44 protein-coding genes and 1 tRNA gene are annotated in these 47,265 nt (G+C 59.2%); 14 read left to right on the top strand and 31 right to left on the bottom strand.

Going from position 1 to position 47,265, the window contains the following annotated elements; translation table 11 throughout:
* Nucleotides 1-161 precede the first annotated feature (161 nt).
* Nucleotides 162-1,139 carry an elongation factor P--(R)-beta-lysine ligase gene (gene epmA, locus ACJ8IL_RS23190; protein WP_025305012.1) on the bottom strand — a complete coding sequence of 326 codons (978 nt, stop codon included), beginning with the start codon at nt 1,137-1,139 and terminating at the stop codon, nt 162-164.
* Nucleotides 1,140-1,524: 385 nt separating this feature from the next.
* Between epmA and frdA the strand changes: the two genes are divergently transcribed.
* From frdA to blc, 5 genes are all read left to right on the top strand, one after another.
* Entirely contained in the window at nt 1,525-3,321 is a 1,797-nt protein-coding gene (gene frdA, locus ACJ8IL_RS23185) for a fumarate reductase (quinol) flavoprotein subunit (RefSeq protein ID WP_167324740.1), read from the top strand.
* Nucleotides 3,314-4,048 carry a succinate dehydrogenase/fumarate reductase iron-sulfur subunit gene (locus tag ACJ8IL_RS23180; RefSeq protein ID WP_004929676.1) on the top strand — a complete coding sequence of 245 codons (735 nt, stop codon included), beginning with the start codon at nt 3,314-3,316 and terminating at the stop codon, nt 4,046-4,048. Before frdA ends, ACJ8IL_RS23180 begins: the two co-directional genes overlap by 8 nt.
* A gap of 14 nt (nt 4,049-4,062) precedes the next feature.
* Nucleotides 4,063-4,455 carry a fumarate reductase subunit FrdC gene (frdC, locus tag ACJ8IL_RS23175; protein ID WP_197811768.1) on the top strand — a complete coding sequence of 131 codons (393 nt, stop codon included), beginning with the start codon at nt 4,063-4,065 and terminating at the stop codon, nt 4,453-4,455.
* 12 nt (nt 4,456-4,467) lie between these two features.
* Nucleotides 4,468-4,827 (top strand): fumarate reductase subunit FrdD, encoded by a 360-nt coding sequence (gene frdD / locus ACJ8IL_RS23170; RefSeq protein WP_004929672.1) that lies wholly within the window; start codon nt 4,468-4,470, stop codon nt 4,825-4,827.
* An 84-nt stretch (nt 4,828-4,911) separates the two neighbouring features.
* On the top strand, nt 4,912-5,445 hold the full coding sequence (gene blc / locus ACJ8IL_RS23165; protein WP_142591004.1) for an outer membrane lipoprotein Blc: 534 nt from the start codon (nt 4,912-4,914) through the stop codon (nt 5,443-5,445).
* Here blc and sugE read toward each other — a convergent pair.
* From sugE to efp, 4 genes are all read right to left on the bottom strand, one after another.
* Nucleotides 5,439-5,756, bottom strand: a complete 318-nt coding sequence (sugE, locus tag ACJ8IL_RS23160; protein WP_004929669.1) for a quaternary ammonium compound efflux SMR transporter SugE — start codon at nt 5,754-5,756, stop codon at nt 5,439-5,441. The two genes, blc and sugE, sit on opposite strands and share 7 nt — an antisense overlap.
* Before the next feature lie 192 nt (nt 5,757-5,948).
* Entirely contained in the window at nt 5,949-6,080 is a 132-nt protein-coding gene (locus tag ACJ8IL_RS23155; protein WP_004929668.1) for an entericidin A/B family lipoprotein, read from the bottom strand.
* Nucleotides 6,081-6,200: 120 nt separating this feature from the next.
* Complete coding sequence (locus tag ACJ8IL_RS23150; protein WP_004929667.1) at nt 6,201-6,332, bottom strand: entericidin A/B family lipoprotein; 132 nt, start codon at nt 6,330-6,332, stop codon at nt 6,201-6,203.
* A 70-nt stretch (nt 6,333-6,402) separates the two neighbouring features.
* A complete protein-coding gene (efp, locus tag ACJ8IL_RS23145) occupies nt 6,403-6,969 on the bottom strand; it encodes an elongation factor P (protein ID WP_004929666.1) in 567 nt (188 codons plus the stop codon).
* 42 nt (nt 6,970-7,011) lie between these two features.
* On the opposite strand from efp, the gene epmB reads away from it, so the two are divergent.
* The gene (gene epmB, locus ACJ8IL_RS23140; RefSeq protein WP_049205239.1) at nt 7,012-8,040 is read left to right on the top strand and encodes an EF-P beta-lysylation protein EpmB; all 1,029 of its coding nucleotides are present in this window, start codon (nt 7,012-7,014) and stop codon (nt 8,038-8,040) included.
* A gap of 86 nt (nt 8,041-8,126) precedes the next feature.
* On the opposite strand, the gene ACJ8IL_RS23135 is transcribed toward epmB, so the two are convergent.
* The 5 genes from ACJ8IL_RS23135 to ACJ8IL_RS23115 all read right to left on the bottom strand — a co-directional run bounded on the left by ACJ8IL_RS23135 (nt 8,127) and on the right by ACJ8IL_RS23115 (nt 13,288).
* On the bottom strand, nt 8,127-8,471 hold the full coding sequence (locus ACJ8IL_RS23135) for a DUF4156 domain-containing protein (protein ID WP_025305007.1): 345 nt from the start codon (nt 8,469-8,471) through the stop codon (nt 8,127-8,129).
* A 303-nt stretch (nt 8,472-8,774) separates the two neighbouring features.
* Nucleotides 8,775-10,400: a methyl-accepting chemotaxis protein gene (locus ACJ8IL_RS23130; protein ID WP_197791155.1), complete on the bottom strand. Its 1,626-nt coding sequence runs from the start codon at nt 10,398-10,400 to the stop codon at nt 8,775-8,777.
* 225 nt (nt 10,401-10,625) lie between these two features.
* Nucleotides 10,626-12,272 (bottom strand): chaperonin GroEL, encoded by a 1,647-nt coding sequence (groL, locus tag ACJ8IL_RS23125; RefSeq protein WP_004929662.1) that lies wholly within the window; start codon nt 12,270-12,272, stop codon nt 10,626-10,628.
* A 44-nt stretch (nt 12,273-12,316) separates the two neighbouring features.
* Nucleotides 12,317-12,610, bottom strand: a complete 294-nt coding sequence (locus tag ACJ8IL_RS23120; RefSeq protein ID WP_004929661.1) for a co-chaperone GroES — start codon at nt 12,608-12,610, stop codon at nt 12,317-12,319.
* Between the two features lie 189 nt (nt 12,611-12,799).
* Entirely contained in the window at nt 12,800-13,288 is a 489-nt protein-coding gene (locus tag ACJ8IL_RS23115; RefSeq protein ID WP_004929660.1) for an FxsA family protein, read from the bottom strand.
* 370 nt (nt 13,289-13,658) lie between these two features.
* Here ACJ8IL_RS23115 and aspA point away from each other — a divergent pair, with 370 nt between their 5' ends.
* The 6 genes from aspA to ACJ8IL_RS23085 all read left to right on the top strand — a co-directional run bounded on the left by aspA (nt 13,659) and on the right by ACJ8IL_RS23085 (nt 19,494).
* Nucleotides 13,659-15,095 carry an aspartate ammonia-lyase gene (aspA, locus tag ACJ8IL_RS23110; protein WP_004929659.1) on the top strand — a complete coding sequence of 479 codons (1,437 nt, stop codon included), beginning with the start codon at nt 13,659-13,661 and terminating at the stop codon, nt 15,093-15,095.
* Between the two features lie 125 nt (nt 15,096-15,220).
* Nucleotides 15,221-16,522: an anaerobic C4-dicarboxylate transporter gene (locus ACJ8IL_RS23105; protein WP_016929379.1), complete on the top strand. Its 1,302-nt coding sequence runs from the start codon at nt 15,221-15,223 to the stop codon at nt 16,520-16,522.
* A gap of 109 nt (nt 16,523-16,631) precedes the next feature.
* A complete protein-coding gene (gene cutA / locus ACJ8IL_RS23100; RefSeq protein WP_004929657.1) occupies nt 16,632-16,955 on the top strand; it encodes a divalent cation tolerance protein CutA in 324 nt (107 codons plus the stop codon).
* Entirely contained in the window at nt 16,931-18,640 is a 1,710-nt protein-coding gene (locus tag ACJ8IL_RS23095) for a protein-disulfide reductase DsbD (RefSeq protein WP_164068746.1), read from the top strand. Before cutA ends, ACJ8IL_RS23095 begins: the two co-directional genes overlap by 25 nt.
* Nucleotides 18,641-18,682: 42 nt before the next feature.
* Nucleotides 18,683-19,258, top strand: coding sequence for a division control transcriptional repressor DicD (gene dicD / locus ACJ8IL_RS23090; protein WP_004929655.1), 576 nt, complete (start codon nt 18,683-18,685; stop codon nt 19,256-19,258).
* Nucleotides 19,259-19,418: 160 nt separating this feature from the next.
* Nucleotides 19,419-19,494 (top strand) — tRNA-Phe (locus tag ACJ8IL_RS23085).
* Nucleotides 19,495-20,359: 865 nt separating this feature from the next.
* On the opposite strand, the gene ACJ8IL_RS23080 is transcribed toward ACJ8IL_RS23085, so the two are convergent.
* From ACJ8IL_RS23080 to ACJ8IL_RS23035, 10 genes are all read right to left on the bottom strand, one after another.
* Nucleotides 20,360-20,644: a hypothetical protein gene (locus ACJ8IL_RS23080; protein WP_043143788.1), complete on the bottom strand. Its 285-nt coding sequence runs from the start codon at nt 20,642-20,644 to the stop codon at nt 20,360-20,362.
* A 136-nt stretch (nt 20,645-20,780) separates the two neighbouring features.
* The gene (locus tag ACJ8IL_RS23075; RefSeq protein WP_060433953.1) at nt 20,781-21,317 is read right to left on the bottom strand and encodes a helix-turn-helix transcriptional regulator; all 537 of its coding nucleotides are present in this window, start codon (nt 21,315-21,317) and stop codon (nt 20,781-20,783) included.
* A gap of 252 nt (nt 21,318-21,569) precedes the next feature.
* Nucleotides 21,570-22,382 (bottom strand): hypothetical protein, encoded by an 813-nt coding sequence (locus ACJ8IL_RS23070; protein ID WP_164068724.1) that lies wholly within the window; start codon nt 22,380-22,382, stop codon nt 21,570-21,572.
* Nucleotides 22,383-22,552: 170 nt separating this feature from the next.
* A complete protein-coding gene (locus ACJ8IL_RS23065) occupies nt 22,553-23,065 on the bottom strand; it encodes a fimbrial protein (RefSeq protein ID WP_197770563.1) in 513 nt (170 codons plus the stop codon).
* Nucleotides 23,066-23,075: 10 nt separating this feature from the next.
* On the bottom strand, nt 23,076-23,648 hold the full coding sequence (locus tag ACJ8IL_RS23060; RefSeq protein WP_173890585.1) for a fimbrial protein: 573 nt from the start codon (nt 23,646-23,648) through the stop codon (nt 23,076-23,078).
* 10 nt (nt 23,649-23,658) lie between these two features.
* Complete coding sequence (locus ACJ8IL_RS23055) at nt 23,659-24,273, bottom strand: fimbrial protein (protein ID WP_197811763.1); 615 nt, start codon at nt 24,271-24,273, stop codon at nt 23,659-23,661.
* A gap of 47 nt (nt 24,274-24,320) precedes the next feature.
* Nucleotides 24,321-25,070 (bottom strand): fimbria/pilus periplasmic chaperone, encoded by a 750-nt coding sequence (locus ACJ8IL_RS23050; RefSeq protein WP_147823585.1) that lies wholly within the window; start codon nt 25,068-25,070, stop codon nt 24,321-24,323.
* Between the two features lie 30 nt (nt 25,071-25,100).
* Nucleotides 25,101-27,656 carry an outer membrane usher protein gene (locus ACJ8IL_RS23045; RefSeq protein WP_173890587.1) on the bottom strand — a complete coding sequence of 852 codons (2,556 nt, stop codon included), beginning with the start codon at nt 27,654-27,656 and terminating at the stop codon, nt 25,101-25,103.
* Nucleotides 27,657-27,685: 29 nt separating this feature from the next.
* Entirely contained in the window at nt 27,686-28,231 is a 546-nt protein-coding gene (locus ACJ8IL_RS23040) for a fimbrial protein (RefSeq protein ID WP_147823587.1), read from the bottom strand.
* Between the two features lie 85 nt (nt 28,232-28,316).
* The gene (locus ACJ8IL_RS23035; protein ID WP_147823588.1) at nt 28,317-28,877 is read right to left on the bottom strand and encodes a fimbrial protein; all 561 of its coding nucleotides are present in this window, start codon (nt 28,875-28,877) and stop codon (nt 28,317-28,319) included.
* A gap of 479 nt (nt 28,878-29,356) precedes the next feature.
* On the opposite strand from ACJ8IL_RS23035, the gene ACJ8IL_RS23030 reads away from it, so the two are divergent.
* Nucleotides 29,357-30,061, top strand: a complete 705-nt coding sequence (locus tag ACJ8IL_RS23030; protein WP_442516873.1) for a winged helix-turn-helix domain-containing protein — start codon at nt 29,357-29,359, stop codon at nt 30,059-30,061.
* Between the two features lie 66 nt (nt 30,062-30,127).
* On the opposite strand, the gene ACJ8IL_RS23025 is transcribed toward ACJ8IL_RS23030, so the two are convergent.
* From ACJ8IL_RS23025 to fes, 11 genes are all read right to left on the bottom strand, one after another.
* Nucleotides 30,128-30,619, bottom strand: coding sequence for a hypothetical protein (locus tag ACJ8IL_RS23025; protein ID WP_197781681.1), 492 nt, complete (start codon nt 30,617-30,619; stop codon nt 30,128-30,130).
* The gene (locus ACJ8IL_RS23020) at nt 30,600-31,334 is read right to left on the bottom strand and encodes a winged helix-turn-helix domain-containing protein (RefSeq protein ID WP_230201419.1); all 735 of its coding nucleotides are present in this window, start codon (nt 31,332-31,334) and stop codon (nt 30,600-30,602) included. Before ACJ8IL_RS23020 ends, ACJ8IL_RS23025 begins: the two co-directional genes overlap by 20 nt.
* A 325-nt stretch (nt 31,335-31,659) precedes the next feature.
* Nucleotides 31,660-32,280: a DUF2238 domain-containing protein gene (locus ACJ8IL_RS23015; RefSeq protein WP_049204134.1), complete on the bottom strand. Its 621-nt coding sequence runs from the start codon at nt 32,278-32,280 to the stop codon at nt 31,660-31,662.
* 122 nt (nt 32,281-32,402) lie between these two features.
* The gene (gene yncE / locus ACJ8IL_RS23010) at nt 32,403-33,467 is read right to left on the bottom strand and encodes a 7-bladed beta-propeller protein YncE (RefSeq protein WP_060433936.1); all 1,065 of its coding nucleotides are present in this window, start codon (nt 33,465-33,467) and stop codon (nt 32,403-32,405) included.
* 61 nt (nt 33,468-33,528) lie between these two features.
* A complete protein-coding gene (locus ACJ8IL_RS23005; RefSeq protein WP_004930014.1) occupies nt 33,529-34,389 on the bottom strand; it encodes an isochorismatase in 861 nt (286 codons plus the stop codon).
* Nucleotides 34,390-34,392: 3 nt separating this feature from the next.
* A complete protein-coding gene (locus tag ACJ8IL_RS23000; RefSeq protein WP_442516872.1) occupies nt 34,393-36,021 on the bottom strand; it encodes a (2,3-dihydroxybenzoyl)adenylate synthase in 1,629 nt (542 codons plus the stop codon).
* 7 nt (nt 36,022-36,028) lie between these two features.
* Nucleotides 36,029-37,234, bottom strand: a complete 1,206-nt coding sequence (locus ACJ8IL_RS22995; protein WP_048325772.1) for an isochorismate synthase — start codon at nt 37,232-37,234, stop codon at nt 36,029-36,031.
* A gap of 211 nt (nt 37,235-37,445) precedes the next feature.
* Nucleotides 37,446-38,702 (bottom strand): enterobactin transporter EntS, encoded by a 1,257-nt coding sequence (gene entS, locus ACJ8IL_RS22990; RefSeq protein WP_060448269.1) that lies wholly within the window; start codon nt 38,700-38,702, stop codon nt 37,446-37,448.
* A gap of 176 nt (nt 38,703-38,878) precedes the next feature.
* Entirely contained in the window at nt 38,879-42,823 is a 3,945-nt protein-coding gene (locus ACJ8IL_RS22985; protein WP_442516871.1) for an enterobactin synthase subunit F, read from the bottom strand.
* Between the two features lie 32 nt (nt 42,824-42,855).
* The gene (locus tag ACJ8IL_RS22980) at nt 42,856-43,062 is read right to left on the bottom strand and encodes an MbtH family protein (protein WP_048325765.1); all 207 of its coding nucleotides are present in this window, start codon (nt 43,060-43,062) and stop codon (nt 42,856-42,858) included.
* A complete protein-coding gene (gene fes / locus ACJ8IL_RS22975) occupies nt 43,037-44,416 on the bottom strand; it encodes an enterochelin esterase (RefSeq protein WP_141971567.1) in 1,380 nt (459 codons plus the stop codon). The genes ACJ8IL_RS22980 and fes overlap by 26 nt, the downstream gene beginning before the upstream one ends.
* 284 nt (nt 44,417-44,700) lie before the next feature.
* Here fes and ACJ8IL_RS22970 point away from each other — a divergent pair, with 284 nt between their 5' ends.
* Nucleotides 44,701-46,974, top strand: coding sequence for a TonB-dependent siderophore receptor (locus tag ACJ8IL_RS22970; protein ID WP_197781685.1), 2,274 nt, complete (start codon nt 44,701-44,703; stop codon nt 46,972-46,974).
* Nucleotides 46,975-47,265: the final 291 nt, after the last annotated feature.

The following is a 47,265-nucleotide window of genomic DNA, read 5'->3' as shown; positions in this document are numbered from 1 at the left end:
GTATGTTTGCCGAGGTCGATACCGATGAGCGTAATGTTTTGCATGATGATCCCCTCCGGAAAGAAAAACACCCTGTCAGCGTACCGCTCACAGGGTGGGGGTGACCATCTCATTAGGGTCGGCAAATGCCGACCCTTTTTGCTTTTCTCACCGCCTGAAACTCAGGCAATCCCGACTGGGAAGGCTAATACTTCGCTCAGGCTCTCGGCGCCCAGCGCCAGCATCACCAGGCGATCCACGCCCAGCGCCACGCCGGAGCATTCAGGCATGCCGTGCTGCAACGCCGCCAACAGGTTGTAGTCGATCGGCTGCTGCGGCAGGCCGCGCTCCGCACGTTTGCGGTTGTCCTGCTCGAAGCGCTGCTGTTGTTCACGGCCGTCGGTCAGCTCGCGGAAACCGTTCGCCAGCTCAATGCCCTTGAAATACACCTCGAAACGCTCCGCCACGCGGTGGTCTTCGGTGCTGATCTCCGCCAGCGCCGCCTGGCTGGCCGGGAAGTGGTACACGAACGCCGGTTTTTCACGGCCGATATGCGGCTCCACGCCCACGGTGAACAGCAGCTGCAACAACGTATCACGGTCTTCTTCGGTATCGGCGATGTTGCTCAGATCGAGTTTGGCTGCCGCTTCACGCAGCTGCGCCTTCTCCGCCGACAGCGGATCGATGTCCAGATGGCGCAGGAACGCCTGCTGATAGGACAGGGTCTCCGCGCTCTCGCAGTCCAGCACCTGTTGCAGCAGATCGTCCACCTCGTTCATCAGGCGGTACATGTCGTAGTGCGGACGGTACCACTCCAGCATGGTGAATTCCGGGTTGTGATGCCGCCCGGCTTCTTCATTGCGGAAGCTGCGCCCCATTTGGTAGATCGGGCCGCTGCCCGCCGCCAACAGGCGCTTCATGTGATATTCCGGGCTGGTCATCATGTATAGCGTCAGGCCCTCTGCCGCCCCCGGCCCGACGAAACGCGTCTCGAACGGGAACAGGTGAACGTCGGTGACCGTCGCCTGGCTCATGGTGGGCGTCTCAACTTCCAGCACGCCACGATCGGCGAAGAAACGCCGGATCTCAGCCAGAATCGCTGCGCGTTTCAACAAATTGGCGATGGGTGCACTAGGCTGCCAGCTTGCCGTTTCGCTCATGGTAATTAACTCCGAAATCAAACAGGGGATGCAGTCTACTCGCATCCTTGCAGCCAAACAAATTCTTCACGATGCACAACCGTCCATAACGCCAATTTCCGATAAATGGGCGGCAAAAGCGCGTTAAAAAGGGTAAAGCAGGCCAAACGCGCAAAAAAACAGGCAAGCCTGTTGGTCGAGCGTTAATCGACAAAACAATCGATCACATCAAATTTCGACTACTTAACTTTAGGTATAGTTAATTCCCCATTATTGGTGGGAGATATCTATCCTTAACCTTTAAGCAACATTAATCGGTTCAATTAGTTAGCACCCGAAGAGTTCGCTAAATTTTAAGCATAGATATTTAACTTGCCGTTCTTAATAAGAACATTGGAGGAATGCAGTGCAAACCTTTAACGCCGATCTTGCCATTATTGGGGCCGGGGGCGCTGGTTTACGTGCAGCAATAGCCGCAGCGGAAGCCAATCCCCAACTGAAAATCGCGCTGATCTCTAAGGTCTACCCGATGCGCAGCCACACGGTCGCCGCCGAGGGGGGCTCCGCCGCCGTCACCCAGGATCACGATACCTTCGACTACCATTTCCACGACACCGTCGCCGGCGGCGACTGGCTGTGCGAACAGGACGTGGTCGATCACTTCGTGCATCAGTGCCCGCGCGAGATGACCCAGCTTGAGCAATGGGGCTGCCCGTGGAGCCGCAAACCGGACGGGTCGGTCAACGTGCGGCGCTTCGGCGGCATGAAGATCGAACGCACCTGGTTCGCCGCCGACAAGACCGGCTTCCACATGCTGCACACCCTGTTCCAAACCTCGCTGAAATACCCGCAGATCCAACGCTTCGACGAGCACTTCGTGCTGGATATCCTGGTGGATGACGGCCAGGCGCGCGGCCTGGTGGCGCTCAACATGATGGAAGGCACCCGCGTGCAGATCCGCGCCAACGCGGTGGTGATGGCCACCGGCGGCGCCGGGCGCGTTTATCGCTACAACACCAACGGGGGCATCGTTACCGGCGACGGCATGGGCATGGCGTTCCACCACGGCGTACCGCTGCGCGACATGGAGTTCGTGCAGTATCATCCGACCGGCCTGCCCGGTTCCGGCATCCTGATGACCGAGGGCTGTCGCGGCGAAGGTGGCATCCTGGTGAACAAAGACGGCTACCGTTACCTGCAAGACTACGGCATGGGTCCGGAAACCCCGCTGGGCGAGCCGAAGAACAAATACATGGAGCTGGGTCCGCGCGATAAAGTGTCCCAGGCCTTCTGGCATGAATGGCGCGCCGGCCGCACCATCGCCACCCCACGCGGCGACGTGGTCTACCTCGATCTGCGCCACCTGGGCGAGAAAAAGCTGCTGGAGCGGCTGCCGTTCATCTGCGAACTGGCCAAGGCCTACGTCGGCGTCGATCCGGTGAAAGATCCGATCCCGGTGCGCCCTACCGCGCACTACACTATGGGCGGCATTGAAACCGACCAGAACTGTGAAACCCGCATCAAGGGGCTGTTCGCGGTCGGCGAGTGCTCCTCCGTCGGCCTGCACGGCGCCAACCGCCTCGGCTCCAACTCGCTGGCGGAACTGGTGGTGTTCGGCCGCGTCGCCGGTGAACACGCCGCGCGCCGCGCGCTCGAGACCGCGCCGGCCAACGGCAGCGCGCTGGATGCGCAAACCCGCGACGTCGAAACCCGCCTGAGCAACCTGATGAAGCAGGAAGGCAACGAAAACTGGGCGAAGATCCGCGACGAAATGGGGCTGTCGATGGAAGAAGGCTGCGGCATTTACCGCACGCCGGAGCTGATGCAAAAAACCATCGATAAGCTGGCCGAGCTGAAAGAGCGTTTCAAGCGCGTCAACATCACCGACAACACCAGCGTCTTCAATACCGATCTGCTGTACACCATCGAGCTGGGCTATGGCCTGGACGTCGCCGAATGCATGGCGCACTCCGCGTTTAACCGCAAAGAGTCGCGCGGCGCCCACCAGCGCCTGGACGAAGGCTGCACCGAGCGTGACGACGTCAACTTCCTCAAGCATACGCTGGCGTTCCATAACCCGCAGGGCGCGCCGCGTCTCGAATACAGCGACGTGAAAATCACCAAGCTGCCGCCGGCCAAACGCGTCTACGGCGCAGAAGCCGAAGCGCAGGAGAAAAAGAATAAGGAGCAGGCAAATGGCTGAGATGCAAACCCTGAAGATCGACGTCATGCGCTATAACCCGGAAAGCGACGCCGAGCCGCATTTCGTCACTTACGCCGTGCCTTACGACGAACAGACCTCGTTGCTCGATGCACTGGGCTACATCAAGGATAACCTGGCGCCGGACCTCTCCTACCGCTGGTCTTGCCGCATGGCGATCTGCGGCTCCTGCGGCATGATGGTCAACCGCGTGCCGAAGTTGGCGTGCAAAACCTTCCTGCGCGACTACGTCGGCGGCATGAAGGTTGAAGCGCTGGGCAACTTCCCGATCGAGCGCGATCTGGTGGTCGACATGACCCACTTCATCGAAAGCCTGGAGGCGATCAAACCGTACATCATCGGCAACGATCGCAAACCGGAGGATGGCCCAAACGTGCAGACGCCGGCGCAGATGGCCAAATACCACCAGTTCTCCGGCTGCATCAACTGCGGCCTGTGCTACGCGGCATGCCCGCAGTTCGGCCTCAACCCCGAGTTTATCGGCCCGGCGGCGATCACGCTGGCGCACCGTTATAACCTGGACAACCGCGACCACGGCAAGAAACAGCGCATGCCGCAGCTCAACGGCCAAAACGGCGTCTGGAGCTGCACCTTCGTCGGCTATTGCTCCGAAGTCTGTCCGAAACACGTCGATCCCGCCGCCGCTATCCAGCAAGGCAAGGTGGAGAGCGCCAAGGACTTCATGATCGCCATGCTGAAGCCGCAATAAGGGAGAAAATTGCCATGACAACTCAACGTAAGCCCTATGTGCGCACCATGACGTCCACCTGGTGGCAAAAGCTCGGCTTCTACCGTTTCTACATGCTGCGCGAAGGCACCTCGGTGCTGGCGGTCTGGTTCAGCATCGTGCTGCTCTACGGCGTGTTCGCGCTGAAGGGCGGCGCCGAGAGCTGGGCCGGCTTCGTCGGTTTCTTGCAGAATCCGCTGGTGCTGTTAATCAACGTCGTCGCATTGCTGGCGGCGGCGCTGCACACCAAAACCTGGTTCGATCTGGCGCCGAAGGCCGCCAATATCGTGGTCAACAGCGAGAAAATGGGACCGGGCCCCATCGTGAAAGGGCTGTGGGCCGTCACGATCGTCGTCAGCGTGGTCATCCTGGCCGTGGCCCTGTTCTAATCCGGAGGAAACATGATAAATCAAGCACCTAAACGCTCCGATGAGCCGGTTTTCTGGGGATTGTTCGGCGCCGGCGGCATGTGGGGCGCGATCGTCGCGCCGGCTATCGTGCTGCTGGTCGGCATTCTGCTGCCGCTGGGGCTGTTCCCCGGTGAAGCGCTGGGTTACGAGCGCGTGCTGGCGTTCTGCCAGAGCCTGATCGGCCGCCTGTTCCTGCTGCTGATGATCATTCTGCCGCTGTGGTGCGGCCTGCACCGCATCCACCATGCGATGCACGATCTGAAGATCCACGTGCCGGCCGGCAAGTGGGTGTTCTACGGTCTGGCGGCAATCCTCAGCGTCGTCACCGTCATCGGCGTCGTCACTCTGTAAACCGCTCGGGTGGCCAACGCCCGTTGGCCGCCCTTTTCTCATCGGCTACACTGTCTACTCGCCCCCGGTAAACAGGAGTCACCGATGCGTTTATGGTCAAAGCTTTGCGTCATGCTTTCCGCCCTGCTCTCCGTCGCCTGCAGCGTCTCCCCGCCTAAAGACATCAAGGTCGTGACCCCCTTTGACAGCCAGCGCTATCTCGGTACCTGGTATGAGATCGCTCGTCTGGATCATCGTTTTGAACGCGGTTTGCAGCAGGTGACCGCCCATTACAGCCCGCGCGCCGACGGCGGGCTGAAAGTCATCAATCGCGGCTTCAATCCGCAAAAACAGCAATGGCAAGAAAGCGAAGGCAAAGCCTACTTTATCGGTTCACCGCAGGTCGCGGCGCTGAAAGTGTCGTTCTTCGGCCCCTTCTACGGCGGCTATAACGTGATTGCCCTGGACCCGGCGTATCGCTACGCGCTGGTTTGCGGCCCTAACCGCGACTATCTGTGGATCCTGTCGCGCACGCCGACGCTTGACGCCAGCGTACGCGACAGCTTATTGCAGACGGCCAAAGGCTACGGTTTCGCCACCGACAAGCTGATCTGGGTGCAACAGTCCGCCGATCAGTGACTGCTGAACTTCAGCCCGAGTATGCCGACCACGATCAGGCACAGGCTGATGATGCGCGCGATATTGGTCGATTCGCCCAACAGCACCATGCCCATGATGGCCGCGCCCACCGCGCCGATGCCGGTCCACACCGCATAGGCGGTGCCGGCGGGCAGCGTTTTCATGGCGTTGGCCAACAGCAACATGCTGACCACCATCGCGGCGATGGTGATGATGCTCGGCGTCAGCCGGGTAAAACCGTGGGTGTATTTCAGACCGATAGCCCAAACCACTTCGAGCAAACCGGCGATAAGCAGAATAATCCAGGCCATGAGACGGCCTCCCTACCACTGGGGTCGTCCCCGATAAAATGACGCGTAAACGGGTCGTCCCGTTTAGCGAGGTGACGCATGACGGGTAACCTCACCCGCACTGCGGCAGGATAGCAGCAGCGTTAACGCTCAGGCAAGGGATAGAAATGTGGCGGCTCTCCGCAGCCGGAACGCCGCCGGGTAGAGAACGGATTATTCCGCGCTGCGCTGAATAGCCTTGCCGCCGGCCTGAATGTCTTCACCCACACCGCGGGTGGTATTGCAGGCGGTCAGCGAGCTCAAAATCATCAAAGAGAAGATCGCGATAATACTTTTCTTCAGCATAAGAAAGTCCTTATTTGTCGTTGATGAAAAAGTACGGCTTTCTAAGCGTAGTCAAAATTGACGGAGGGTGTGGGATCGTGACCGGCTTTGTGGCGCAAATACATCGGGTTAAAGGCGGGATCAGCTGGCCGTGCGGGAGATGGCGCCGCCGAGATGCTGAACGTCTTCGCCGAAACCGCGAAACGTATTGCAACTGCTGAGGGAGAAAAGGAACAACAGGGAGAGCACGGCCAACAACGTTTTCTTGAACATGCGGATTTTCTGCCAACGAACGGGGATAGGATAAAACAGAGGAACCGCGGGGGTTCCTCTGTTTTGAAACTTACTTGACGCGAGAGACGTATTCGCCAGAGCGAGTGTCAACCTTGATCACTTCGCCGATCTGGACGAACAACGGCACTTTTACCACGGCGCCGGTGCTCAGGGTAGCCGGCTTGCCGCCAGTCCCTGCGGTATCGCCTTTCAGGCCAGGATCGGTATCGGTGATTTCCGCTTCGATGAAGTTCGGCGGCTGAACGGCGATTGGACGGCCATCCCACAGGGTGATGATGCACTCTGCGTTATCCTGCAGCCATTTGGCCGCGTCGCCGACGGTTTTGCCGTCAACCTGATGCTGTTCGAAAGACTCAGGGTGCATGAAGTGGTAGAACTCACCGTCGCTGTACAGGTAGTTCATGTTGGTGTCCATCACGTCTGCGCCTTCGCAAGAATCGGTAGACTTGAAGGTTTTTTCCACGCGGGTGCCGGTCAGCAGACGACGCATTTTCACGCGCGCGAACGCCTGGCCTTTGCCCGGCTTAACGAACTCACTGGCTTCGACGGCGTAAGGTTCGCCCTCGAACATGATTTTAAGACCCGGACGGAAATCGTTGCTAGAATAAGTCGCCATGATGGCCCTCTGAATATTTGAACTGGTAGCTTAGCCAAAAAAATGGCACACATTATAACCCAAAGTACGGCACATAGAGAAGATTGGTTGCATCAACTCGCCGATGTTATTACCGATCCTGATGAATTACTGCAGCTTTTGTCACTGAATACGCACCCGGAACTGCCGCAGGGGCGCGATGCCCGCCGGCTGTTTGCCCTGCGCGTGCCGCGCGCCTTCGCTGCGCGCATGCGCCCCGGCGATGCCAACGACCCGCTGCTGCGCCAGGTGCTGACCGCCAGAGAGGAGTTCATCAACGCCCCAGGGTTCACCACTGATCCGCTCGATGAGCAACGCAGCGTGGTGCCGGGCCTGCTGCACAAATACCGCAATCGTGCACTGCTGCTGGTCAAGGGCGGCTGTGCGGTCAACTGCCGTTACTGCTTCCGCCGCCACTTCCCCTATCAGGATAATCAGGGCAACAAGAACAACTGGCGGCAGGCGCTGGATTATATCCGCCAACATCCGGAACTGGACGAGATCATTTTTTCCGGCGGCGATCCGCTGATGGCCAAGGACAGCGAGCTGGAATGGCTGGTCGGCGAGCTGGAGGCCATCCCGCACCTGAAACGCCTGCGCATTCACACCCGTCTGCCGGTGGTGATCCCGGCTCGCATCACGCCGGCGCTGTGCCGCCTGCTGTCGGCCTCGCGCCTGCAGGTGCTGATGGTCACGCACATCAACCACGCCAACGAAATTGACCGCGACCTGCAAAGCGCCATGGCGCAGCTGCGCCTCGCCGGCGTCACGCTGCTCAACCAAAGCGTGCTGCTGCGCGACGTCAACGACGATGCCGATACGCTGGCGGCGCTCAGCAACGCGCTGTTCGACGCCGGCATCCTGCCCTATTACATCCACGTGCTGGACAAGGTGCAGGGCGCGGCGCACTTCATGGTCAGCGACGATGAAGCGCGCGTCATCATGCAGGCGCTGCTGAGCAAGGTGTCCGGTTATCTGGTGCCGCGCCTGACGCGTGAAGTGGGCGGCGAACCGAGCAAAACGCCGATCGACCTGCGCCTGATGCAGGAGTGACGCGCGCCACATGGCCCGATGGAACGAAAAGAGGAATGCCGTGGCATTCCTCTTTTTTATTTCTTTGCGGCTGCGGCCTCAGCGCCTTACGGGCACTTGTAAACCTGGCCGACCATTTTGCTGTCCAGCGGTGCGAAGCTGGAGAGCAGATTCTGGCTCGGGCTGTTGGCGCCGTAGATCACGTTGCCGCCCATGGCCGCCGCCTTGTTGCGCAGATCGTTGGCCGCACCGCGCATGGAGCTGCCTTCACCGCCGTTGCCGGACAGCCAGTTGCTCTGGGTGCCGGTCACTTCCCCCAGCAGCTGGCATTCCGCCGCCGGCTTGCTGTCGGTGAACTTGATCTGCTGACCCGCAGCGGTCAGTTCATGAGTGGTGCTGCAACCCGCCAGCAGCATCGCTGCCGAAAGACCCAGTAAGGCTTTAATCCGCATCTTGTTCCCCATTCGATGTTGAGAATTACGCAAAATCTTCTACCCGTCGCCTTTCAAGCTGTAGCGTTGTTGACTGCACTCGCTCACCCCAGTTACTTACTCAAGTAAGCGCCTGGGGACTCACGAGCTGGCCGCCTAGCTACAACTTGAAATTCATAGGGTATATCAGAAAGCGATGCCATCTCTTAAGCATCCGTTGCCGCGCGAGCGGGCCAACGTCTTGAGCGACAGCTGATGACTTACCAGTTTACCAGCTAAATCGCCCCGGGCGGCAAAAATATCATCAAATACAGTGCGGCGGCGTTATACCCAACCGGCAACGGTCGCCGATGCCTGCGCCTCCACGTCGCCCTGGCGCGATTCCCCCTCCGCCAGTTTGAATACCGCCACCGCCTGCGCCAGCAGGGCCGCCTGTTCCTCCACGCCGACGGCGGTGGTCGCCACCTCCTCCACCAGCGCGGCGTTCTGCTGGGTCACCTGATCCATCTGGGTCACCGCCACCCCGACCTGCTCGACGCCTTTGCTTTGCTCTTCCGACGCATAGGAGATGTTATCCATCAGCGACGTCACCTGGTTCACCGAGCCGACGATGGCATTCATCGTCTCGCCCGCCTGTTCCACCAGCCGCACGCCGGCGGCGATATCGCCGGTTACGCCGTCGACCAGACCGCTGATCTCCTTGGCCGAAGTCGCGCAGCGCTGCGCCAGATTGCGCACTTCGCCGGCTACCACCGCAAAACCCCGCCCCTGCTCCCCGGCACGTGCGGCCTCGACGGCGGCGTTCAGCGCCAGAATGTTGGTCTGGAAGGCGATGCCGTCGATCACGCTGGTAATATCCCCCACCTGACGCGCGCTGTCGTTGATCGCCCGCATCTTGTCGATCGCGCTGGCCATCAGCGTTTCGCCGTTGCGGGCAATGCCGGCGGTCTGATTGACCATGCCGGCGGCCTGAGTGGCGTTATCGGCGTTTTGCCGCACCGTGGCGGTAATCTGCTCCATGCTGGCGGCGGTTTCCGTCAGCGCGCTGGCTTGTTCTTCGGTGCGGCTGGAGAGATCGGCGTTGCCGACGGCGATCTCGTGCGTACCGTGGTTGATCGACTCCACACCGTCACGCACCTGCTGCACGGTCGCACTCAGCTCCTGCTGCATCGTCCGTAGGCTGGCGAACAGCATGCCGATCTCATTGTTGTTGCGTACCGCGATCTCGCTGCGTAGATCGCCGCGCCCAACCTTTTGCAAGTGTTCGGCGATCTGGCGCAGCGGCAGAATCAAGCGCCGGCGGAAATCACGCTGCACGGCGACCAGCAGCAGCAGGATCGCCGCCAGGGTGCCACTCAGCAGGCGGGCGAAGACTTTTTGGGTCTGCTCCGCCTCTTCCACTGCCAGACGGTGGGCGGCCACCGTGGCCCGCATGTAGTCGGCAAACTGGTTATCCAACCGCTGGCGCACCTGGCGCTTCTCTGCCGCCATGGCGTGCAGCCGCTCGATCAGCGCCGTCTGTGGCGTGTCGGCCAACAGCGTCAGTTCTTGCTTCAGCACCGCCTGCTGCGCCAGGTAAACCTTTTTCATCGCCTCGCCCAGATCCGGGCGCGATACCGTCAGGCCCGGCGTCTCCCAAAACAGGTTGAACGCGACGTCGGCGCTGCGCAGCTCACCTCGCGCCTCATCGATACCCTGCTGAATATCGGCTCTGCTGGTCTGCGCCCAGCGCTCGAACGCCATGTTGTCGATCAGCGTCTGCGTTTGCAGCAAAGCACGCCAACTGCGGTTCAGCGCCGCTTCCTCGTCGGAGAAGGTGCTCATCCTGTCGATACTGTGGCCGTTTTGCTGCATGAAATAGAAGGCAATGGCGCCGGTTCCCATGGGCATCAAGCCCAGCAGCAACAGCATCATCATCAGCCAGGTGGCTATTTTCATATTTTTCAGCATAAGTCGTCTCCGTTGACAGTCACACCGGCGAGGGGAAATTCCCCGCCTGGTAGGGGCTATATCGGTACGAAACGACAACGGTTTAGGGTAAAAACAAAATAATGCAATTATTCATTCACAAAACTAATAACAAGCTAACGAAACATCCTTTTAATTGATTTTTAAGCTAAAAAAAACCCCGGTCAGTTGACCGGGGTTCTCAGCACACAAGCGTGTGGGGGATGATTACATCATGCCGCCCATGCCGCCCATGCCACCCATGCCGCCTGCTGCGCCCAGATCCGGTGCGTCAGCCTTCGGCAGGTCGGTGACCATGCATTCGGTGGTGATCATCAGGCCAGCCACGGAAGCCGCGTACTGCAGAGCAGAACGGGTCACTTTGGTTGGATCCAGGATACCCATCGCGATCATGTCGCCGTATTCTTCAGAGTAAGCGTTGTAGCCGTAGCTGCCTTCGCCCGCTTTCACCTGGTTGGCGATAACGGAAGCTTCTTCACCGGCGTTGACCACGATCTGACGCAGAGGGGCTTCCATTGCGCGCAGCGCAACTTTGATACCCACGTTCTGGTCTTCGTTGTCGCCTTTCAGCGCGGCGATTTTGCCTGCAACGCGGATCAGCGCGACGCCACCGCCGGCAACCACGCCTTCTTCCACTGCGGCGCGGGTCGCGTGCAGGGCGTCTTCAACGCGGGCTTTCTTCTCTTTCATTTCAACTTCAGTGGCTGCGCCAACTTTGATAACGGCAACGCCGCCGGCCAGTTTCGCTACGCGCTCCTGCAGTTTTTCACGATCGTAGTCAGAGGTCGCTTCTTCGATCTGCTGACGAATTTGAGCAACGCGGCCCTGGATGGTCGCTTCGTCGCCCACGCCATCGATGATGATGGTGGTGTCTTTGTTGATCACAACGCGTTTTGCCTGACCCAGGTCTTCCAGAGTGGCTTTTTCCAGCTCCAGACCGATCTCTTCAGAGATAACGGTACCGGCAGTCAGGGTCGCGATGTCCTGCAGCATGGCTTTACGACGGTCGCCGAAGCCAGGTGCCTTAACGGCAGCCACTTTCACGATGCCGCGCATGGTGTTGACCACCAGAGTCGCCAGCGCTTCGCCTTCTACGTCTTCAGCGATGATCAGCAGCGGTTTGCCTGCTTTGGCAACGGCTTCCAGCACCGGCAGCATTTCGCGGATGTTGGAGATCTTCTTGTCAGCCAGCAGGATGAACGGGCTTTCCAGCTCAACAGAACCGGTTTCCGGCTTGTTGATGAAGTATGGGGACAGGTAACCGCGGTCGAACTGCATACCTTCAACCACGTCCAGCTCGTCTTGCAGGCCGGTGCCTTCTTCAACGGTGATAACGCCTTCTTTGCCCACTTTCTCCATCGCTTCCGCGATCAGTTTACCCACGGTTTCGTCGGAGTTGGCGGAGATGGTGCCGACCTGAGCGATAGCTTTGGAATCGGAGCAAGGTACGGACAGTTTTTTCAGTTCTTCAACCGCAGCGACAACCGCTTTGTCGATGCCGCGCTTCAGATCCATCGGGTTCATGCCTGCAGCAACCGCTTTCAGGCCTTCGGTGATGATGGATTGAGCCAGTACGGTTGCAGTGGTGGTGCCGTCGCCCGCCGCGTCGTTCGCTTTGGAGGCCACTTCTTTCACCATCTGTGCGCCCATGTTCTCGAACTTGTCTTCCAGTTCGATTTCACGCGCAACGGAAACGCCGTCTTTGGTGATGGTCGGTGCGCCGAAAGATTTATCCAGCACTACGTTGCGGCCTTTCGGGCCCAGGGTCACTTTTACTGCATCAGCGAGAACATTCACGCCGCGGAGCATTTTCACGCGAGCGTCATTGCCGAATTTTACGTCTTTAGCTGCCATTGGTATTTCCCTTCAACTCGTTCAGTTCAGAAGATAAAGCGCAATTACGCTTCAACAATTGCCAGAATGTCGCTTTCGGACATGATCAACACTTCTTCATTGTCGATCTTCTCTGCTTTCACGCCGTAGCCGTCGTTGAAAATCACGATATCGCCAACTTTCACATCCAGCGGTTGGATGTTGCCGTTTTCCAGCACACGCCCTTTACCCACTGCAACCACTTCACCGCGAGTGGATTTACCCGCAGCAGAGCCAGTCAGGACGATGCCGCCAGCAGATTTTGATTCAACTTCTTTGCGCTTGACGATAACGCGGTCATGCAATGGACGAATACTCATTGAACGCTCTCCTGTAAGAAGGTCTCTATCAGATTTAGGGTTGTACACCGGATGGTTGTTATTACCGGCCTCGTGGCATTTGAGATGGGGGCGTTCCAGCCCCCTTCAAGGGGGCGAACAAAAAAAATTTCGCATTTTCGGTTCGGCGAGTGCCGCAGAGATGAAAAACGCGGCCTGAGCCGCGTTTGCTTAACGATCGTGAGGTTTGCGATCCTCGTCCGGGCGGTGTTCCAGCACCGGGCGTTCGTCGTCCTTGCGCTGGAATTCGCCGTCGAAGGTATTGCCGTTGGCGGCGTCGCCGCCCGTCCAACCGCCGGGGCGATACACCGACAGGTGCGGCATCAGCTTCAGCGTCAGCGATTTTTGCACCGGCGGCAGCAGCAGCAACAGGCCGAGGAAGTCGGTGAAGAAGCCCGGTATCAGCAGCAGGAAGCCCGCCAGCACCAGCGAAACGCTTTTCACCATTTCCGCCGCCGGGCTTTCGCCGGCCGCCAGTTTTTGCTGCATCTGCACGAAGGTTTTCATGCCCTGATTACGCACCAGCGAAATGCCGACGCAGGAGCTGAACACCACCAGCAGCAGGGTGACAGCCACGCCGAGCACGGCGGCGACTTTGATAAAGATGGATATTTCTATGTAAGCCAGCAGAAATATCAGCAGTAGCGGTAACCAGCGCACCTGGTTCTCCTATCGGTAGGTAAGGCACGGCCGCCATGGGGGCGACAGCGCGAAAAAAGAGGCCGTAAACGGCCGACACCATTACAATGAGGGCATCCCCCCACCATTTCAACCGAGAGCCGGTTTTTATTGCTAAAGTTCACAAACGTGAAAGAAGTCACAGAACCGGAAAAGGGCATATCCTTAAACACCATAAGGTGATCTGGGTTCAGTCATTTCTTACCAACCAGCATATGATCTGGGCAGCAACGGGCGATTTGGTTAATCGTTTCACGCCCCAAGCCTTCGGCAACATTAATTTAGGCTGTGCCCTTACTAGCCTTGACCTGACAAATTATTAATTCGGCAGCAACACATAGAGAAGGTTCTCATGTCAAACAACATTCGTATCGAAGAAGACCTGTTAGGAACACGTGAAGTCCCCGCAGACGCTTACTACGGAGTTCACACTCTGCGTGCGATTGAAAACTTCTACATCAGCAACAGCAAAATCAGCGATGTCCCCGAGTTCGTTCGCGGCATGGTGATGGTGAAAAAGGCCGCGGCGATGGCCAACAAAGAACTCAAAACCATCCCACGCAAAATCGCCGACGTGATCATCCAGGCCTGCGACGAGGTGTTGGATAAAGGCAAGTGCATGGATCAGTTCCCGGTGGACGTGTTCCAGGGCGGCGCAGGCACCTCGCTGAACATGAACACCAACGAAGTGCTGGCGAACATCGGCCTGGAGCTGATGGGCCATCAAAAAGGCGAATACCAGTACCTGAACCCGAACGATCACCTCAATAAGTGCCAGTCCACCAACGACGCCTACCCGACCGGGTTCCGCATCGCGGTGTACGCCTCCAACCAGAAACTGATCGACGCCATCAACCAGCTGCGTGAAGGCTTCGATCGCAAGGCGAAAGAGTTCGAAACCATCCTGAAAATGGGCCGCACCCAGCTGCAGGACGCAGTGCCGATGACCCTCGGCCAGGAATTCCACGCCTTCAGCGTGCTGCTGAACGAAGAGACCCGCAACCTGCACCGCACCGCGGAGCTGCTGCTGGAAGTTAACCTGGGCGCCACCGCCATCGGCACCGCGCTCAACACCCCGGAAGGCTATCAGCCGCTGGCGGTGCAAAAACTGGCGGAAGTCAGCGGCCTGCCGGTGGTACCGGCGGAAGACCTGATCGAAGCCACCTCCGACTGCGGCGCCTACGTGATGGTGCACAGCGCACTCAAACGCCTGGCGGTGAAACTGTCCAAAATCTGTAACGACCTGCGCCTGCTCTCCTCCGGCCCGCGCGCCGGCCTGAACGAAATCAACCTGCCGGAGCTGCAGGCGGGGTCGTCCATCATGCCGGCCAAAGTGAACCCGGTGGTGCCGGAAGTGGTCAATCAGGTGTGTTTCAAGGTGATTGGCAACGACACTTGCGTTACCATGGCGGCCGAAGCGGGCCAGCTGCAGCTGAACGTGATGGAGCCGGTGATCGGCCAGGCGATGTTCGAGTCGATCCACATCCTGACCAACGCCTGCTACAACCTGCTGGAAAAATGCATTAACGGCATCACCGCGAATAAAGAAGTCTGCGAACACTACGTCTTCAACTCGATCGGTATCGTCACCTATCTGAACCCGTTCATTGGCCACCACAACGGTGACATCGTCGGGAAGATCTGCGCCGAAACCGGCAAGAGCGTGCGCGAAGTGGTGCTGGAACGCGGCCTGCTGACCGAAGCCGAGCTGGATGACATCTTCTCCGTGGAGAACCTGATGCACCCGGCTTATAAAGCTAAACGCTATACGGATGAAAATGAACAATAACAGACCTACCCGGTAGCCCTGAAAGGCACGCTAAATCCTCTGGATAGCGTGCCTTTTTACTTTCCGGCGCCCACAAAATTTTAACGTTTGATTTTCAATTTCTCTCATTTTAAGGAGTAAACACTATGCTAGCCGTAGAATTGGTTATCGTTCTGCTGGCCATCTTTTTAGGGGCCAGGTTGGGCGGTATCGGTATCGGGTTCGCGGGGGGGTTGGGCGTTCTGGTCCTGGCGCTGATCGGCGTCAAGCCGGGCAGCATTCCCTTCGACGTGATTTCCATCATTATGGCGGTGATCGCAGCGATCTCCGCGATGCAGGTCGCCGGGGGGATGGATTATCTGGTGCAGCAGACCGAAAAGCTGCTGCGCAAGAACCCCAAGCACATCACCATTCTCGCCCCTATCGTCACCTACTTCCTGACCATCTTCGCCGGCACCGGCAACATCTCGCTCTCGGCGCTGCCGGTGATCGCCGAAGTGGCGAAAGAACAGGGCATCAAGCCTTGCCGCCCGCTGTCGACCGCCGTGGTGTCCGCCCAGATCGCCATCACCGCCTCGCCGATCTCCGCCGCGGTGGTGTACATGTCTTCGGTGATGGAAGGCCACGGCGTCAGCTACCTGCACCTGCTGATGGTGGTGATCCCGTCCACCTTCTGCGCCGTGCTGGTGATGTCGCTGCTGGTGACCTGGCTGTTCGACTCCAAGCTGTCTAACGACCCGGTGTACCTGAAACGCCTGGAAGAGGGTCTGATCACCCTGCGCGGCAACAACGCGCTGGCGATCAAACCGCGCGCCAAAACCTCGGTGCTGCTGTTCCTGCTGGGCGTGCTGTGCGTAGTGGCTTACGCCATCATCAACAGCCCGGGCCTGGGCCTGGTGGCCAAGCCGCTGATGAACACCACCAACGCCATCCTGATCATCATGCTGAGCGTCGCCACGCTGACCACCCTGCTGTGCCGCGTCGATACCGACATGGTGCTGAACTCCAGCACCTTCAAGGCCGGCATGAGCGCCTGTATCTGTATCCTCGGCGTCGCCTGGCTGGGCGATACCTTCGTGCAGGCCAACATCGACTGGATCAAAGAGACGGCCGGCAGCGTCATTCAGGCGCACCCGTGGCTACTGGCGGTGATCTTCTTCTTCTGCTCGGCGCTGCTGTACTCGCAGGCCGCCACCGCCAAGGCGCTGATGCCGATGGCGCTGGCGCTGAACGTGTCGCCGCTGACCGCCGTCGCCTCCTTCGCCGCCGTTTCCGGCCTGTTCATCCTGCCGACCTACCCGACGCTGGTCGCCGCGGTGCAGATGGACGACACCGGCACCACGCGCATCGGCCGCTTCGTGTTCAACCATCCGTTCTTCATTCCCGGCACCATGGGCGTGATCTTCGCGGTGGTATTCGGCTTCCTGCTCGGCAGCGTCATGCTGTAAGGCTTCGACCGGGGCTGCGGCCCCGGTTTTCCTTTTGGCGATAAACTCGCCTTCTAGCCAATCCGCCTTCAGGGTATAGTGCCCATTCGAATCGATGAGAGGGCTGAAGATGTCTGATTGCGAAGCTGTCGTCATACTCTGTACCGCACCCGATGAAGCCAGCGCCCAGGAACTGGCGGCGCGGGTCTTGGGCGATAAGCTGGCGGCCTGCGCCACGCTGCTGCCCGGCGCCACCTCGCTGTATTACTGGGAAGGGAAACTGGAACAGGAATACGAAGTGCAGATGCTGTTCAAAAGCGATCGCCGCCGTCAGCAAGCCCTGCTCGACACCCTGAAACAACATCACCCTTACCAGACGCCCGAGCTGCTGGTCTTGCCGGTGATGGCCGGAGATAAAGACTACCTGTTATGGATCAACGCTTCCTTAAACTGATTTTGCTGCTGTGCAGCCTGTGCTTCCTGCCGCAGGCGGCACAGGCTTCGCTGTTCGCGCCGAAGGGCGGCAGCCAGTTCGTGCCTGTCGATCAGGCCTTCACTTTCGATTTCAAACAGCAAGGCAACCAGGTAACGCTGAACTGGCAGATCCGCCCCGGCTACTACCTGTATCGTCAGCAGATCAAACTGGTGCCGCAGCAGGCGACGCTCGGCGCGTTTACCCTGCCCGAAGGACTGAGCCACAAGGATGAATTCTTCGGCGAAGTGGCGATTTTCAAACAGCAGCTGAATCTGCAGGTACCGCTGCAACAGGCGGCGGCCAACGCCAGCCTCAGCGTCACTTATCAGGGCTGCGCCGAGGCCGGCTTCTGCTATCCGCCGGAAACCCGAACCATCCCGCTGGACGCGGTCAGCGCAGCCGCGCCGCTCTCGGCCTCTGCGCCGGCTGAAGCCCCCGCCACACCGGCCAGCCTGCCGTTCTCGCCGCTGTGGGCATTGCTGATCGGCATCGGTATCGCCTTCACCCCGTGCGTACTGCCGATGTACCCGCTGATCTCCGGCATCATCCTCGGCCGCGACCGGCCGCAAAGCAGCGGCCGCATTCTGGCGCTGGCGGTGGTTTACGTGCAGGGCATGGCGCTCACCTACACCCTGCTGGGCTTGGTGGTGGCCGCCGCCGGATTGCAGTTCCAGGCGGCGCTGCAGCATCCTTACGTCCTGATTGGCCTGTCGGCGCTGTTCATCGCGCTGGCGCTGTCGATGTTCGGCCTCTATTCCCTGCAGTTACCCTCGGCGCTGCAAACCCGGCTGGCAAACTGGAGCAACACCCAGCGCGGCGGCTCACTGAACGGCGTGTTCCTGATGGGCGCCCTGGCCGGGCTGATCTGTTCCCCCTGCACCACCGCGCCACTCAGCGCCATCCTGCTGTATATCGCCCAGAGCGGTAATCTGTGGGCCGGCGGCGGCACGCTGTACCTGTACGCGCTGGGAATGGGCATTCCGCTGGTGATCGTCACCCTGTTCGGCAATCGCCTGCTGCCGCGCAGCGGCCCGTGGATGCAGTACGTGAAAGAGGCCTTCGGCTTCGTCATTCTGGCGCTGCCGGTGTTCCTGCTGGAGCGGGTGATCGGCGACCTGTGGGGCCTGCGCCTATGGAGCCTGCTCGGCCTGGCGTTCTTCAGCTGGGCCTTCGCCCTGAGCCTAAGAAGCGCACGCGGCTGGGCACGTGCCCTGCAATTGCTGTTGCTGGCGGCGGCGGTGATCGCCGCGCGGCCGCTGCAAGACTGGGCTTTCGGCACCGACCAGGCGCAGCAGGCGGCTCAACCGCATCTGGCCTTTACCCGCATCAACAACGTCGAACAGCTCGATCTCGTGCTGCAACAGGCGCGGGGCAAGCCGGTGATGCTGGATCTGTACGCCGACTGGTGCGTGGCCTGTAAAGAGTTCGAAAAATACACCTTCAGCGACGCCGCGGTGCAGGCAAGCCTGGCCAACGCGGTGCTGCTGCAGGCGGACGTCACCGCTAACAGCGCGGAACAGGCGGCGCTGCTGAAGCACCTGAAGGTGCTGGGGCTGCCGACGATCCTGTTCTTCGATCCGGCGGGCCAGGAACTGACAGCACAGCGGGTCACCGGTTTTATGAAGGCGGAAGCCTTCAACGCGCATTTGCAGAAAGTGATGTGATAAATAACACTGAGGTTCTGAACCGAAGAGGAGGAAGCACAAGTGCAACGTGAACACGTCCTTGATACCGCGCTGGGCCTGTTGGAACAACAGGGCCTGGCGACCGCCACATTAGAGATGCTGGCGGAAAAACTCGACGTTCAGCCCGGCGATCTCAAGCGGTTCTGGCCAGATCGCGAAGCGCTGCTGTACGACTGCCTGCGCTACCACGGCCAACAGATCGACACCTGGCGCCGCCAGCTGCTGCTGGACGAGAGCCTGAGCCCGCAGCAAAAGCTGCTGGCGCGCTATGACGTGCTGGCGGAATACGTGCAGCAAGACCGCTACCCCGGCTGCCTGTTTATCGCCGCCTGCAGCTTCTTCCCGGAAACGGATCATCCGATCCACCAACTGGCGGAGCAGCAAAAGCTGACCTCGCTGGAGCTGACCCGCGAACTGCTGCGCGACATGGATGCCGACGACGCCGACATGGTGGCGCAGCAAATGGAATTGATTCAGGAAGGCTGCCTGAGCAAACTGCTGGTAAAACGCCAGCTCCAGGACGTATCGGTCGCCAAACGGCTGGCGGAAGACATCTTGCAGGTGGCGCAGTGCCGCCGCAACGGGGCGTTAAGCTGAATCGGCAGGGTTGGCGGCACAGCCAACCCAAGGTGATAGCCAGAACAGGCGCATTTTTTGCGCCCTTTGCCTGAAAAGCCAGCAACCGGAGGCATTTTAACGTCTTTCACGCATAAAGCCATTGACGGCTTTCGGCCAATACGGTTTAATGCTGCGCGTTGCCCGGATAGCTCAGTCGGTAGAGCAGGGGATTGAAAATCCCCGTGTCCTTGGTTCGATTCCGAGTCCGGGCACCATATTCAGAAGAACCCGCCTATGGCGGGTTTTTCGCTTTCTGGGGTACGGACTCTCCATCGAACTGCGTTCGATTATTCGGTCTAAAGACCTCACCCTGCGGGCCAGCGCTGAAGCGCTGTTCAACGCGGCGCCAGCGCCGGTTGTCCGAGTCCGGTCGCCCTATTCAGAAGAACCCGCCTATGGCTGGGTTTTTGCTTTTCAGGAACAGGACTCTCCATCGAACTGCGTTCGATTATTCGGCCAAGGGCCTCACCCTGCGGGCCAGCGCTAAAGCGCTATTCAACACGGCACCAGCGCCGGTTGTCCGAGTCCGGTCGCCCTATTTAGAAGAACCCGCCTATGGCGGGTTTTTCGCTTTCTGGGGTACGGACTCTCCATCGAACTGCGTTCGATTATTCGGCCAAAGGCCTCACCCTGCGGGCCAGCGCTGAAGCGCTGTTCAACGCGGCGCCAGCGCCGGTTGTCCGAGTCCGGGCACCCTCTTTCGTTGAGGCGGATACTACTCTCTGGTAAAAAACGCTACGTCATACAATGCGTAGCAGCGTCAATGATGACGTCGCAATGCCAACCAACGGGAAGAATGGCCGAGTTCTTGAATAGATAGCTGCCTTTTCTTCATCCGCTGCGCATGTTTGTAGAATGAATAGATGCTTAAACACAACAAGAATATCGCGAAATAAAACAAATCCACTTAACCTTTCCCTTGGTGTAGATAATACCCCACGTAAATTACGTACAGCTACCATCACTGCCAACGATAATAATTCACCGAACTTATATTTTTAGTCGGAACAACAGGATATTTAATCAATAGCCACAAAAAAAGCAGGGAGGATAACCCTGCTTGTCATTTAAAAATCAATATTACTGGCATAGCGGCGAGTATTTTTTCATAAACGGCGATTCACAAATCGCATTCATGACTTCGCCTTTATCTTTTTCTTTAGGCTTGACGCCTGTGTTGGTATTGCCCGCACATTGCCCACCATTTTTCCCTTGACCATTGATGCATTGACCAAAATCGCTATTGCCGGCGCCGCTGGCGTTGCCATTATTGCCCTGCACGTTATGATTGCCGTTAAAACCGGCATGTGCATAAGATGCCATCATGATGCAAGCGCCAATAAGTAAAGCCGCTGTCTTTTTCATAACTTTCCCTTTTGCTATCTAACAAATGAATAAAACAAGAATTAACATTCTCCCGGTAAATGTTAATCAAAATAAGCTATCCTTTAGCGATATAAAGATAACAGATGGGAATAATTAAAATCATTCCCCATCACGGTTAGGAATACTCTGCCTCTGGAGATAGTAACCAATACATAAAGTCATGGCTGCGGTTTAACATCAGCTTACCCATTACCGAACGTTTATGGCTGTGCACCGTTTTAACGCTCACACCCATTATTCTGGCGGTTTGCGATTGATCCAACCCACGCCGCATATAGCCGATAACCTGCCGCTCACGGCGGGTCAGCGCCTGACCGGAAAAATGGCATACCGGGCCGGGATTGGCCAGGGCATCGGTCAGCAGCGTAAACAGGTATTGCTGATCGTCAGTGCGGTACAACACCCGGCTTGTACGCCTGGCGACAAGGGTCTGCCTTTCTTTAATGGTGACGACGTGTGCCCTTGAATAGGCAGCCCAGCATCGGGTGCGCCGGATCTGCGAGGTCAACACGATGTCAGGCCGCTCATCGCTGCCTGGCGGCAGGAAATGCGCGACTTTGTTATACTGCTGCGCATATTTCGCAATGCTTAACCGCAAGCCGGCGGCAAAATAGCGGTTTTCGTCATCAATCACAATATTGATTGGTTTCATTGTCTGAGCCTCCTGTAGGCCTATTTTCCCTTGTTTGCCAAACGAGAAACTATTCCTGAGAAACAGCCCGGTAGATTCTGCCTCCACCGTTATTCATTTTACGCAGCCTTCCGCTTAAAATACTTTCAGTGGAAGGGCCAAGAGTAACAGCGCCTAATGAAACGTATCGCTGATAATCACATTCCTAACGGGGTAACACATTCATAACGCCAGCACCCCATTAAAAAGAGGGGGCGGGCCGTTTAGTCACTGTTATATGATTTCTATTATCGCTACCACAGGCACAGAAAACGGGCCGGTATGTGACGTATTATTATTCCTGAGATCACCGTCGATAAAGATTTCTCTATTGCCGCCTGGCACTTTTATATAATCCTCGCCCACGCCGGTGATCAGGTCTCTAAACTTCAGGCTGGCGGTCATCCGCCCGTCCTGGCTTAACGACATGTTGGTGACATTGGAATTAAACTTAACGCGTAAGTAAGCCTCGCTGGCACAATTTATCTTGATGCTTCCCGTGGCCTGCCGGGCCGTAACGTCGCTGCTGAATGAGCCAAAGTCAACGATGGCGTTCGTGTCAAGAATATCGCAGCTGTTTGTCCTGGGTATCTCTGGGGAGCAGCCGAAAGGGCCACTCCATTTACCGTTAATTGACACACCGAAGCAGAGTCTAAGAGGCCAGTTGTTAATCTGATTTATATCTCTGGTCGAGTTCGTTCCATTGCGCCCTAAATACCTGACTAACGGCGCGAGCTCCCCCATGGTTTTGGCCGTTTTCGTGCTGGTCTTGCAATCCGCCGTGTTGCAGCTGCTGTTGGTCTCAACCAATGCCACACCTACACGTGGGGAGCTCGATAAGGTCATCACCACAGATAAATTGCAGTCTCTTTGCCCATAACAGGGGTTGGGTTCCTGCGAATCCGGTAAAATACGGAGAAACGTAAAAGAGAGGAAAGCATTGTAAGGGGTTATATACTCTATACGAGGAATAGCCTCAAAATTAGCGGAGCTGGCCACATTCGTGCCGCCGAAAAATACGATTAACACTAAAAAAATCTTTTTCATCTGGTTACCCTGCCGGCAAAATAGATTATCCGACCTCGCCAATGGCGAAAATATTCCGCCGGTTAAGTGCCGTCGGTGCGCCTCTTTCCACCGCGCTTATAATGCGGTGGCTTTAATTGCTGCCGCAACCCAGCACCGGAGCAGTGCAGCTTCGGTGCTGGGATAATGCTTTACTCATACATAGCGGTCATGGTAGCCGACGCGGTGAAAGCCCCCTCAGGTAAACCTGCGTTCTCTTTGCCGATAGGCACGGCGTAGAACTTAGGCGGATTATTCTGATCGGCAACCACCACCTTGGTGTTAGGCACATAGGTTTTATCCGCGTCCCCTTCTATGATACGCAACCCGAAATTAGCAAATTTCAGGATAGGTTGGGCCTGGATCGAGCTGTAATCCCCCCATGGGACGGTCGTATAGCCCAGCATCACCTTAAGCTGGCCGCTGCCTGGTGAACCGCCGCTACAGCTGACGGTGTAGGGGATCGGCATTTTCTTGTAGGCTTTACCATCAACCTTGGTGCCCACCACTTCCGCAAAATCAACGCTGATATCTTTATCCGTGTTGAGGACGCAGTCTGGCGCCTTCACCAGCGTACCGGTAAAGTTCACATTTATCGCCTGCGCCGCGCCGCTGGCCAGCAACCCCATGCAGGCCAAGGCAGCCAACCCTGGAATATATTTCATCTTCATCTCCTTATTGAACCTCGACTAATAATGTGGCGGAACTGGAAAAGTTCCCGCCACTCAACCTGGCGCCGCCGCGCTTGACCGGTACGGCATAGAGCAGTGGATAATTGGGATAAAAAAAGTTATGCCACTCGTTCAGCTTCAGCTGCTGGCCATTTTCGAACAGCAGCTTGATCGCCAAATCTTCCTTCTCGCGGGTGCGCAGCAAACCGACGCCAAAATTTGAGTTCTCGCCCTGCAATGACACTTTCATATTTCCGTTCGAGCCGGAGGTATCGCCGCTGCAGCTCACGCTATAGGGGATCTTTTTCTTGCCGTAGTTAACGCCGTCAATGTCTGCGATATTCAGTTCGCCGAAGGGCACATCGATGTCATTGCCGCCGTTGATTTCACACTTTGGTTTCGCGAGCACTTCGCCTTTCACCGTGACATTCACCGTCGCAGCCTGCGCCAGCTGGCCAAAACTCAGCACCGCCAGCAGCGTGAGCGCCGAAGCGGCAGCGGTGCTGGCCGCCAGCGCGCAGCCCAGAAGGAGATATTCACCGCCAATGGCCAGCGTACGTCGCCCTGTATCGCCCATACCGTCCACCTCAGTCATAGTTCAGCCGGAAATCGATCGCCGCGCGGTAGGCGCCCGCCAACAGCGGCGCACGCGTGCGCTCCGCCATCACATAAAACTGCAGCCCGTTATCGCCCAGCGCCAGCAGCTGCGGCCGGCTGCGGCTGCCCAGCCGCACATCGCGGTTATCCGCATCCAACAGCCGCAGCCCCAGGCCTTCGGCGCCCTGCACCTGCACCAGCTGCGGGTTATCCGCATCGGCCGGGGCGGTGAAGCTCACCGTGACCGCCGGCTGGTAGGCATCCCACAGCCGGTAACCGAGGCGAGTGTCTCTGATGGCCGCCCCCATGCGCGTGCAGTCACGCAACCGCAGTTGGAAGGCCACCGGCTGCGTGCGGTTGCCGGGCACTGCCAGGCTGCTCGTGGTGGTTTCACCCAGCCAGATATCCTGGTGGGCCGAAGACATCTCCAGCCGGCAGGCGCCTTCGGTCAGCGCGCCATGCACAAACAACATGCCGTGGTTACCAGGCTCTGCCCGGCTCCCCTGGCTCGTCAGCAAAACCAGCGCCAATAACGCCGCCTGGCCTGCCCGTCGGGTTAAAGCGCCTCTCTCCTGGCTGTTGCAGCCGCTATCGATTCTTTGCATGAGTTTCCCTGCCGCTTCAACTGATGGAGCGCCGCTGCCGGCGCCGATTATCCTTGCTTCTCAGGCACCACCTGACAATCGCCGGCGCCACACTTGAAGGTCAGATCCGGGCGGCCGCCGTAGTCATTGATATAAGTCAGCACCGGTGCATTGCCCAGGCCAGTGGCGCCTAACATGACGCTACCTTTCGGCGGCACCATCAGCGGTTCAAAACCGGCGGCAGTTTTACCGCTCTTGCTGCTGCGGGCATCAACCAGCGTGATGTAATACGGGGTCGGGTTATTGGCCTTAAAGCCCGCACCCTGGCGGGTCAGCGTCAGCTGTTCTTGCCACGGGCTGTACGCGGCGTTTTTGTTCGGCACGATCGCCGCCGGGCGGTAAAACAGCTTGATGCGGGTCTGCAGCGCGATCTGCAGCGTGTTGGCCTTGGTGCTCTTCGGCGGGATCTCGCGCAGGTTGAAGTAGAACAGGCTCTCGCGATCCTGCGGCAGTGCCTTGGTGGCCGGCAGCGCCTGCACCTTGACCTGGCTTTGTGCGCCCGGCTCCACCCGCTGCACCGGCGGCAACACGATCAGCGGGCTGTTGATTTTTTCACCCTGCTCATTCTCCAGCCAGCCCTGGGCCAGATAAGGCAGCTGGGTGTTTTTATTGGTGATGTTCATGCTGGCCGAGTTATCGCCGCCGTTTAAAATCACGCGGGTGCGATCCAGCGCGATGGCGGCCTGCGCCTGGCCGCTCAGCAAGGTGGTGGTCAGCAGGCCGGCTACCGACAGCGTTTTTACAGTGTTGTTTCGCATAATAAGCTTCCATTTGGTCAAAAATTGCATTTACGGGTTTTCCGGGGCATCTGCCTGGCCTTCACTGCCTGCGGCCACGCGCCGGCACGGCAGCAGCAGATCGCTCAGAGCGACATCCGTGCGCAACGCCGGCAGATCGATTTCACATTGCGCCTTCCCTTCCCAATGCACCGTCATTTGTTCACCGGCGCGGATACCGCTGAGGTAAACGCTGCCGCCGTCATTCACAATCCCGGTTTGCTGCCTGCGGCGGTTGAACACCTCGGCGCCAAACGGCGGCGTGCTGCCGTCCGCCAGGCGGATCACCGCCATGGCTTTCTGGCCGGAAATCACGTTGAAGCGCCGGTAGCCAATCGCCCCTTCGGTGAGCGTCGCCTGCACCACCGACTGCGTCGCTTCAGCCTCGTCCGATAAGTTGGTCAGATCGATGCTCGCCCGGCTGCGGTAAAAGTTGCCGACGTCCGTCACCACCGCTTTGCCAAACATGTTGGTGCGGCTCGTGGCGCCATAGCCGCGTACCGGTACCCCGGCCACGCCATCGGTGTCCAACAGCAGACGGGTGCCACCAAAGTTCCCACTGCGGTGCAGCGCCGCCCCCTGGGCGGTCAGCGTGGCGCCCCCTTGCAGACTCATGCCTAACGAGGAATACTGGCCGCTCTGATAACTCACGTTGGTATCGATACGCGCCGCGTCGCCGTCGTGGCTGTAAAACGCGCTGGCGGATTCACCGCTGCGCGAGGTGCCGGCGGTCAACTGGTAGTTGTTGTGTTCATCCAGCCGTTGGTAGTAACCCACCCGCTGGTTGTTATTGTTACGGTTCCACGAGCTGCTGTAGCTGAGGTTGGCATCCCCTCCCCACGGCACCGTCAGGCTCAGATACATACCGTCGTCGTTGGTCCCTCTGGACTTATTGCGATAGGCCGAGAGTGAGGCGCTCAGATTTTTCCACGCTCCCAGGTTGAAATAGCGCGACAGCGCCAGGCTGTAGCGTTCGTCGGTCGGCTTATCCCAGTAAGTCTGGTGGTCGTAGTTGAGATAGGTACTGATCCCCAGATCGCGGAACTGTTTGTTGAACGTAATGGTGTACATTTCCCGGCTTTTGCCGTTCCGCAGGCCGTGATAGCGCGCGTCCAGGTATTCGCTCATGGTCATAAAATTTTCTTCCGAGAAGCGATAACCGGCGAAGGTGATTTGGCTGTCGTATTCATCAAAGCTTTTCGAATAGCTCAAGCGGTACGAGCCGCCTTTTTTGGTGCCGTCGTCGATCGGCAATCTGGCCCGCGAATACGTGGTATCAAACGACAGCGCGCCGAGCACCAACAGATCGCGCCCCAGCCCCAGCGACAGCGCGTTATAATCGCCACCGGCGATGGCCCCGCCGAACAGCGACCAACCATTGCTGATCCCCCAGGAGAATTCACTAGCGGCGAAGGTTGGCCCTTGCACCTGGTGCTCCCAGTTCGACGGTCGGCCGCCGGCAAACTTGAAGCGCACCATGCCGGGGCGCGTCAGGTAAGGAATGCTGGCGGTGTCCACCTGAAACTGCTGCACGCTGCCGTCTTGTTCCTCAACCTTGACGTCCAGCTTGCCCATCACCGAATCGCTCAGATCCTGGATGCGGAACGGCCCGGCGGCGACCTGCGCCTCATACAGCACGCGGCCCTGCTGACTGATGGTGACTTTGGCGTTGGTTTTGGCGATGCCGGTCACCTCTGGCGCATAGCCGCGCAGGTTAGGCGGCAGCATGTTGTCGTCCGACATCAGGCTGAAGCCGGTAAAGCGGAAGCTGTCGAACAGGTTGCTCTGCAGCGAATCCTCCCCCAGCGCCAGGCGCGCGCCCCACTGCGGCAACGCGCGGAAAGCGTAATAGCGGCTCCAGTCAAACGTTCTCTGGCTCGATTCCCCTGAGCCGGTCTGGTGATTGAGGCTGGTCTGCCAGTCGGCCCGCAGCCGCCAGGCGCCCAGGTTGGCACCCACTGCACCGTTGCCGCCCAGGCGCTGCGTCTGGCCGCCACCGTTGCGGTTCTTCTGCACCTGGCCGTTCAGGTTATAGTCCAGCAGCAGGCCGGGAATGCCGTTATCCCAGCGCGCCGGCGGATCCCAATCCGGTGTGGAGTACTCTAAATAGGCCTGGGGAATGTTCAGATACAACGCCGACACCGCCAGATCGCCCCTGGCCTCAATGCCCTTGAGGCTGGTCAGATCCAAGCACTGCTCGTTATGCCACCAGCGCAGCTGCTTGAGAAACTCGGTTTTAAGGCCCAGTTTTTCAACCAGCTGCGGCGAGACGCAGGCCGCACTGTCATCGGGATCGTTTTCCGGCGGATAAAAAGCCACCGGCTGCTCATCCAATGACTGCTTGTTCACCAATACCGTCATGCTGTACTTGCCCGGCATAATGTAGGCGCCTTTGGAAAAGCGGCCGAGATCGATATTTTTACGATCGTTGATATCCAGGATGTCGGTGTTGAACTGAATTGCATCATCCGCCCGCCCCTGAAAGGCCAGGCTGCAGAGAGCCAGAGAAATACATATCCCTAATAAACTTAACGGGAGTGCCCCCGATTTAAATTTTCTCGCATCCATGATCCCGCCAACCTTTAACTTATTTATAATCAGTAGTAATCCAATTTAAAACGAATGGCGGAGCGGTAATCCCCTGCGCGCAATACCTGGCTGTTAGCTACCAGCTGCATTGAATAATTCAAGCGATAATCTTTTGTCAGGGTATTTTCTATTGACATCGGCACCCCAGGGTAAATATCTGTGCCGATACTGTCGGCAATGCGTAACGCCACGCCACGGGCATCGCCGATGACGCCGAAGTTTTTTCCTTCCGCATTACCGTCAAATATCATCCGGAAATGCTGGCGCCCAGAATTAGCGGAATTATCACCCGACAACCCACAGTTCACTAATTTCAGCGTAAAGGAACGGGTTAGCCCGTGCCCATCGCGGGTAATTTGTTCCACCGGCAAAGTTTTCATGTCGATGGTTTGATCACGGCTGGCCGACTCAATGGCGCAGGCCGCGTTGACAATAGCGCCTTCCATATTGACTCTTCCCCAGCCAATAACCGAAGCCGTTGCCGGCATCGCCTGGGCCGTAAAAATCGCGACCAATAGGGAAGGCGCCACTACATTTTTGCCAATCAGGGCCATAGAGATTATCCCTTGCAAACAGGAATCCATTCTGGGGAAAAGCATGCGGGCTACCCCGCATGCTGGCATTATTCAGATAAAGCGCTTATTGATAGTTCAGCGCGAAGTTAACCACGCTGGTGAATGCACCCGGAACGATAGTATCCAAAGCGCCACCATTACCTTTCAGGAAGGCGGTGAATTTCAGATCTGCTGTTTCCTGGCCCGCTTTAATACCCTGACCTGCGGTCGCCTTGCCCAACTCAATCACGGCATTACCGTTTTCGTCATCGGTCATAACGATACTCGCCCCTTTAGCAGTGCTGCCGCTGCCAAACCCGATCATTTTATTATCGTTACCGGCCGCGCCACCAGGCTGACCGGTGAAGGTGGTCTGCACTGTCTTCTGTGTGGCGCTGGTGCAGTCTTGCAGCTTAATGGTAACCGGCTGTTTTAATTGAGACTCACGGCCGTCCTTCAGGCTCAGGTTGGAGATTTGCCCCATTTCAACAGTTTGATCGATATCGCCCGGAGCGATAGAGCATGGTGCATCGATGATTTCACCGTTGAAAGTGACGGTACCGCTACCCTGATTCGCAGCCTGGGCCATCATAGAAGAAGCGCCGAAGGCCAATACCGCTGCAATCATAATTTTGTTCAGTTTCATAGAGATTCCTTACATTCCTTAGTAAGTAGTGGAGAAGAATTAAATCCTTAAGTCACGCATGCAATGCAGCAGTTTTATTCCTGAGATTTCTGAGCATTGTCTCCGTGGCTAATACGCTGCGTTTCCGCGCCCCGTATCAGTGGAAACAAATTTACACTTAGCGCCTTCCATTTGAAACGTTATGTCGCAAAAATACAAAAACACAGGATTATTATCGATAAAATAATAATTAAATAGATTAAAATCACGATAAATAGGATTTAATTATCAGTATTTATATTAAAAAACTTGTAAGCAGATAAACATTTCATTTCAATTACACGAATAAAGAGAAAAATCCTATTGCCCTGCAACTCAAGGGATTGAAAAAAGTACACAGAGGTCTCAGAATAATCTCTCGACAGGAAAGTTGACGGGTAAATAAAATGATTTTCATTATAAATGAGAGCATCCTCTATAACGAGGAGGAAGGCACATTGATGCATGTCGATAATGCCAGCAATAAAATAGCTTTACTGAAGCCGACCAGCAGACTGCTTTCGTTGTTCATCAAGAATAATAATAAGCTGTTGTTGCGAGAGAGGTTGCTTAATGATGTTTGGGTCGATTATGGGCTGAAAGCCTCCAACAATAACTTAAACAATTACGTTTCCGGGTTACGTAAATCACTGGCGCAGTTTGGCGCCGAGGAGATTATCGTCACCTATCCACGTCAGGGGTTTAAATTTATTGCTCGAAACATTCATGAAGCGAATGAAAATAAGGTGGAAATATATAGAGAAGAAAAGCACCGTGAAACGGAAATAGCGTCTACGCCGCCCCCCGGGACTTCTCCCCCCAGCATCCGACGAGCATTACAACGCTTAATAATGATTGCCGCTGCCTGTCTGGTGCCTTTTGCCATCATTGTGCTGTATCAAAACAGCACGCGTATCAGCGTTTATCCACTTGGGAATTACCAAAGCTGCCAGGTGTACAGTATGACTTTAGGTGGAGGAAGCCTGGAGAACATCAAGCAGGTGATACAACAGGCGGGCTTCAATTGCCGTACGCGGGCCGACGTCTATTATTACGCTAACATTCTTAATGAGAGCACTAACCAGGATGAACAGCAGGTCACCTACTGCCCGCGTACCGGTAACAGCCCTTGCATCAATAATTATATAGCCGGCAATCAACCTTAATCTTTTCGCTCTTGATACCCAGGGTCAGAGACAACATCGGCCCCCCGGTAATTCTGGGGGGGACCGTTATGCGCCAGTCACGCAGACAAAAAGCGGCGAATGGTTATCAGTAAACAGATAGTGATGCCGATCGATACGCTCGATGCGCATATGCAACTGCTGCCCGGCGATAGGCAACCGGCGATTCATATCCTCGCGAACGACAGAGTCCTGCGGCTTGCGGGTATTTTTCGTTACCCACATGGTGTAGTTGCTGCCGCGACGCTGGTAACTCATTTCCACGGAGCGATCGACCACATAACGTGTATCACCATCAAAAAAACTGCCGCTCATCAACATAGTGAGCTGTCGCGCGCCCTCAGGCACGATGCTCACCAGCAGCACACGCTCCATCGCCGCATCTTTATCCTGATTATGCACCCGCATCGACGCCCGGCATTCCGGCACCTGCGGCATAGCGAACAGCACATAAGCGGCGACGCAACAGCAGGCCAGCGCCGCAAAGACTAACAGCGCGTAACGGTAATGCCATATCCGGTTATTTTTCCAGACTTTCATAGTAGTTCTCGCATTGCGCTTTGCCCGCCGCCATCGCCGTCTGCGGACAATAAAAGAAGTAAGAAGATCGCACGCGTTCTGCGCTGCCTGGTACCACCGACTGGCTGTCGTAATAAAGCAGCGTCGCCGGTTCACTACAGTGAATATGATTTCGTTTATCCAGCAACGTTTGCAAGTGCGCCAAATCCGCCTTGCCGGAACCGGTCTTATGATAAGAAGCGATGAACTTCACCTCACAGCTGCCGATGTTGCCTACGCTTACCGTGCTGATCGGCGCATAGCCGGCGTCCTGCCAGGCCCACAGACCGCTCCCCGCCGCCAACAGCAGCAACGCGGCCAACCCGAGGCGCTTAAATCGCTGCGCTCGCAGCGGCTTGGTCGGCAAGGCGCTTTCTGCAGCCGCCGGGATCGGCATCTCCGACGAACTCTCCGACAGGCTGTCCGTCGTCTTCAACGAAGTGGCGGTAAACATAAATCCCTGGCGCGGCAGCGTGACGATAATCTCGTCCTCGCCCAGGGCGGCGAACATCTTGCGCAGGATGGAAATGGTGTTATTGAGGTTATTGCCGGAGGCCACCTGGCCGTGCGCTTCCCATACCTGCGTCAGCAGGGTATCGCGGGAGAGCACCAGGTTATTGTTTCTGACCAATGTGGACAGCAGGCGGTTCAGGGTGGCGGTGAGCGGTTGAGGCGGTAGCTCAGCATTGATATCCACCAACTCTGATCTATCTTCATGATATTTAATCTTATTATTAATTATGTATCTCATTATTCCCCGCTCAAAAAACTAATTAATAATAATTAGCCCTTGTTAAACATGAGAATAGTAGCACACGGCGCGAGTTAAGAAAATTCCTAGAGAAACGCATAAAAAGCTAAATAATCATAAATATAAGAAATAACATTGTGCTGTCTCACAGGGTGCCAAACATTTAACTGATGATTATCTATTTCTTATCATGTCGACATTAAAATGCCGCCCGGAAAATACTGGGCGGCACGAGAAGTCGCTATTTTCACTAGGCTTAACGCAACAAGGCTTACTCTTTTAAACGCCGCAGTTGCCTACCCTGCCAGCCACCGAACAGCCACTGGCCGGCTATCGCGCCGAGCAACGCGCAGAACATATCGGACTGCGTGTCCCACGGGTCGCCCTGGGTGCCGAGAAACTCGTCGGCGCCCTGGCCCAGCGCCAGTGCCGCCCACCACTCGATCAACTCATACACCGCGCTGATCGCCAGCGCGATGCAGCACACCACGAAGCCCAGCATCTTGCGGCCCTGCACATAACCGCCGCGCAGCAGGATCTCGCGCGCCGCCAGCGCCGGCACCAATCCCTGGAAGAAATGCCCCAGTTTGTCGTACGGGTTGCGGCCAAGATCCAGCCACTGCTGCACCTCAAAGCCCAGCGGCACGCGAGCATAGCTGTACATGCCGCCGAAAATCAGGATCAGCGCATGGAAGAAAATCAGCGTGTAGAGCAGCGGCGTCAGCGGATAACGGCGATGGGTCAGCCACAGCAACGGCAAAACAATCAATACCGGCGCCACCTCCATCAACCAGGTGGTGCGATCGTAGGGGCTGATGCCGCTGTGGATCAGCGCGGCCAGCAGCAGCAGGGTAATAACGGACAACAACAACGGTGTGCGTGAGGCAGGCATAACCCACGTTCCTTCGGATCAATAAGGCAATCCACACTTTATACCGCAGATCGCACGGCGAAAAAAAAAACAGGCGGAGCGTCGCCGCTTCGCCTGTTCGAGGGGGTTTACCCTGCGCGGGATTATTTCAGCGCTACGCGGATCACGTCGTCCGGCGCGGTCGCTTCTTTCTCGCGGCTGGAAGCCTGCTTGACGCTAACGTACAGCGTCTGGCCGTCCGGCGACAGCGCCAGGCTGTTCGGGTGGGTTGGCGTCTTGATGGTGTTCAGCACCTTGTAGCTCTTGGCGTCGATCACGCTCACTTCACCCGCCTGGCGATGGGTCACGTAAACTTCATTGCGCGCCGGGTTGAACAGCACCGCCAGCGATTCCGGCACGTCGATCTTGCTCAGGATGTTGCCGCTGCGGGTATCCACCACCAGCACCTGTGGCTGCTTGGAATCGGTGATGAACGCGCGATGGGTGGCGGTATCCAGGCTGATGTTCAGGAAGAAGTGCTCTTTGGACTCATCCAGCTTCTTGCGCGACAGCACCTTGTTGCTCTGGGTATCGATGGTCACCAGCTCGCCGTCGGCGTTAGTGACGTACAGGCGCTTGGCGGCGGCGTCCAGCGCCAGGCCGGTGCCGTATTTGCCGGTGTCGGTCACGGTGGCACGCAGGGTCAGATCCTTGCCGTCCACCACCCACACCACGCTGGATTCACCCAGCCCGGTAATGTACAGGGTATCGCTGTCGGCATCCGCCACCAGCTCGCGCGGCGCCAGCGGCTTGACGGTCTCGGAACGCTGGCGCGCGTCCAGCACCAGGCGGCCTTTCACGTCGCCGGTCTTGGCGTCGATGGCGGTCACCGAGTTATTGACCGTGTTGCCGAAGAACAGCGTGCCGGTTTTAGCGTTGACGGCGGCGCCAAACGGCTTGATGTCGTTATGAATAATCTGGGTCACGTCCAGCGTGGTCGGGTCCAGGCGGTAAACGATGCCACCCTTGTCCAGCTTGCGGCTCTGCGACGTCGCCAGGTAGAGCGCGTTCTCGCTCGGGCTGTAGGCCATTTCATAGGCGCCCTTGCCGACCGGTTTGCGCAGCACTTCCGGCGCGGTCTGCGCCAGCAACGAGTTGGAGAACAGCAGTGTGGACAGCAGCATCAGCGGAAATGCCGCACGTTTTCCCTTGGTGATCAAAGCATTCATCGAAATCTCCTTATAGAGCCAACGGGGCAGCCGAGCGGCCGCCCTCTCATCGTTATTAAAATCAGGCTTTCTCTTCGGAAAGCAGCGCCCACCAGCTGTCGATGGTCGGGTTGCGCGCCAGCGCGATAAAGTCGATGTCGCCGCGGATCTTGCGCCAGCGGGTCGCCAGCTCCATGATGCGCACCGAATCCAGACCGTAATCGATCAGGTTCTCATCGTTGCCCATGTCTTCGCTGTCTTCGTCCAGCAGCGGCAGGATCTGCTGACGCAGCGCGTCGATGCTGGCGATGCCGGCCGCCGGCAGCAGAGACGCGGTGGTCACCACCCGGCCGCAGCGGCCGGCGGTATAGCGCAGCGCCATCAGGTGTTCGTCGCGCGAGAAGTCCGCCAGGCCGTCGGCCACCATGAACGGCTGGATGTTGCGCATGAAGGCGTCGATGGCGGTGGTCAGGCAGCCGATGTGCGCATACACGCCGCAGATGATCAGCTGATCGCGGCCGGACTCCTGCAGGATCTCCTGCAGCGGCGAGCGGTGGAAGGCGCTGTAGCGCCATTTCACCAGCACCGTGTCGTCTTCGTCCGGCGCCAGCGCGGCGGTCACCGCCTGCTGCTCGGGGTGTTTGTTCAGGCCCGGCCCCCACATGTCGTTCAACAGCGCACGGTCTTCATCGCTCTGCTGGTTCGGCTGCGCGGTATAGAACACCGGAATGCCCTGCTGTTTGCAGTAGCGGCGCAGGTTGGCGATGTTCTCCACCACCTGTTTGATCAGCGCGCTGTCTTCGCCCCAGAAATTGAGGAAATACTGCTGCATATCGTGGATCAGCAGCGCGGCGCGCTGCGGTTCTACCTGCCAGGTGACTTTATTTTGCGGCAGTTCGTCCGCCGTCGGCAGCGCGTAGTCATTAAGTTTTGGAATGGCCATCGATTAATCTCCCTGAGCCTGAGTCTGTAGTTGCTCGTCGAGCTGCTGACGCAGCCGTTTTTTGTCCACTTTGCCGACCGGAGTCAGCGGCAGGCTGTCCACCTGAATAAAGCGATCCGGCAGTTTGAAGTCCGCCACGCCCTGTTCGCGCAGGTGGCGGCGCAGCACCACCGACTTCAGCGGCGCGTTGGCGATGATATAAGCGCAGCTCTTCTCCCCCATCAGCGCGTCCGGCATCGACACCAGCGCAGCGTTGATCACGTCCGGATGACGCAGCAGCAGGTTCTCGATCTCCTCGGCGGCGATCTTCTCCCCGCCGCGGTTGATCTGGTCTTTTTGCCGCCCCTGCACGGTGATGTAACCGTCTTCGCTGATGCTGATCAGATCGCCGGAGCAGTAGAAACCGTCAGCGTCGAAGGCGTCGGCGTTGTGCGCCGGGCTCTGGTAGTAACCGCGGAAGGTATAAGGCCCGCGCGTCATCAACCGGCCGACCTCGCCCGCCGGCAACGGATTGCCGTCGTCATCCGCCACCCATACTTCGTCATCCGGCGACATCGGCCGCCCTTGCGTCGTCAGGATGTGGCGCTCGTCGTCGTCCAGCCGGGTGTAGTTCACCAGCCCTTCCGCCATGCCGAACACCTGCTGCAGTTGGCAGCCGATTTCGTTCTGAATACGCGCCGCCAGCGTTTCGCCCAGCTTGGCGCCGCCCACCTGCAGCAGTTTCAGGCTGGCGAGCTGGGCATTGCCGCCCCACTCTTCGATCGCCTGCAGCCACAGCGTGACCGCCGGCGGCACCAGCGCCGTCACGTTGATTTGGTGCTGTTCGATCAGGCGGAAGCACTGCCCGGCGTCCGGATCGGCGGCGAACACCACCAGCCCCGCGCCATAAAACACGCCCAACACGCCTGGCGAGCTCATCGGGTAGTTGTGCGCCACCGGCAGCGCGCACAGATAGCGGGTCTGCGCGTCGAAACGGCAGATCTCCACGCTGCGGCGAATGCTGTAGTAGTAGTCATTGTGGGTACGCGGGATCAGCTTCGGCGTACCGGTGCTGCCGCCGGAAAGCTGGAAGAACGCCACCTGATCGGCCGCAGAAGGCTGCGCGACGAAACCGTCGCTGGCTTCGTCCAGCCAGGCGGCCAGCGCCAGCTCACCCTCAGGCTGGCTGCGCAGTGCCACAACCCGCAACGAAGGATGCGCATCGCGGAAGGCGTTCAGGAATTGATCGTCGGCAAACAGCCCGTGCTGGCGATCGGCGATCAGCAGCGCCGGTTTGATCTGCTCGGCATAGGCATTCAGCTCGCTGCGCTGATGGCTGAACAGCGCGTTGACCGGCGCCACGCCAATTTTCAGCAGCGCGAAGAACACGATATAGAACTCCGCCACGTTGCCCAGTTGGACCAACGCGGTGTCGCCGGATTTCACGCCGCGGCGCAGCAGAGCGGCCGCCAGACGATCGGAACGCAGCTGCAGCTCGCGGTAGGTCAGGCTGCCCTGGGCGTCGATAATCGCCGGGGCGTCGTTGTTGGCCTGGCGGTCGAGGATCTCGGTCAGCGGCTTGTCAGTCCAGTAGCCGCGTTCGCGATAGCGGCTGGCGAACTCCGCCGGCCAGGGGGTAAAGGCAATGCTCATCTTGTCGTTATCCTTGATTCATACCAAAGGCACGCAGAATAGTGCTGAGTTTGGTGCCTGTTTCATGCCATTCAGATTCGGGTGAAGAGTCTTCCACGATGCCGGCGCCGGCGAACAGCCGTACCCGGTTGCCGTCAACGGTGCCGCAGCGGATAGTCACAACCCACTCGCCGTTGCCTTCGTCGTCGCACCAGCCGACGATGCCGCCGAACAGGCCGCGATCGAACGGCTCCAGCTTGCCGATCAGGGCGTGCGCCTCGGCCGTCGGCATGCCACACAGCGCCGGCGTTGGGTGCAGCAGGCAGGCCAGCGACAGGGCATTTTCGTCTGGAGACGCTGCCTCGCCGTCGATCGGCGTGGAGAGATGCCACAGCGTCGTGGTAGTCAACAATTCAGGGGTGTGCGGCACGTTCAGGTAGCGGCAGCGGCCGGCCAGCACGTCACGCATGCTTTCGGTGACGATGCGATGCTCGTGGCGATCTTTCGCCGAGGCCATCAGACGCTCCCCCACTTCGCGATCGCGCTGCGGGTCGGCCTCGCGCCGGGCGGAACCGGCCAGCGGGTTGGAATAGAAACGGCCGCCGTCCTGGCGCAGCAGCAGCTCCGGGCTGGCGCCCAACAGCGCGCCCTGCTCCAGCGGCACATGGAAATGGAAACCGTGCGGGTTCTGAGCAATCACGCGCGCCATCAGCGCATGGCGATCCACCGGCTGGCGCGTTTCGATCTCCAGCAGGCGCGACAAGACCACTTTATCCAGCTCACCGGCCTTCATCGCGTCGACGGCGTCGCTGACCATCTTCATAAACGGCTGCTGCGGCGGCAGCTCCGTCACGCCGGCCAGTTCAGGGCCGTTCGCCGGCGGCCGAACGCCAGCCATAAAAGCGGCGCGATCGAACCAGCGGCTCTGCTGCGGAATAAACAGCGCCGAAGGCTGCCGGGTATCGAACGGGATGGCGCCGCACAGCAGCGGTTTTTTGATGCCGGCCTGACGGGCTTCGGCAAACGCCTGCCGTACGCTGCGCTGGAACTCGCCGTTCAGATCGGCGCCGTCCGCGGCCGGCAGGCGAATGCGGCTGAAACAACCGGTGGTGGTCAAGCTGCGGAAAGGGGAGGTAAAGAAGAAGCCCGACGCCGGAGAAAAATCAGCGGCGAACCGGTGTTCTTCGCGCTCCTGCATTTCCTTTCGATTGATGTCGTTCACGGCAGTATCCATCGCTTCGCCCTCATCTTTTGAAGTGATAACCAATATAATAATGATTATCATTTGAGTTAATTCCGCGCTAAATTACTCGCCGATATTTGCTATGTCAATAAACGTAAGCACTTCTTTCATTTCGAAATCATGACATAAACGCTGTGGGTTTTACGCATGCCGATGATAAGCATTGCTATTTGATCCCACAGCGTTGTCTTAACGCGTTCGACTACTTTTCTGTGGCGGGCTGCGGCTCCGGTTTGTGCAACGTCACCTGGCGCAAACCGGTCATGGCGAACAGCAACAGGATGCCGAGCAGCGCGGCGCCGAAGCCGAAACCGCTGGCGCTCATCGCCGGCAGCATGAAGGCGCCCATCGCCCCCAACAGCAACGCGCCCAGCGCATCGCCCACCACGTTTTGCGCCGTCCACAGGCCGTTGATGCGGCCGAGGAAATTGTCCGGCGTCAGGCTCTGGATCAGGCCGTATTGCAGCAGCGAGTTCAGCGCGCTCAGGTAGCCGAACGCCACCAGGCACAGCAACGCCAGGCTGTACCACGGCATCAGGCCGAACAGGCCAATGGCGGCGAATGCTGCGATCGCCGTCAGCAGCATCACCCAGCCGGGGCGCGCCACGTGCGCCACGCGCCCGCTGGTAAACGCGCCGATGGCCGCGCCGAGCGGCACGGCGGCGTACATATAGCCGAGGTGGGCAGCGTCGATGTGCCAGCTTTCCGCCATCGCCGGGTACAGTACGCGCACCGCGCTGGCCATGGTCAGCAGCGCGCCGATCAGCGCCACCATGCCGATCACCTTGTTCTGGAACAGGAAGGCGAAGCCGCCCGCCAGCGCGCGCAGCGGGTGTTCACGCGGCTGCGGTGGCGGCATCAGCTGCGGCAGGCTCAGCAACGGCAGCAGCGTCAGCAGGGTGCCGAACGCCGCCAGGCCATAGTTCCAGGCAATGCCCATATGGGCGATCACCAGGCCGCCAATCGCCGGGGAAAGAATCGAGCCGAAGCGCACCGTCAGCATGCTGATGGCGCCCGCCTGCACGATGTTTTCGCGGCCCACCAGCGCCGGCGTGGCCGCCAGCAGCGCCGTCACCCCCACCGCGCCGAAGAAACCGTCCCACACCGCCAACAGATAAATGGCCGCCAGTGAAGGCGACGGCAACAGGGCATTGAGGCACAGGCCGACGAAGCCGACGCCGCAGGTGGAACGTGCGAACAGGATTAGCCGGCGCCGCTCATAGCGATCGGCCAATACGCCTCCCATCAGCAGCCCGGCGAACATGCCACCGCCGGCCAGCGTCACCGCCAACCCGACCTGCAGGGTGGAACCGGTCAGCGCCTGGATCTGCACCGGGATGGCGATCGCCATCAACCCCAGCGCCACAATGGAGATAAAGCGCGCGCAGAACACCGCGCGGAAAGCCCGGTTAGTTTTCAACAGGCTGAAATCAAGCAGGATGGAGGGTTTGCTACTCATCGGTTGTTCACCACATCTTTAAACGGGGATTCTGCAATTGCGGAGCGCTATGCTAGCACAGATGACGAAATCAATAATGATAATAAAAATCATTGATATTCAATTGTGAGCAACCGCAAGAAACGCCGCCACACGCGGGGTAATCCCCGTGCCTGGCGGCGAGATGACGGGCGCGATCACAGCGTGCGCAAGATCCGGTTCAGCAGCGGCCCCAGCACTTTGAACGACGCCGGCGAAACGATATCGACATGCGCGCAGTCCAGCTCGTGCGCCTGCAGCGCATCGACGTACTGCGACCAGGTCTGCTGCACGTCCATCCCTTCCTGCAGCGTGCGTTTGGCGACGAACAGCGTCGCCTGGCCGTGGAAGCGAGCGGTACGCGTGTGCGACAGCAACCGCACCGAATCGGCGTAGTTGGCTTCGATGTTGTCGAACATCGCCGTGCGCGTCTCGCCCAGCGCCGGATCGAGCGTATCCTGCGACACCGCCAGAAACTGCTCGCGCTCGCGCTGCACTTCCTTCAACACGTTGTCGTCCAGCATCACGTCCCAGTTTTGGGTCTCCGGCGGATAAGTATCCAGCAGGCCGAGGAACGCCACCTCTTCGCCGCGCGCCTGCAGCCGGGCGGCGATGCCCTGGGCCAGCGTGCCGCCCAGCGAGTAGCCGATGAAGTGGTACGGCCCGTGCGGCTGGACCTGCAACACCGTCTGCAGGTGGGCATCCACCACCTGATCCATATCTTCGCTCAGCGCCAGCGGGCCGTCCGGCCGCGGTGACTGAATACCGACCAGCGACCAGTGCTGATCGAGATAGCGTGGCAATACGCTGAACTGCCAGGAGAAACCGGACGCCGGGTGCAGACAGAACAGCGTCGGCCCCTCGGTGACGCGCAGCGGCAATACGCTGTCGAAGCCGCTGCGATCGGCCTCTTCCTGCGTGCGATCTTCCGCCAGCAAGACAGCCAGTTGCTCGACGCGCGACGCCACCATCACCTGGCCGACGGACACCGCCTTGCCCAGATCGCGGCGCAGCTCCGCCGCCAGCCGCATCGCCAGCAGCGAATGGCCACCGAGCGCGAAGAAGTCGTCATCGGCGAACACCTGCTCGCGCTGCAGCAAACGGGCGAACACCGCCGCGATCTCGCTTTCCAGCCCGGCCTGCGGCGGCCGTCCTGCCTTGCGCTCACCGCCCTGCGGCTGCGGCAAGGCCTTGCGATCCAGCTTGCCGTTGGCGCTCAGCGGCAAATCACTCATTTCCACCAGCGCCACCGGTACCATGTGCGGCGGCAGACGGTCGGCCAGCGCTGCGCGCAGGGCTTGCGCATCCCAGCTCGCGCCAGGCTGCATCACCAGATAGCCCACCAGCTGGCGCGCATCGCCGCCGGCATCCACCGGCGTGCCCTGCAGCACCAGCGCGTGCGTCACCGCCTGGCGCACGCCCGGCAGCGACAGCAAGGCGTGGTCGATTTCACTCAGCTCGATACGCTGCCCGCGGATCTTCAGCTGATCGTCGCTGCGGCCCAAATATTCCACCGTGCCGTCCGGCAGCCAGCGCGCCACGTCGCCGGTGCGGTACATGCGCCCGCCCTCGCCGAACGGATCGGCGACAAAGCGGCTGGCGGTCAGATCCGGCCGGCCCAGGTAGCCGTGCGCCAACTGCACGCCGGTCAGATACAGATCGCCCGCCACGCCCGGCGGCACCGGCCGCAGGCGCGCGTCAAGAATGCGCAGCCCGGTGTTCCATACCGGCAGACCGATCGGCACGTTGGCGCCGGTCACTTTCGCCAGTGCGTCGCCGTAAGCCGGATGCCAGGTCACGTCCACCGCCGCTTCGGTCGGGCCGTAGAGGTTATGCAACGGCACCGCCGTGCGGCTTTGCCACAGACGGCACAGCTCTGCCGGCAGCGCTTCGCCGCTGCAGAACACCTGGCGCAGCGCGGCGCAGTTCGCCACCGCCGCGTCGTCGTCCAGTGCGGCCACGAAAGCCGCCAGCATCGACGGCACGAAGTGCATCGTGGTAATGCGGTGTTGTGCGATCAGCTGTTGCAGCTGCTGCGGATCGCGATGCGCCTCCGGCGGCGCCATCACCAGCCGGGCGCCGACCATCAGCGGCCAGAAGAATTCCCACACCGAGACGTCGAAACTGCACGGCGTTTTCTGCAGCACCGCGTCGTCCGCCCCCAGCGGATACTGGTGTTGCATCCACAGTAGGCGGTTGACGATCGCCTGATGGCCGACCAGCACGCCTTTCGGGCGCCCGGTGGAGCCGGAGGTAAAGATGATATAGGCCGCATGGTCCGGCGTCGGGCCCGCGATCGCCACCCCGGCGGCGTGATCGGCCGCCAGCGGCGCGTCATACAGCAAGATTTCGCCCTTGTCGGCGAAACGCGCCTGCTGCGCCGGGTTAGTGATGACCAGCCGGGGCGCGGCGTCTTCCAGCATCATCGCCAGCCGCTCGTCCGGATAACCGGTGTCCAGCGGCAGATAGGCGGCGCCCGCTTCCACGATCGCCATCAACGCCAGCGACAGGAACACCGAACGCGGCAGCGCCACCGCCACGATGTCGCCCGGCCGCACGCCCTGCGCCACCAGCTCGCGCGCCAGCGCCATAACCTGCTCCCGCGTTTCGCGGTAGGTAAAGCTGAAATGCGCATCCGCCAGCGCCGGTGCGTCCGGCGTGGTTTGCGCCTGCTGCGCCAGCAACTGGCTCAGCGTGGTCGCCGGCACCGGGTGCGCCGTGTCGTTGACCCGCGCCAGCAGCGCGTGATCGTCGGCGGTCAGCATATCGGCTTCGCCGATCGGCAACGTTGCCTGCGCGGCGAACTGCGCCAGCAGCAGCGGCAACCGCTGCAGGTGCGCCTGCAGTTCCTGGCGGCTGTAACGCTCGGCGTTGGCCAGCAGCTCCACCTTCAGCTGATGGTGTTCGTCGATAAACAGCGCAATCTCCAGATCGCGCACCGGCCCGGAGGCCAGATCGTGGGTAATGCCTTCGATACCGGCGAAATCCAGCTGGTAATCGAACATTTTGAAGTTGAAGACCGTGCCGTACAGCGGTTCGCCGTCGCCGATGCGGCCCAGATCGCGCTGCACCTGTTCGGCGTCGTAGCGCTGATGGCGGCGCACCGTTTTCAGCTCGCGGCTGATGCGGGTGGCAGCCTCATACAGCGTGGCCTGCGGCTCGAGGTGCATCTCCATCGGCAACACGTTGATCACCGGGCCGGCAGCGCACAGGGCGGCCGATCCGGTGCGGCGCATAAAGATAAAACCGGCGCTGAAGCTCGGTTGGCCGCTCAGGCGCGATACCCACAGCGCCACCAGCGCCACCGCCATATCGGCGGCGTTCAGCTTCTGCTGTGCGCCACACTGCACCAGTTCGGCGAAGGCCTGCGGATCGCAGCGCTGTTCCAATCGATGGATGCGCGGCGTGGGCGTTTGCCCAGCCAGCGGCTGCGGGCAGAGCGTGGCCGGCGGCGGCAACTGCCGCGCTTTTTCGAGCCAGAAATCGGCGTCGCGTTGCCAGGCCGGCGCCTGCCGGTAAGCCTGGTATTCCGCCACCACGTCGCTGAACGCCGTAAATGGCGTCGGCTCCAGCGCGTCGCCGCGGCAAAGGTGGGTATAAATCGCCGCCACACGGCGAGCGATGGCGGTGAAGCTGAAACCGTCCACCAGCAGATGGTGATAGCGCTGATACCAGAACCAGCGATCGTCCGCCAGGCGCATCACCACATGGCGATACAGCGGTGCGCCGCTGCCGGCGCGCAGATCGCTCGCCAGATCGATGTCCATCAGCGCACGCGCGGCGGCTTCAGGGTCCGGCGACGTCGTCAGATCGACAAGTTCCGGCTCGTGCACCGCCAGCGCGTCGTCTAGCCATTGCACCGGCACGCCGTCGCGTTCCGCAAAACGCAGGCGCAGCATGTCCACCTCGTTCAGGCCCTGGATGATGGCCTGCAGCAGAGGCTCCACGGCAACAGGGCCGTTGAGTTCGATGGCATGTGCGACCGCGTAGGCATTGCGATGCGGGGAGATTTGATCGGCGACCCAAATGCCGGGTTGCGCCGCGACCAACGGCCATTCGCCCGCAAGCGCCGGGCCGCTGAGAGAGTTAGGGGTGTGTGACACTGCTTATTGCTCCCGTGATTACCTGGCGCCGGTCACGCCTCGCGTGCTGCGACCGGCAGAATGTCTTGCCAATGCTGCTCCAGCCATTCGGCGCACGCGGTGCGCGCCGCCGGGCCGAAGACGATCGTCCATTCGGACGGAATGGCGCGGAAATCCGGCCACAAACTGTATTGTTGTTGTACGTTGCGCAGCACCAGGCTGCGCTGCTGTTGATCATCGAACGGATTCAGGCTTTCCACCATGTGTTCCTCGTGCCGTTGCCGTCGCCGATGCCGGATAAGCGGTGGCGAAAGCGGAAGCCCAGACCGCCTGCAGCCCATCGGTCAGGCCGCTGCGCCAACACAGCGCGTCGTGCCCGCCTTCCACCACCCGGTAGTGCACCCGATGGCCGGCGTCACTCAGGCGTGCCGCCATTTCACCGCTGACCCGATGCACCAGTTTTTCCTGCGAACCGGCTTCCATAAATACCTTCAGCGCGCCGTGATTGCCCAAGCCGTGCCGTTCTACCTGTTGCAGCAACCAGCAGGCGTCGTCGGGAATGCTCGGCAGCTGCAGCATGTCGCGCCGCGGCCACCAGTAGGAACCGGACTGGGTGATCACCGCGCCGAAGCGCTGCGGCCAGCGCAGCCCGGCATACAGGGAAGCCAGGCCGCCAAAGCTTTGCCCCGCCACCACCGTGTCGGCCGGTTTGTCGCTGTGCGGCGCCCAGTCGGCCAGCTGTGGCATCAGTTCTTCCTGCACCGCCAGCCAGAAGTCGTCCTTGCAGGTCAGTTCGCGCGACCGATGCGGCAGATCGATGATGTCGATCAGCACATACACCGCTTCCGGCAATGCCCCTTCGCGGGTCAGCTGCATCAGCGGCTCCCAAACCGGCATCTGCTTCGCCCAGAACTGGCCGTCGAGCAGGATCGCGAGCGGGCGCTCGGCCGGCTTGCTGTCGCCGGTGGTGTAGATCCAGACGTCGCGGCTGTTGCCCAGGCGCTCGCTCTGCCAGGTATGGCGCTGCAAACGCGCCGGCAGCGGCGGCGTGCAGCGCCCGCTGGCGATCTCATATTCGTCGAACGAGCGCCATACCGGCTGCGGCGGCGCATCCGGCATGTGCAGGCCGGAGACGCTGTGGCCGCTGGCGCTTTGCCAGGAGCGATAAGGGTTGAGCAGATCGGGCGTGGCGCTGGCAAACACCTGGTGCCACCAGTGGCGCAGGTTGTGCATGTTGGCGTGCGCATCGTCGCCGCTGAACGCCGGCGGCCGCTCGTCAAAGCAGGGGATAAAGCAGTAGCTGCCGCGCCAGGCGCCGCTCAGCTCGGTCTGCCAGTACCACACGTCGGTACCGGCCAAACGCTGCAGGCTTTGCGGCGGATTCGGCTGGTGATGGTCGGTCAGGCAGTTAATGTTGATCCACACGCGACGGTAGGCGGAGGTCAATTCGCATCCCTGAGGATCGCGCCAGAAAAAGGTGGTTCGCCACCGGCCGTTACCCGCCGGTTCTACCCATGGCGTACCGCGCCGTGCCACCGTCAACCACCACCCTGGACTGCCCGCATTGCTGCTGGCCAATAATCTGCTGCTTTCTGACTGTAGTTCTGTATTCACAACGCCTACCCATTTTGTAGTTGGCGGCACCGGGAACGTCGACTTTTCCCTATCGCCGGCCACCGCCCGAACGCACTGTACGCCAAATACTATTGATAATAATTTGCATTTGCAATAGTGTGTAAGGCTTGGAGATCGTGCTGGTATTGCGCGCAACGGACAGGGATCGGGGATACATCAATGGCATCCCTTGCCGCAGCCGATTTTCTATTTCCGACTACACAAAAACTACAACCGCCCTTCCCCCCGTTCGGCGAGGGATGGCAGCAAGGTAGGACACTCAAATGAAAAGCAAGCTATCACGTTATTCTTTAGCCACTCTTATCGGCTTGGGATTGGGCGCGTCCGCGTTCGCCAACGCCGCGCAGCAGACCGACACCCCCACCACGGAAGAAAACAGCGGCACAGCGGATAAAAAGCCGCGCGGCGAAGACACCATCGTCGTGACCGCCGCCCGGCAGAACCTGCAGGCGCCGGGGGTGTCCACCATCACCGCCGAAGAGATCAAAAAACGCCCGCCGGCGCGCGACATCAGCGAACTGATCCGCACCATGCCCGGGGTTAACCTGACCGGCAACTCCACCAGCGGCCAGCGCGGCAACAACCGCCAGATCGATATCCGCGGTATGGGCCCGGAAAACACCCTGATTCTGATCGACGGCAAACCGGCCTCCAGCCGCAACTCGGTGCGTCAGGGCTGGCGCGGCGAGCGCGACTCGCGCGGCGATACCGCCTGGGTGCCGCCGGAAATGATCGAGCGCATCGAAGTGCTGCGCGGCCCTGCCGCAGCGCGCTACGGCAACGGCGCCGCGGGCGGCGTGGTCAACATCATCACCAAGAAGGCCGGTGATGCGCTGCACGGCTCGCTGAACGGTTACTTCAACGTGCCGCAGCACAAGCAGGAAGGCGCCACCAAGCGCACCGACTTCAGCCTGTCCGGCCCGCTGAGCGATTCCCTGAGCTTCCGCCTGTTCGGCGGCTACAGCAAAACGCAGGCCGACGCCTGGGACATTAACGAATCGCATAAGTCGTACCGCGCACCAGGCTACGCCGATAGCAGACCTGCCGGGCGCGAAGGGGTGGTCGATAAAAACATCGACGCCTTGCTGCACTGGGACTTCGCTCATCTGCAGTCGCTGGAGTTCGAGTACGCCTATGGCCGCCAGGGCAACCTGTACGCCGGCGATACCCAGAACACCAACTCCAGTCCGCTGGTACAGAGCAACTACGGCAAAGAGACCAACCGCATCTACCGTGAGACCTTCGGCCTGACCCACCGCGGCACCTGGGACAACGGCGTGAGCACCAACAACTACGTGCAGTTCGAGCGCACCCGCAACACCCGCTTAAGTGAAGGGTTAGCCGGGGGAACCGAAGGTCAACCAAATGGCGGTTTTACAACCACCAAACTGGATGACTTTCTGGCGCACAGCGAAGTCAGCGTGCCGTTTGAGCTGGGCGTTTCACAGACCGCCACGCTGGGTACCGAGTGGACCCAACAGCGGATGAAAGACGGCACGTCCACCAGCCAAACGCTGATGGGCGGCACTATTCCCGGCATGGGCAACGGCACGCGCAGCCCTTACGCTTCCGCGCATATCTTCTCGCTGTTCGCCGAAGACAACATCGAGCTGACCGACACCACCATGCTGACGCCGGGTCTGCGTTACGATCTGCATTCAGAATCCGGCAACAACTGGAGCCCGGCGCTGAACCTGTCGCAGGAACTGGGCGACTACTTCACGCTGAAAATGGGCATCGCCCGTTCTTACAAGGCGCCGACCCTGTTCCAGACCAACGGCAACTACCTGCTGTACAGTAAAGGTCAAGGTTGCGCAGCCGGTGATACCACCAATGGATGCTACCTGCTCGGCAACGACGATCTGAAGGCGGAAACCAGCGTCAATAAAGAGGTCGGGGTGGAGTTCCATAACGAAGGCTGGCTGGCCGGCGTGACCTACTTCCGTAACGATTACCACAACAAGATTGAAGCGGGCACTTCTCGCATCGCCACCAGCAGTAAAGGTACAGCCGTCTACCAATGGGAGAACGTACCGAAGGCGGTGGTGCAAGGGCTGGAGGGCTCATTGAACGTGCCGGTCAGCGAGACCGTCACCTGGAGCAACAACGCCACTTACATGATCGAGAACAAGAACAAGACCACCGGCGATTACCTGTCGGTGATCCCGAAGTTCACCGTCAACTCGACCCTCAGCTGGCAGGCCACGCAGGATCTGTCGATGCAGTCCACCCTGACCTGGTACGGCCGTCAGAAGCCGAAGAAGTACAACTACCAGGGTAAACCGGCCACCGGCGGCGAAACCCATGAGGTCAGCCCTTACGCCGTCGTCGGCGCCAGCGCGACCTATGATCTGACCAAAAACGTCAGCCTCACCGCCGGCATCGATAACCTGTTCGACAAGCGCCAGTTCCGCGCCGGCAATGCGCAGAACGTGGGCAATCCGAACACCGGCGCGATCAACATCGCCGGCGCGGGCGCGGCCACCTACAACGAACCGGGCCGTACCTACTACATGAGCATCAACACCCACTTCTGATGACATGACCCAACGACAAAGGGGGGCTCAGCACCCCTTGAGGTAAATGACAAAGCGGATGACGTTGCCGGGCTTTCATTAGGCGACAGATAGAAAACAAGGAAAATCAATTCATTGATTTTCGGCTGATAACCACAAAGGAGGAAAAACCACGCTTTTTCCTCCTTTGTCAGTGACTAGTCCTGATATAGGTTGACACTTTTCAACCGGATAACGCCCGATGAACCTCATCGGGCGTTTTGTATTTCAGCGACAAGTGCGGCCGCCGCGTGTTGTAGAGGTTCACCGACT

It is taken from the genome of Serratia sp. CY47444 (assembly GCF_052168635.1).
Classification (GTDB): Bacteria; Pseudomonadota; Gammaproteobacteria; order Enterobacterales; family Enterobacteriaceae; genus Serratia; species Serratia bockelmannii.
The sequence above is the reverse complement of the archived record's forward strand: the minus strand, read 5'-3'. Positions and strand labels throughout refer to the sequence as shown.

Bases quoted from the DNA above. Each gene is read 5' to 3' on its own strand.
- frdC (WP_197811768.1), top strand. From the start codon at position 4,063: ATGACAACTCAACGTAAGCCCTATGTGCGCACCATGACGTCCACCTGG.
- sugE (WP_004929669.1), bottom strand. From the start codon at position 5,756: ATGGCCTGGATTATTCTGCTTATCGCCGGTTTGCTCGAAGTGGTTTGG.
- ACJ8IL_RS23000 (WP_442516872.1), bottom strand. From the start codon at position 36,021: ATGAGCATTGCCTTTACCCCCTGGCCGGCGGAGTTCGCCAGCCGCTAT.
- ACJ8IL_RS23120 (WP_004929661.1), bottom strand. From the start codon at position 12,610: ATGAGTATTCGTCCATTGCATGACCGCGTTATCGTCAAGCGCAAAGAA.
- ACJ8IL_RS23060 (WP_173890585.1), bottom strand. From the start codon at position 23,648: ATGGGCGATACAGGGCGACGTACGCTGGCCATTGGCGGTGAATATCTC.
- ACJ8IL_RS23155 (WP_004929668.1), bottom strand. From the start codon at position 6,080: ATGCTGAAGAAAAGTATTATCGCGATCTTCTCTTTGATGATTTTGAGC.
- ACJ8IL_RS23040 (WP_147823587.1), bottom strand. From the start codon at position 28,231: ATGGCCCTGATTGGCAAAAATGTAGTGGCGCCTTCCCTATTGGTCGCG.
- epmA (WP_025305012.1), bottom strand. From the start codon at position 1,139: ATGAGCGAAACGGCAAGCTGGCAGCCTAGTGCACCCATCGCCAATTTG.
- ACJ8IL_RS22995 (WP_048325772.1), bottom strand. From the start codon at position 37,234: ATGGATACTGCCGTGAACGACATCAATCGAAAGGAAATGCAGGAGCGC.
- frdD (WP_004929672.1), top strand. From the start codon at position 4,468: ATGATAAATCAAGCACCTAAACGCTCCGATGAGCCGGTTTTCTGGGGA.
- ACJ8IL_RS23075 (WP_060433953.1), bottom strand. From the start codon at position 21,317: ATGAAACCAATCAATATTGTGATTGATGACGAAAACCGCTATTTTGCC.
- efp (WP_004929666.1), bottom strand. From the start codon at position 6,969: ATGGCGACTTATTCTAGCAACGATTTCCGTCCGGGTCTTAAAATCATG.
- ACJ8IL_RS23095 (WP_164068746.1), top strand. From the start codon at position 16,931: ATGGATCAACGCTTCCTTAAACTGATTTTGCTGCTGTGCAGCCTGTGC.
- ACJ8IL_RS23050 (WP_147823585.1), bottom strand. From the start codon at position 25,070: ATGCGAAACAACACTGTAAAAACGCTGTCGGTAGCCGGCCTGCTGACC.
- ACJ8IL_RS23135 (WP_025305007.1), bottom strand. From the start codon at position 8,471: ATGCGGATTAAAGCCTTACTGGGTCTTTCGGCAGCGATGCTGCTGGCG.
- entS (WP_060448269.1), bottom strand. From the start codon at position 38,702: ATGAGTAGCAAACCCTCCATCCTGCTTGATTTCAGCCTGTTGAAAACT.
- ACJ8IL_RS23025 (WP_197781681.1), bottom strand. From the start codon at position 30,619: ATGAAAGTCTGGAAAAATAACCGGATATGGCATTACCGTTACGCGCTG.
- ACJ8IL_RS23150 (WP_004929667.1), bottom strand. From the start codon at position 6,332: ATGTTCAAGAAAACGTTGTTGGCCGTGCTCTCCCTGTTGTTCCTTTTC.
- ACJ8IL_RS23080 (WP_043143788.1), bottom strand. From the start codon at position 20,644: ATGAAAAAGACAGCGGCTTTACTTATTGGCGCTTGCATCATGATGGCA.
- ACJ8IL_RS23130 (WP_197791155.1), bottom strand. From the start codon at position 10,400: ATGCTGAAAAATATGAAAATAGCCACCTGGCTGATGATGATGCTGTTG.
- ACJ8IL_RS23035 (WP_147823588.1), bottom strand. From the start codon at position 28,877: ATGAAACTGAACAAAATTATGATTGCAGCGGTATTGGCCTTCGGCGCT.
- ACJ8IL_RS23030 (WP_442516873.1), top strand. From the start codon at position 29,357: ATGCATGTCGATAATGCCAGCAATAAAATAGCTTTACTGAAGCCGACC.
- cutA (WP_004929657.1), top strand. From the start codon at position 16,632: ATGTCTGATTGCGAAGCTGTCGTCATACTCTGTACCGCACCCGATGAA.
- ACJ8IL_RS23070 (WP_164068724.1), bottom strand. From the start codon at position 22,382: ATGAAAAAGATTTTTTTAGTGTTAATCGTATTTTTCGGCGGCACGAAT.
- ACJ8IL_RS23105 (WP_016929379.1), top strand. From the start codon at position 15,221: ATGCTAGCCGTAGAATTGGTTATCGTTCTGCTGGCCATCTTTTTAGGG.
- groL (WP_004929662.1), bottom strand. From the start codon at position 12,272: ATGGCAGCTAAAGACGTAAAATTCGGCAATGACGCTCGCGTGAAAATG.
- ACJ8IL_RS22970 (WP_197781685.1), top strand. From the start codon at position 44,701: ATGAAAAGCAAGCTATCACGTTATTCTTTAGCCACTCTTATCGGCTTG.
- ACJ8IL_RS23180 (WP_004929676.1), top strand. From the start codon at position 3,314: ATGGCTGAGATGCAAACCCTGAAGATCGACGTCATGCGCTATAACCCG.
- yncE (WP_060433936.1), bottom strand. From the start codon at position 33,467: ATGAATGCTTTGATCACCAAGGGAAAACGTGCGGCATTTCCGCTGATG.
- epmB (WP_049205239.1), top strand. From the start codon at position 7,012: ATGGCACACATTATAACCCAAAGTACGGCACATAGAGAAGATTGGTTG.
- ACJ8IL_RS23005 (WP_004930014.1), bottom strand. From the start codon at position 34,389: ATGGCCATTCCAAAACTTAATGACTACGCGCTGCCGACGGCGGACGAA.
- ACJ8IL_RS23015 (WP_049204134.1), bottom strand. From the start codon at position 32,280: ATGCCTGCCTCACGCACACCGTTGTTGTTGTCCGTTATTACCCTGCTG.
- aspA (WP_004929659.1), top strand. From the start codon at position 13,659: ATGTCAAACAACATTCGTATCGAAGAAGACCTGTTAGGAACACGTGAA.
- ACJ8IL_RS23055 (WP_197811763.1), bottom strand. From the start codon at position 24,273: ATGCAAAGAATCGATAGCGGCTGCAACAGCCAGGAGAGAGGCGCTTTA.
- blc (WP_142591004.1), top strand. From the start codon at position 4,912: ATGCGTTTATGGTCAAAGCTTTGCGTCATGCTTTCCGCCCTGCTCTCC.
- ACJ8IL_RS23045 (WP_173890587.1), bottom strand. From the start codon at position 27,656: ATGGATGCGAGAAAATTTAAATCGGGGGCACTCCCGTTAAGTTTATTA.
- ACJ8IL_RS23065 (WP_197770563.1), bottom strand. From the start codon at position 23,065: ATGAAATATATTCCAGGGTTGGCTGCCTTGGCCTGCATGGGGTTGCTG.